Source organism: Acidovorax sp. DW039 (assembly GCF_037101375.1).
GTDB lineage: Bacteria > Pseudomonadota > Gammaproteobacteria > Burkholderiales > Burkholderiaceae_C > Acidovorax.
The window spans coordinates 3,795,031-3,852,113 of sequence record NZ_AP029019.1 but is presented as its reverse complement, the minus strand read 5'-3'; the positions used below and the strand labels follow the sequence as shown (position 1 = coordinate 3,852,113).

Sequence of the window (57,083 nt, the reverse complement as noted above, 5' to 3'; positions counted from 1 at the left end):
TCCCGGAACATGGGCAGAACCTGGATGAACTCACGCGCCATGCAGATGCAGCGATGTACGCGGCCAAGCAAGCGGGGCGTAATCAGGTGCGCCTTTACGAGGGGCCTGGCCAGCCACCGCGGCTGGTGGTGGAGAAATCGAGCCTTGAGCCCGTCACCGCTGGTGCAGGCGCCACCGAGACCGATTCCACCGCGACGTGATTTCCGGGCCGCCATGGCTTGGGGTGGGCCCGTTTGGAAATTTGTTGCAAGCACCCGCAAATTAATTTGATGGTCCGGCGCATCGTCTGGGCCTACCATGCAGCGCTGTATTTTTCTGAACGGAGCAAGACGTGCCAGACCTGTCCAAAATCACCTGTATCGAAGACCTGCGGGCGGTAGCCCAGCGCCGTGTGCCGCGCATGTTCTACGACTACGCAGACTCTGGCTCGTACACCGAGGGCACCTATCGCTCCAACGAATCCGACTTCCAGCGCATCAAGCTGCGCCAGCGGGTTGCCGTCAACATGGAAGGGCGTACCACCCGCACCACCATGGTGGGGCAGGACGTGGCCATGCCTGTGGCCATTGCGCCCACGGGCCTCACAGGCATGCAGCATGCAGACGGGGAAATCCTTGGGGCACGCGCCGCCAAAGCGTTTGGCATTCCCTTCACACTTTCCACCATGAGCATCTGCTCGATCGAGGACATTGCCGAACATACAGGTCGGCATCCGTTCTGGTTTCAGGTGTACGTGATGCGAGACCGCGACTTCATCAACCGCCTCATCGATCGCGCCAAGGCTGCCAACTGCTCGGCCCTGCAACTCACGCTGGATTTGCAGATCCTGGGCCAGCGCCACAAGGACATCAAAAACGGCCTGTCTGCCCCACCCAAGCCCACGCTGGCCAATCTGATCAACCTGGCCACCAAACCCCACTGGTGCCTGGGCATGCTCGGGACCAAGCGCCGCACCTTCGGCAACATCGTGGGCCATGCCAAAGGGGTGGGCGATCTGTCCTCTCTCTCGTCATGGACGGCCGAGCAGTTTGATCCCCAGCTCAACTGGGGCGATGTGGAATGGATCAAGAAGCGCTGGGGCGGCAAGCTCATCCTCAAAGGCATCATGGATGCGGAGGACGCACGCCTTGCCGTGGACAGCGGGGCGGATGCCCTCATCGTCAGCAACCACGGCGGACGCCAGCTGGACGGAGCACCGTCCTCCATCGCTGCGCTGCCCCACATTGCCGAGGCGGTGGGCAAGCACATTGAAGTGTGGATGGACGGCGGTATCCGCAGCGGGCAGGATGTGCTCAAGGCCCGCGCGCTGGGTGCCCAAGGCACGCTGATCGGCCGCAGCTTCCTCTACGGACTGGGCGCGTATGGCGAGGCGGGTGTGACCAAGGCGTTGCAGATCATCCAGAAGGAACTGGACATCACCATGGCATTCTGCGGGCATACCAACATTAACAACGTGGACCGTTCCATTCTGTTGCCGGGTACCATTCCTGCGCTGTAAACCCAGCGCTCTGCATCACTCGTCTGAAGCCAAAGCCCCGCAGAAGCGGGGCTTTGCGCTTTGTGTGGGCGTCAGCTGGTTTGCTGTCAGGAGGCCGCTTTCCAGAGGATGTAGTCCGCCTGGTACTTCACCACCTGCTTTTGCCCTGCGCTGGCTGCGTTGCACACGGCAGCTGGCGCCACGCCGCCCTGAGTGGCTACGCGCTGGATGTAGGTGATGCCCTGCATGGCACCCATGCCCATGGCGGGGTTGGCCTTGACGAGTTGCAGGGGAATATTGCCAGTGCCTGCGGGGGCGACAGCCACCTGTGTGGCAGTCACCTTGGAGCCGTCGTTGCTCTCCCACGTGGCGGGTGGGCCGTAGTAGCGGCCCACAGCCTTGCCCGCGCGGTCCATCAACTTGGCATCAGGCCCCACAAACACCCACTCAAAATCCGCTGGCATGTCTTTCTTGGCGCGGCATTCATATGTGATGTCGCCGATGCCCACGGTTTCCATCGCAATGCGCTGGCCCGTGGGGACCTGCACTGCTGCAGGCAGCATGCTTTGGTCGAACATGGGTTTGGCTGCAGTGGTCGTCATGGAGCCGCAGGCAGTCAGTGTGGCGGCGGCTGCCAGCAGGGAGAGCGCGGCAAAGGGAGTGCGTACGTTCATGGTCATGTCCTCTGTAAGTTGAGCAAATGCCGACTGCATGGGGCTCCGATGGATGGGGCTCCATGCATCTTTCGGTGCTTGCAACAGGCAATACGCCGCCGAGTGGCTGCTGGATTCAGCAACGTGTTATTTCCCTTGGATGGCTGTGGGATTGGTTTCACTGGGCTGAATCTGATGTCCCCTGCTCGCCGTATCCAGGAAGTGCAGTCCTTGCACAACAACTCAGGTGCCTTGCCCGCCGATATCCCACACAATCTGCGGCATGAGCACCCCTTCTACAGATCGCGAACTCATGGAACTCATCGACCGCGTGGCTGCGCAGGACGACAGGGCCCTCAAGGCTTTGTACGACCGCACATCGTCCAAGCTGTACGGGCTGGCGCTGCGCATCCTGCGCGAGCGTGATGCCGCAGAGGACGCGTTGCAGGAGGCGTTTCTCGCCATCTGGCGCGGGGCGGGCAGTTACCGTGCATCGCTCAGTCCTCCCTTGGCGTGGATGGGGCTCATCGTGCGCAGCCGGGCACTGGATGCGTTGCGCAAACGCACATCGGACCGCGCTGATGTGACGGATGAACTGGATGATCTGCTCTCGGAAACTCTGGCCGGTGATGCCGCCAATCCCATGGATACGGCCGACGCCAGCGAGCAGGCATTTGCCCTGCACCAGTGCCTCTCCCGCCTGGAAGGAAAGCAGCGCGAGGTAGTCAGCCTGGCGTATCTGCGTGACCAGAGCCATGGCGAATTGGCGGAGCAACTCAAGCTGCCGTTGGGCACCGTCAAGACCTGGATACGACGTGGGCTGGAGCAGTTGCGCCAGTGCATGGCGCGTTATGTCTGAGGAGACCCCGGCCCATGAACCTGACCCAAAACCCCGAACTGCTGCAGCGCCTGGCCGCCAGCTACGCACTGGGCACTTTGCGTGGCGGTGCCCGTCGCCGCTTTGAAACCCTGGCCCGTGAGCATGCAGCCGTGCGCGCTGCGGCATTGGTGTGGCACACCCATTGGGCAGGCCTGGCAGAGCTGCAGCCCGGCCATGTGCCTGACCCCGCTGTGTGGCAGCGAATTCATAACCTGGTGCAGGCTGAGAAGGCGCAATCAGCCATGCGTGCAGCAGCCACTGCGGCGGATGCTGCCCCCGCAAGCGGGTGGCGCAAGCTGTGGGTGTGGCGTGGTGCCACAGCCGTTGGCGCTCTGGCCACTCTGGTCGCCGTGGTGGTGGGCATGCAAGCCCACAACAACCTGCAGCACCGCGCCGCTGCGCAGATCGCATCCTTGCAGCAGCAGCTCCAGAGCACTCCGCAGATCCAGTATGTGGCGGTGCTTGCGGATGAAAAAGCCGATGCATCCATGCTCGTCACTTTTGACCCCCGCAGCCAAAAGCTGGTGCTCCAGCGCGTGGGTGGCTTTCAGGAGGGGGAAGACAAGTCCCTGCAACTGTGGGCGCTGCCGCCTGGTGGCGGGCCGCGCTCGCTGGGCGTTCTGGGGCATGACAAGCTGCTGACCCTGACGGCTGGAGAGCAAGACGTGAAGCAGGTGCCCGCGCTCGCCATCAGCCTGGAGCCCAAAGGCGGCGTACCCAGCGAGACGGGGCCCACAGGGCCTGTGCTGTTCAAGGGGGCCCTGATTCAGCGCGTGCTCTAGGGTGACCGGTACCTATGGTCTGTGTTCTGTCCAGTAGTTCCCTTTAACCGCTGTTACGCAACATCATGAGCTGAGTCGCAACCCCGGCGTTGGATGTGCTTGCTTTGAGATCTTGAACAGGTTCTTGGGCAGAGCCCGTGCTGAAAAAAGCCACAGTTTTCACCAGCTCCTTTGCCTGTGAATCCAGGTGGCTTGCTGCAGCGGACATTTCCTCCACCAGCGCTGCGTTTTGCTGGGTTACCTGGTCAACCTGAGCCATCGCAGTCGCAATTTGGTCTACCCCTTGGCTTTGCTCTTTGCTGGATAGCGTGATCGCCTGCATCAGGCTCGAAACGTTTTGGATTGCTTTCACCAAATCGTTCATCGTGGTGCCTGCCTGGTCCACCAACCGGCTGCCCTTGTCCACTTGCTCCACACTCGTGGTAATCAATGTTTTGATCTCTTTGGCCGCAGATGCACAGCGCTGCGCGAGCGTACGCACCTCTGAGGCCACCACGGCAAATCCCCGTCCCTGTTCACCCGCTCGGGCCGCCTCAACGGCCGCGTTCAGGGCCAGTATGTTGGTCTGGAAAGCGATTGAGTCAATCACTCCGATGATGTTGCTGATTTGATTGCTGCTGTGATGGATACCTTTCATCGTACTCACCACTTCATTCATCACCATGCCGCCCTGTTCTGCCACGCCAGATGCCGACTTGGCTTCCTCGGAGGCTTGCTGGGCGCTGTCGGCGTTTTGGCGCACTGTGCTTCCCATCTCATCCATGGCTGCTGCGGTCTGCTGCAGTGCCGCGGCCTGACGTTCTGTTCTCGCTGAAAGGTCGTGGTTGCCCGAGGCAATCTCGGTGCTCGCATCAGCGACATGGTGAGCAGTCTCCCGTACTTGAGCGACGATATGCGTCAGCTGCTGCCGCATGACGCTCAGCTCTGCCATGATGCTCCGGTCATCTCCATCCCGCAGGTGCGCATGCACAGCCAAGTTCCCCTGCGCGATACCGCTGGCGAAACGTTTGAGTTCTGGCGGGTCTGCTCCCAGATTGCGCACCACACTCCGCAGATATAGCCCAAGGCCCGCCAGGCATCCAAGAACGACGAGTACCGTGATCGTTGCGATATTTCGATCGGTGGTTGCCAGAGCCCGGATTTCCCCAATACGACCCGAAAGGCGCTCGCCTTGCCGGGCTTTTTCTTCCGCGAGAGGTTTTAGCAACCGGTTGCGTGCAGGAATGGTCTGCTCCACCAGAAAGGCAAATGCTTCATCCTTTTTCCCCGCCTGAATCAGTTGCAGGTTTTGTGCCCCTACGGTCCAAAAGTCCTGCATCAGTCCGGGTAAGGGGGTGAACGCCTTCCTTCCATCGTCGGAAATCATGTTGGCACCAAACTGTTCCAGAGTTTTCAAGAGCAGCAGGCGCTTTTCTTCAATATCGGCAAGCGTTGAGTTCAGCTCTTGCTCGTTCCGGGACAGGATGGCGTGCCGTAGCTGCAGTGACACGCGGGTGACATTGAGTTCCAGTTCTGCGATGCGCTGAAGCTGAGCCACGTTGAATTGCTCAACGGTTTGCGCGTCTTCCACTACTTTGCTCATCATCAGCCAGATCGTGGCAATCGCAGAGATAAGGAGCAGCGACATGGCGGTGTTCATGATGAACAACCGTTGACCAAGGGTTTTCCCAAATCCGGAGCTTGGGGGTGGCATGGCAAGTCCCTCTGAGTAGCAGGTTTGTGGACAAACGCTGTGCGATAAAGGAGCTGAATTGATAATTAAATCAATTTTGCAAATTTACACGCCCATTGTTATCATTGTTTCTTTTTGTAATTAACTCTTTGCGATTGAATCCTAGAGGGGTTTCTGGCATTGTGGTTAACATTTTTTAATACTTGAGTGGCCTGCATGACCTCGAGCATTCTGATCGTGGATGACAACACCAGCATGATTCAGCTCATGGCCCGCATGCTCAAGGGGACCGCAAATCTACGGTTTGCCACCAGGGGACAAGAGGCTCTTCGATTGATGCGAGACATGCCTCCGGATCTGGTGCTTCTGGATGCAGAAATGCCTGAGATGAGTGGCTATCAAGTCTGCGAAGCCATACGTGCGGACGCTGCTCTTTCAGAGATCCCCGTGATATTCGTTACGGGGCATGGAGAGGCGGCTGCCGAACTGAGGGGGCTGGACGCTGGAGCTGTGGATTTCATCACCAAGCCTGTGAATGAAGCTTTGCTGTTGGCCCGTGTGCGTACCCAGCTTCGTATCAAGTCCATGGCGGACGAGTTGCGCCGCATGGCTACCACAGACGGGCTGACCGGTTTGGTCAACCGACGCCATTTCGATGAGCTGATGCAGCGTGAATGGCAGCGATGCGCTCGCAGCGGTGCACCTATCGCGCTACTGATGGCGGATGTGGATCACTTCAAACGCTATAACGACCACTACGGGCATCCAGCGGGCGACGCGTGTCTGCAATCCGTGGCTAAAGCGCTGGAGTCTGCCGCAAGGCGGCCTGCAGACAGGGTAGGGCGCTTGGGTGGAGAGGAGTTTGCAGTTCTCCTGCCTGATACTGATTTGTCTGGTGCTCAAGGAGTCGCAGAGCATGCAGTGCAACTGGTTCGGGATCTGATGCTCCCCCACGTCGGCTCGCTCACTGCAGAACATGTTTCGATCAGCGTGGGAGTTGCGGTTTGCACACCGCGGAACCTGATGCAGTCTGATGCTCCATCCCTCTATCGTGCTGCAGACCATGCCCTGTATCGGGCCAAAGCGGGCGGACGCAACCGCTGGATTTCCGACCTCATTGAAGGATGAGCCATGCCACGAAAACGGCTTCGTGACATTCTCATCCCCATGAGTCCGATTGATCGGGCCATCCTGATGGCCACATTTGTCTTGTGTTTCACGTTGGGAAGCACTGCTCTTGCGTACATTCAGCAGCAACAGCAAAACATTGAGGAAGTCAGTGAGCGGTTCGAGCGCCTGAAGAGCCGACTGTTGAGTGAGGTGGCACTGCGCATGCAGCAGTATGAGTATGGCTTGCGTGGCACCCGCGGCGCGGTGGCTGCAGTAGGGGATGGGCTCAATAGTTCCTCCTTCGCCCGCTATAGCGCAAGCCGAAACTTTGACAGCGAGTTTCCTGGAGCTCGAGGTTTCGGCTTCATCCGCAAGGTGGCTCCAGAAAACCTGCCGGATTTCGAGCGCTTCGCCAAGCGTGAGATGGGGACTGATTTCAAGGTGAGGCAATTGCAAGCCCACGCTGGGGACAGCTTCATCATTCAGTACATTGAGCCCCTGGAGCGCAATCTGCCTGTTCTGGGGCTGGATATCGCTTCAGAACCGGTGCGCAAGGCTACCGCACTGGCAGCAATGCGCTCTGGCAAAGCAACGCTCAGTGCGCCTATCACATTGATCCAGGACGGTCAGGCCGATTCTTCCGGCTTGTTACTGATGCTCCCGATCTATCGCTATGGATTGCCCACCAACACGGAAGCCTCGCGCGAGATTGCTTTGGTGGGTTGGGTCTACGCTCCTTTGCAGATGAGCGAGGTGCTGAAAAACCTCGACGAAGACGCTCAGTTTTTCGTCATGGGTTTGCGTGACCGTGCAATGCCGCCTGGCAGCTGGTTGTATGGCGGTGAGGTATCCCCAGCGGCAGGGTACCCAAGGCAGCCGCTTGTTGCCCTGGATCTCTTTGGGCGGCAGTGGGAAGCAGATCTGCAGCCCACAAGAGCGTTTGTGGAGTCCTTGAAATTGCAGGAACCCGAGCGCAAGGCCATCGAGGCTGGGTTATTTGGATTGCTGGCTTCCGCCCTCGTTGTAACGGTGTTGCATCTGGCACATCGGGGCAGGGTCCAAAGACTGGAGCAGGCGCGCCGCGCAGCCATCGTTGAAGGGTCGGAAGACGCCATCATCGTGCAGACCTTGCAAGGTGTGATTACGGACTGGAATGATGGAGCCATGCGTCTCTTCGGCCATAGCGCAGCAGATGCGCTGGGGCATACCGCGCAAGAGTTGCTGGTGCCCGAGCACCTCAAGAGCGAAGACCAATCCATGCTGGCAAAAGTTGCCAGGGGAGAGCATGTCAAAGCCTACGAAACAGTCCGCAGCCATCGCGACGGAAGTCTGATCGAGGTGTCCATATCAGCGGGTCCTATCGTGGACGCTGATGGTAGCGTGGTGGGCCTGGCCAAGACCCTACGCGATGTGCGTGAAGCACGCGCGGCTGCGCGCCGGGTAGAAGAACTGAACGCGACCCTGGAAGACCAAGTGCGTGAACGCACTGCTGACCTGGAGACTGCTCGCCATGCACTGCAGACGGTGCTGGACGCCATGCCATCACAAATTGGCTATTGGGGACCTGACTTGCGAAACCTGGTCGCCAACAGAGCTTACGGAGACTGGTTCAAGATTGATCCGGGTAAGGTCAATGGGATGCACTTGCGCGACCTGATTGGTCCCGCCATGTTCGAGATCTCTCGGCCTTATGCCGAGGCAGCCCTGCGAGGCGAGCCTCGAACTTTTGAGCAGACCCGTCCCGCAACAGAAAACGAACCTGCGCGCCACATGCTGGTGCACTACCTGCCCGATATTCAGGATGGGCGCATCAAGGGTTTTTATGCCTTCGTGCATGACGTCACGGAACTGACGGAAAGCAGGCTGCAACTGGCCATAGCCCAGCGGGATAACGCAGCCCTGCTGCAAACACTCAATCAACACGCGATCGTGTCGGTGGCAGACCGTGCCGGGCGCATCATTGAGGTCAACGATGCGTTCTGCCATATCTCTGGCTACACACGAGATGAACTGTTGGGGCAGAACCATCGGATCGTCAACTCTGGTGTTCATGGCCCAGAATTTTGGGTCGGGATGTGGCGGACCATCAGCAGTGGTCAAAGCTGGCATGCCGAGGTCTGCAACCGATCAAAGGACGGCTCCCTGTATTGGGTGAACAGCGTTGTCGCGCCCTTCATGGACGCTCGAGGTCAGGTAGAAAAGTATGTTTCCATCCGCACAGACATCACGGACCGCAAACGCACTGAACTGGAATTGCAGCGTACCTTGGCTTTGCTGCAGGCAGTGTTGGAGGCATCCACGCAAGTGGCCATCGTGGCGACAGATCCGCATGGATTTGTATCCCTGCTGAACCGTGGTGCAGAGTTGCTGCTGGATATGCAGGCTGGGGGTGTCGTTGGCAAGGTGAATGCACTGTCGCTTTTTGCGTCGGGTGGTGACACGGTGCCTTCTGAAGAGTCCGAACACATTGGGCTCAGTCGGTGGGGGGAACTGCGACGGCTGGCCCGCTTTCACCACGCAACCCTCGACCCAGCAACCACCTGGTTCATGCGGCGTTCAGACGGTAGCAAGGTACCGGTATCTTTGGCTGTGACGCGAATACAGGACGCCCAGGGACGTTTTGCCGGATATTTGGGGATTGCATCTGACATTCGCCTGCGCCTTGAGCAGGAGCAGAGCCTGCGTGTTGCCATGCAACAGGCCAATGCTGCCAACGAGGCCAAGAGCCGCTTTCTGGCCAATATGAGCCACGAAATCCGAACTCCCATGAACGCGGTGCTGGGCCTCTCGTTCTTGCTGGCGCGCACAGAGCTCAATGACGAGCAGCAGAGCATGCTGCGACGTGTGCAGATCGCCAGCAAGGCTTTGCTGGCAGTGATCAACGACATTCTCGATCTGTCCAAGATTGAGGCCGGTGAGATGGCGCTGGAGCGCGTGCCTGTGGATATCAATCAGGTCGTGCGAGATGTGGCTGCCCTGATTGATCTTCAGGCCCGTGAAAAAGGCGTGACCTTCGTTGTAGACGTGCCCGTGCCAGTGCCCCAGCCGCTGGAGGGGGACAGCACCCGGTTGCAGCAGATATTGATCAACTTGCTGAGCAACGCCATCAAGTTCACCGAGCATGGCGAAGTGCGACTCGCAGTTCGACATGAGGCGCTAGGGAGTGGAACGTTCCGCGTGCAAATGAGTGTGACGGATACAGGCATTGGCATTGACGCAGAGGCTTGCAAGCGGCTGTTTGCGCCTTTCGTACAGGCTGATCTCTCGACCACCCGGCGCTATGGTGGGACGGGGCTGGGGCTGTCTATCGTGAAGCAACTGGTCGAGATGATGCATGGCACTGTGGAGGTTGATAGCACCTTGGGTCAGGGGAGCCGATTTGTCGTCACCCTTCCAATGCATCGCAGCATGGGCCTGCTGCTACACCGAGAGGCTGTGCCTGTGCTGCCCAGCGGACAAGGTTTGCCCGGCGTGCGGCTGCTGGTGGTAGATGACAACGAAACCAACCAGGAAATTGCAGCGCGCATCCTGGCGGCTGAAGGTGCCTTGGTGGAGGTTGCGGCCCATGGGCTGGCGGCACTGGATTGGCTGCAGAAACGGCCCCAAGGCTTTGATGCTGTTCTGATGGACGTGCATATGCCTGTGCTCAATGGGCTGGATGCCACGCGTCAGATCCGGAGTAGTGAGCAATTTGCCACCTTGCCGGTGATCGGCCTGACCGCCGGGGTGTCCCTCTCAGAGCAGACCGAAGCGATGGATGCGGGGATGAACGCGGTAGTCGGTAAACCGTTCGATCCCCCTGTGCTCATACGTACCTTGTGGCGCTGCCTGCCGGAGTTGGCCCAACGGGTAGGGGTGCCTGCTGAAACTTCTGAGCCTGTGACTCCTGCTTCCATGCCGGATGACTGGCCGCAGCTCCCAGATGTTCAATCGGAGCAGTCTTTTGTGAGGCTCAAGGGGCGCGCACCGCTCTTCTGGCAGTTGGCCCGTCGCATTCGAGGTGTTGCGGAAACGCTCCCCAACGGGAAAGATGCGGAGGCTTTGGACGTTGCCGCACTCAAAAAATCATTGCATGACCTCAAAGGCATGGCTGGCTCCTTGGGGGCGCAAGCTTTGTATGAACTGGCCGCTCAAGCTGAAGAGTTCGCTGCTCAACGGCGCGAGGGACTGCTTTCCCTGTTGGCCCAGATACGCGCTTGCGTGGAGCGCTGGGATGTAACTATACAGAGGGCAGATATGAGTTTGGAGGGCGTTGGTACATCGCTGGGCCAAACTGCCTCAGCGGTGCTGAGCGATCCCGCCATGCAGTCACGCATTCATACCTTGCGCGATGCTCTGCGCAATCACGATCTTGCAGCGCTGGATGAATGGGAAGCTGTCGCTGCGCAATGTGTGAGTGCATGGGGGGCAGAGCGGCAGTTGGTCATGCAGCAGCATGTGGACGCGCTGGAGTTTGATGCTGCCTTGCAGATATTGAATGAGATGATTCCTCCTTCGGCTGGGTGATGGATCAGAAGCCCGCTGCGCGACTCAAATGGAAGAAATCTGAATCCAGTTCACTGTCCTCCGCGTATGGTGGGGTTGGGGGTCTTTGAAGACACGAATCCATCGCCATGATCTGCATGCCAACCTTTACAGGAGTCTCTCCATGAAGCGAAAACTATGGCCGCTGTTCTGTTTGCTGAGCGGTGCAGGGGTTGCTGGAGTCGCGCACGCTGACACCGGCAAGCTCGTGCTCACGGGCGGCGTCAGCTCGATCACGGGTAGCGCTGGCGGCGGCATCACGCCTTGGGCCGTCATCGGCACGCAAGCCACAGAGGGCGAGGTGGGCTTGACCACCTATCTGACGCGGGCGGGAACGCAGGATTACGCCTTGTCCAGCTACGGGGTGGCTGTGGGTTTCAAGGACCGGGTGGAACTGTCCCTGGCGCGGCAGGATTTTGATGCCGCCCCTGCCGTGGCCTTGAATGGGATTGCACCCTTTGGGGTGACGCCGGGGCAGCACATCAAGATGGATGTGCTGGGGCTCAAGGTTAGGCTGGCGGGGGATGCGATTCTGGATGCGGATACCTGGATGCCCCAGATTGCCATCGGTCTGGAGCACAAGCAGGTGCGCCCCGGTTCTCTGCAATCGGTGCTGGATTTTCTGGGGACCAAGACCCACGGCACCGATGTGTACCTGAGCGCCACCAAACTGCTCCTGGGCCCGGGCCTGTTGCTGAACGGCACGCTCCGCTATACCAACGCCAACCAGAACGGCCTGCTCGGCTTCGGTTCTGCCTCGCCCGGCAAGAACCGTCGCAGCCTGCAACCTGAGCTGTCCGTGGCCTACCTGTTGCGCCCCAACCTGGCTGTGGGGGCTGAATACCGGTTCAAACCCAACAACCTGCAAGCGCTGGGCGCAGCGGCGGGGCTGGGCGCCGCGCTGAGGGAGGACGACTGGAAGGATGTGTTCCTGGCCTGGGCTCCCAGCAAGAACGTCTCTGTCACGCTGGCTTATGTGGACCTGGGGCGCATCGTGCCCGGGGTGACGCGGGAGCGGCGCCAGACGGGGTACTACCTGTCCGCGCAATTTGCGTTCTGACCCCGACCCTGCTGCGTTATGACATTGGCACGCCCGCTTCGTTTCTCTCCGGAGTCCACCATGAACTTATCAAAATTCGCATGGGCATTGGCTGCGATCTGCCTGATGCCACTGGCCACCTTGGCGCAGACTCTCTCCCCGCCCGCTGCCAGCCGCCCTGCGGTGGCCGCGCCTGCAGGGCTCTATCAGGCGCTGGGCGAAAAAGAGGGTATTGCCCGGTTGATGGACGACTTTGTGAACCGCGCCGTCAAGGACCCACGCATTGGTCATCATTTCAAGGACACCAAGCCCCAGGCCCTCAAGGAAAGCCTCACGGACCAGATATGCCAACTGAGCGGTGGGCCATGCCAATACGAGGGCGCAGACATGAAAGCAGCCCACGCCGACATGGACATCAGCAAAGCCCACTTCAACGCGCTGGTGGAGCTGCTGCAGGCCGCGATGGCGGCGCAAGGCATTCCCTTTGCACAGCAAAACCGCCTGCTGGCTTTGCTGGCACCCATGCACCGCGACATCATCACAGCGCACTGACCATGAAAACCTCATTTGCTGCATTATTCATAGCTGCTTACGCTTTCTCTATAAGCGCTAGCGCCGGAAATGTTCAGATTCAAGTGCTGGACCGCGATGGCAAACCCGTGCCCGATGCCGTGGTGGTGCTGTACCCCGCTGCGGGTGCCGCTCCCGCGGGCAGCCTGTTGCAGGCTGCGCCCACCATCGAACAAGAGCGCATGCGCTTTGTGCCCGCACTGACCGTGGTGGCCCCCGGCACCCGCATCCGCTTTACCAACCAGGACCGTTGGGACCACCATGTGCGTGGCACGCCAGTGGCTGCAGCGGGGCAAGCAACTGCAGTCACCAACGAAGGCTTCGAGATGCGACTGGCAGGCAAGCAGGATGGCCAGCCCGCCCAGACGGCTGACGTGACCCTGCAGCACCCGGGCGTGGTGTTGCTGGGCTGCCATCTGCACGGCTCCATGCGCGGCCACGTGTTCGTGACGGATTCGGGCTGGACGCTGAAGACCGATGAGAACGGCATTGCCCGGTTTGCCGCTGTGCCCGACGGTGCTGCGCAGCTGCGTGTATGGCATGCCGAGCAACTGGTGGACCTGCCCCGCAAATCCCTGCAAGTGCAACCCACTCCAGTGCTGGAGACCATGCAGCTGAGCGTGGTGCCACGCCCGCGCCGCCCTGCGCCAGCGGCACCCTCAGTCCCTGCCGGGAGCAGCGGGGGAGCGGCCCCGCACATGCATTACTAAGACGCCTGAGCCGCGTTTCGTCAGGCTGTGAACAGGCGGGGTGCCCTGCCCACCGCCTGCCTTCACTATCGACGCCTTGGAGCGGCTGACACAACCCAGCGAAGCGGCCCTGGCCAGGCGTTCCCTCGCAGGCAGTACAGCAGGCAGTACAGCAGGTAGGCCAAGACGAAACAACGACGCCAGAGGGTTGTGTTTGCGGCTCTTAACGCTCAATCGTCTTGTTCCAGCGTGTATTCCAGGCTGGGCGGTTGGCGTTGATGCTGTCCCAGTCCAGCGTGACCGCGTTCTTCATCCACTGATTGATCTTGGCAACCTGCTCAGCCCCTTCGCCCACCACGGGGGCCTTGGGGTTGGTGGGGATCTGCGCGCCAAACTGCAGCACATTGGCCTGGGCCAGCGGGCTCAGCAGGAACTCCGCCAGTTTCTGGGCCAGCTCGGGCTCGCTGTTCTTGGCAATCACGCACTGGGCCGTCAGCAGCACCACCGAGCCTTCCTTGGGCTGCGCGTATTCGACCGGAATGCCCTTGGACTTGAGTGCGGCCACCGCCGTGGGCGTGAGGGGGAACATGGCCGCCTCGCCTGTCTGCACCATCTCTGAAATCTTGGCCGAGCTGGGGATGTACTCCAGCACATTCGGGCCAATGGTCTTGGCCCAGTTGTTGAAGCCGGGTTCCACGTTCTTGTCGTTGCCGCCCTGAATGCGGTTGAACATCAAGAAGCCATGCAGCCCGAACGATGAGGAGGGCATGGACTGGAACACCACCTTGCCCTTGAACTTGGGGTCCGCAAAGTCCATCCACGAGGTGGGCGCTGGCCAGCCCTTTTCGGCAAACATCTTGGTGTTGTAGGCAATGCCGGTCATGCCCAGGCTCACGCCGCTGGCCAGGTCATCCTTGAAACGGGCCGCGGGAAAGATGTCGTTCAGATGCGGGTTGGGCTTTTGCTTTTCGCACAGGCCCATGCCCATGGCACGCACCATGATTCCGTCGTCCAGAAACATGACGTGCATCTGCGGCTTGTCCTTGTTGGCCTGGGCCTTGGCCAGGATGTCCGAAGACGTACCGGGCACCACCACCACCTTCACGCCGTGCAGCTTTTCAAACGCGGGGAACACGTACTGCGTGTACGCCTTCTCCATGGTGCCGCCGTTCATGCCGATGTACAGCGTTTTGGTCTGCGCGCTGGCGCTGCCTGCGGCGACCATGGTGGCCAGTGCGGCGGCGGCCACAAGGGCGCGGCGGGTGCGGCTGGTGATGCGAGAGGAGAAGGTCATGGTAGTTTCCTTTCTGGTGGGGGTGATGTGGGGCCGGTGGCTACGGGGTTCAGTGGGCAGCGGCAGTGCTGGCCACTTCAGCCACCGTCGTTGGTAGAAATCGCTCAATCGCAAATGCCTCAATCGGCGTGGTGCTGCGGCCATCGCGGGCCAGCTCGGCCAGCACTTCGCCCACGCCAGGGCCAATCTGAAAGCCAGCGCCCGCAAAGCCAAAGCCGTGGATCAGGCCAGGCGTGGTGCTGCTTTTGCCCAGCACGGGCTGGCGGTCGGGCAGGTAGCCCTCGGTGCCGCTCCAGGTGCGGATGAAGTGCGCGTTTTTTAGCGCGGGCAGCAGCTCCACCGCCTGCACGGCCAGGGTGGCGATGGCGCTGCGTTCTGATCGGGCGCGGTCGGCATCCAGCGCCACGCCGGACCCGCCGCCCATCACCAGGTTGCCGCGTGCCACCTGGCGGCAGTAGATCCCTCCGCCCTCCACGCCCAGGCTCCAGTGCATGAAAAAGGGCAGGGGCTCGGTCACCGCCATAGCCGGGTGACCGGAGTGGATGGGCACGGCCTCGCCAAACTGCGCGGCCAGCGCACCAGCCCACGCGCCTGCGCAGTTGATGAGCACGGGCGCACGCACAGCCACGGCGGTGCCCGAGCGCACGGTAAAGCGCTTGCCGTCGTGCTCTACCGAGGTCATCGGTGTGCGTTCCAGAATATGCGCCCCCGCACGCCGTGCAGCCAGTGCAAAGGCGGGCGACACCAGGCGCGGGTTGGCCTGGCCGTCATCGGGGCACAGCGATCCACCCACGGCGCGCCCGCCCAGCCACGGGCAGCGCTCGCGCAGCGTGGTGCCAGAGATGAGCTGTATGCCCAGATCAAAGTCGCGGCTCAGGTCGGCGTAGGCCTCCAGCGCGGCCATGTCGGCCTCGCTGCGGCCAATCTTGAAGTGCCCGCTGCGTTGGTATTCGCCATCGGTGCCAATCAGCGCGGGCAGGTCGGCCCACACTTGGTGGGCGCGCTGCGCCAGCGGCAGTTGGCTCACCGGGCGGCCCTGGCGGCGCACGCCGCCATAGTTCACGCCGCTGGAGCGGGAGCCGCACAGATCGCGCTCCAGCAGCACCACGCTCACGCCCTTGCGGCGCAGCGCCAGCGCGGCGGACGCGCCCATGATGCCGCCGCCCACAATGGCAACGTCGGTGTTGATGGTTCGGGTGGTCGTCATTCGGCAGCCTCCGCCTGGGCTTGCAGGTGGATGGGAATGGGCTTGATGGGGGCTTGCCCGCGCAGCCGACCCACTTGGTCGATGGGCTTGCCCGTGGCCTGGGCCAGGATTTCTGCCGCCGCCACACCGCACATGCGGCCCTGGCAGCGGCCCATGCCCACGCGGGTCAGGGCTTTGAGGCGGTTCATCTCGTCGGCACCTGCATCGCGGGCGCAGGCGCGCAGCTCGCCGGCTGTGATGTTCTCGCAGCGGCACACCACCAGCGCATCGGGTGCGTGGGCAGCCCAGTCGGTGGGGAAGGGGAAGGCGCGTTCCAGCCCTTGGCGGAACGGCATCAGATTCGTGAGCTTGCGTTCCAGCTCGGCGGCGCGTGCCGCTTCGACCTTCACGCCATGGTCGGCCAGCAGCGCCAGTGCGGCGCGCTCGCCCGCCCACTCTGCCGCATCCGCACCCATGATGCCCGCGCCATCGCCCGCCAAGTACACGCCTGCCACGCTGGTGCGGCCTGCGCTGTCGCGCTCGGGCAGGTGGGCGCGGTGCATGGGTGCCCAGGCAAAGCGGCAGCCCAGCAGGTCGGCCAGCTGGGTTTCGGACCGCAGGGCGTAGCCAAAGCCCACGGCATCGCAGGGCACGGTGTGCTCGGCCTGACCATCGCTCCACACCACGGCGTTCACTCGGGTGTCACCTTCCACGCGCACCGGCCGCACGCCGGTGTGCACGGCCACACCATGCGCGCGCAGCCAGGCCACGTAGTACAGGCCCTTGCCCAGCACGGCAGGCTGGGTGAGCATGCCGGGCAGTGCAGCCAACTGGTCGGCAAAGCGGGCGGTGTCCAGCACCGCAGCGACCGTTGTGCCCGCCTTGGCATATTGGTAGGCCACCAGGTAGAGCAGTGGCCCAGTGCCCATCAGCACCACATTGCGGCCAATGGTGCAGCCCTGAAACTTGAGTGCCACCTGCGCACCACCCAGCGTGTACACGCCGGGCAGCGTCCAGCCCGGTATGGGCAGCACACGGTCGGTTGCGCCGCTGGCGACGATGAGCTGCTGGTAGGGCACCGTGCGCGTGGTTTGCGTGGTACCGTGCAGCGCATCCAGCACGCCACCCTGGGCGTTCCACACCAGGCTGTCGGGTTGGTAGTCGATGTGCGCGCTCAAGCTGTCAAAGGTGCTGTGCAGCGCCGTGGCGCGTGCTGCCTCGGTGCCGTACAGCGTTTGTGCGCTGCGGGCAAAGTGGGCAGGCGGGCGGCGGTAGATTTGTCCGCCACCGCGCGCGGCCTCGTCAATCACCACGGGCCGCACGCCATGCGCCACCAGGGTTTGCGCAGCGCGAATGCCCGCAGGGCCTGCGCCCACGATCACGGGTTGCAAGGTGGGGCCGGTCATGCGGGCGCTCCGGTGGTCAGCTGCATGCCTGCCTGGATGAAGGTGGCGCAAGACCGCAGGCGTTCGCCCGTGGCGGTCATCACCCAGCAGTCCTGGCACGCGCCCATCAGGCAAAAGCCTGCACGCGGCTCATGGCTGAACTCGTTGCGGCGCAACTGGGCGCGATGGGTGAGGATGGCCGTCAGCACCGTGTCGCCTTCGAGTGCGGTGGCGGGTTCGCCATCGAGCATGAAGGGCACGGGTGCGCGGTCTTTTTCTGCCACGCGGTGGAGCAGGGCGGTATTCACAGTCATGGAGGTCGTGCCCATTTACTTCTTGCCCACCAAAACGCGGTCCAGCCCATACACGCGGTCCAGCAGCACCATGGCGAAGGCGGTCAGGCCCACCATCAACGCAGACACCGCTGCCATCAGCGGGTCAATGGATTCGGTGGCGTACATGTACATGCGCACCGGCAGCGTCACGGTGCTGGGCGAGGTGACAAAGATCGACATGGTCACTTCGTCAAAGCTGTTGATGAAGGCCAGCATCCACCCGCCTGTGACGCCGGGCAGGATCATTGGCAGAGTGATGCGTGTAAACACCGTGGCCTGGCTCGCACCCAGCGACAGGGCGGCGTGCTCGGCACTGCGGTCAAAGCCCACCAGGGCCGCCACCACCAGCCGCAGCGTGTAGGGTGTGACGATGAGCGCATGCGCAAACACCAGCCAGCCAAAGCTGCCCGTGCCGCCCAGCAGCGCAAACAGGCGCAGCAGGGCCACGCCCAGCACCAGGTGCGGAATGATCAGCGGTGACAGGAACAGTCCATTCAAAAAGCCGCGCCCCGCAAAGTCGTAGCGTGTGATGGCAATGCCCGCAGGCACGGCCAGCACCGTGGCCAGCGTGGCCGATGCCAGCGCCAGCCACAGGCTGTTCCAGAACGACTGCACAAAGTCCGGGTGCTCAAACACCGCTTTGAACCAGCGCAGTGAGAACTCGGTGGTGGGCAGCGTCAGCGTGTTGTGCGGCGTGAACGCCACGATGCACACCACCAGCAGCGGGGCGAGCATGAAGGTGATGACCAGCGCGTTGAACGCGAGGGCCAAAGGTCCGTTCTTCTGCATAACTTCAGCCCAACGCTTTCTTGTACCGGCCCTCAACCAGCCGGTTGTAGCTCAGCATGACCACGAGATTCGCTACCAGCAACGTCAGCGCAATCGCTGCGCCCAGGGGCCAGTTCAGCTCGTGCAGGTACTCGTCGTACACCACCGTGGCCACCATCTTCAGCCGCCGCCCGCCCAGCAGGCCGGGAATGGCGAACGAGCTGGCCGCCAGCCCAAACACGATCAGGCTGCCCGACAATATGCCCGGCAGCACCTGCGGCAACACAATGCGCCGCAGCGTGGTGAAGGGGCTGGCCTGTAGCGACAGGGCCGCGTTTTCCACGCCAGGGTCCAGCTTTTGCAGCGAGGTCCACACGGGAATCACCATGAAGGGCAGCATCACATGCACCAGGGCGATGACTACTGCGATCTCGGTGTAGAGCATCTTCACGGGCCCAAAACCCATCAGCCCGAACAGGCCGTTGACCAGCCCTTCCGGCCCCAGCAGCATGCTCCAGCCAAAGGCGCGCACCACTACGGACACCAGCAGCGGCGCCAGTACCACCAGCAGCAAGATGGAGCGCCACGGGTTGCCCATACGGCTCAGGATGTAGGCCTCGGGCGCGCCAATCAGCACGCAGATCAGTGTGACCAGGCCCGCAATCCAGAACGTGCGCCAGAAGATGGCGTGGTAGTACGAATCGGTGAACACATGGGCGTAATGCTCCAGCGTGAACTCGCCCGCCTTCACTCCGGTGGCCGGGTCAAAGGCATTGAACGACAGCACCGCCGTGAGTGCCAGCGGCACCAGCAGCAGCACCGTGAACAGCAGCAGCGCGGGGCCGGACAGCCACCAGGGCAGCGCTCGCCGCATCAGCGGGGTGGAAGACGCGTTCATGACGTGACCTCGGCGCTGGCTTCCTCGGCCTCCAGCTCGGCCAGTGCGGTCTCGTCAGCGGGCAGCAGGCGCATGCAGTGGTCGGGCCAGTCCACGCCTGTGCGTTCACCCTCGGCCAGTGCGGTGCGGCCATCGTTGGGGGTGAGTGCCATCAGGTCGCCTGCAGCGGTGCCAATGCGATAAAGCCATTGGCTGCCCAGAAAGAAGCGCTCGCACACCTCTCCATCCAGCCTGCCTTGTACCGAAGGCACCAGTTGCAGCTTTTCGGGCCGCACACTCAGCAGCACCGCGGCACCGGGCCGAAAACGGGGGCCGTTGACTTCCACCTCCAGCCCGCCCACAGCCACATGCGTGTGGGTGCCGCTGGCATGCGTCACCTTGCCTGGCAGCAGGTTGGCCTTGCCCACAAAGGTGGAGATGAAGCGCGTGCGCGGATGCTCGTACACGCGGTGCGGGTGGTCAATCTGTGTGGCGCGGCCTGCTTCCATCACCACCACGCGGTCGCTGATGGACATGGCCTCGCTCTGGTCGTGTGTGACCATGATGGTGGTGGTGCCCACCTTGCGCTGAATCTGCCGCAGCTCGAACTGCATCTCCTCGCGCAGCTTGGCGTCGAGGTTGGACAGGGGCTCGTCCAGCAGCAGCACGGGTGGCTCAATCACCAGCGCACGGGCCAGGGCCACCCGCTGGCGCTGGCCGCCGGACAGCTCGCGGGGGTAGCGCGTGGCGTGCTTTTCCAGGTGCACCAAGGCCAGGGCCTGGGCCACGCGCTCGGCGCGCTCGGCCTTGGGCACCTTGCGCATTTCCAGCCCAAAGCTCACGTTGGCCGCCACCGTCATGTGCGGGAAGAGCGCATAGCTCTGGAACACGATGCCCAGCCCGCGCGTGTTGGCCTTGGCGTGGGTGATGTCCTTGCCATCGAGCTCGATGCGCCCGCTGGTCACGGCCTCAAACCCCGCCACCATTTGCAGCGTGGTCGTCTTGCCGCAGCCCGAGGGGCCCAGCAACGACACAAATTCACCCTTTTGCACCGTGAGGTTCATGGACTGCACCGCGCAGGTGCTGCCATAGAACTTGGTCACGTCCGTGAGCTTGAGAAACGACATGGCGAACGCCCTTTCGTGCCTGCTCAAGTCTGGGTTGACGCCCAGTGCCTGCGCTGGCTGGTTGGTTTGCAAGGCCGTCCACCAGATTCAGAAGTCTCTTGTTGCACTGCTATGGTGCGAGCTGTCTGAAGGATTGGACGGAAACAGCGAGTTCAGTTCACTCTATTGCAATAAACAAACCAACTTTCTTCGGGTATTCCATTAATCAGAATTTTTCTTAAATTTATTCCGATCAATGGAATATGATGCCTTCAGAAAGAACACCACATTCCATGGGAGCGATGTATGGAAGCAGCATCCACAGCCACCGGGGGCGTACCCCGCGTCTTCGCCGTCATCCGGGCACTGTCTGCGGTGCAGGCAGAAGGGGGGCGAGTCACCCAATTGGCGCGCGCCGTGGGTCTGACGCAGGGCACCACGCACCGTTTGCTGCAGTCTCTGGTGGCTGAAGGCATGGTGGAGCAGGACGAGCGCAGCAAGCTCTACCGGCTGAGCATGGATTTCTTCGCCCTGGCGGCCAAAGCGGGCAACCCTGGCGACCTGCGCACCCTGTGCCGCCCGGTGCTGCTGCGCCTGTGCGCCAGCCTGGGGGACAGCATCTTTTTATTGGTGCGCAGCGGCTTTGACGCGGTGTGTCTGGACCGTGCCGAGGGGCCGTTTCCTATCCGCTCTTTCACGGGCGACATTGGTGGCCGGGTGGCGCTTGGCGTGGGGCAGGGGGCGCTGGCCATCCTGGCGTTTTTGCCCGAGTCTGAACGCGAAGAGGTGATCCGTTTCAACCTCTCCCGTGTGCGGGAGTACGGCGTGTTCGATGAGGTGTACCTGCGCACCGAAATCGAACGCGTGCGCCAGCTGGGCTACGCGGGCCGCAACACTGGCTTGCTCGAAGGCATGGCCGGTGTGGCCGTGCCTATCTGCGACCGCGAAGGCCGCGCCGTGGCGGCCCTGAGCGTGGGCACCATCTCTGCACGCCTCAACGAAGACCGGCTGCCCACCGTGGTCGAACTGCTCAAGCGCGAGGCAGCATCGGTGGGGCCGAAGATCAACCCGTTTGATGCAACGCTGCGTCGGCCTGCGCAGAGCTTGGCGGGTGGGGCGCAAGGGGTGGCCATTGGTGCGAACGTGGAGTGAGGTCACGGTGGCCTTGTGCCTGCAGTGATGGGCGGAGGCCTGCCATGTGAAGCGTCCACATGCGAGAACGCGGCGTGGATTTGCTTCTCTTTTGATAGCTGCTTGCGCTTGTTTAGTGAGCGATACAGGCACTTTTCTTGTTGGACTTCGCAGCACAGTCATCCATAGTGTCTTGTTGCTAGTGCCATCTGCTGCATCTGCACAGGTGTGAAAGCAGGCCCGCCATGAGGGGTTGCTATCGATGCACAATCAGTCACATTTCCTTGAAGCTGTTGGAGTGCCTGTCCGGCTTCGCGTTCGCGCTGCGCGACAGGTGCAGATTTTCAGGTGCCCTATGAACCCACCCGTGCTTGCCAACCCTTCATTCCCCATCGGTTTTGAGCCCTTGGCGGGCACCCGTGCCGATTGCGATGCCTGTGGCAATGCCGAGCGCGTGGGCTTTGCCTTTGAGTTTGCCTACCAGCCCATTGTGGATGTGCACACGCACCAGGTGTTTGCCCATGAAGCACTGGTGCGCGGACCGCAGGGGGAGAGCGCGGCCCATGTGCTGGCGCAGGTCAATGAACTCAACCGCTACCGGTTCGATCAGGCGTGCCGGGTCAAGGCCATCAAGGGGGCCAAGGAGTTGGGCATGGCCGAGCACCTGTCCATCAACTTTCTGCCCAACGCCATCTACAAACCCGAGCTGTGCATTCGCACCACGCTGGAGGCTGCCCGGGTGCACGGCTTTCCGCTGGACCGCATCATCTTTGAGGTGACCGAGGGCGAGCGCATTGAAGATGGCCCCTGGTTTGCCCAGATCCTGCGGGAGTACAAGCGCTGCGGCTTCAAGACAGCCATCGACGACTTCGGGGCGGGTTTTGCGGGGCTCAAGCTGCTGTCAGATTTTCAGCCCGACATCGTGAAGATCGACATGGATCTGGTGCGCCATGTGGACACCAGCCGCCCCCGGCAGGCCATCGTGCGAAACCTGGCGCGGCTGTGCGAAGAGATGGGAATCACCGTGATTGCCGAAGGCATTGAGACGCCTGCGGAGCGGGATTTTGTGGCGGACTGCGGCATCCGCTTGATGCAGGGGTATCTGTTTGCGCGGCCTGCCTTCCGGGCTATTGCACCGTTGAACCGAGGGGCGCTTATCGCTCTTGAGTGACGGTTGTGGTTCACGAGTAATTGAGTCTGAGACACATAAGCTGGTGGTAACGGTCACTATCCAGCGGTTGCCCTCCCATGGATCTACAGCGAACGCGTACTATCGGGCAGCACCAGACCTTCCCCCTGTAGGGCGGAAGGTCGTGCCAGAACCTGACATCGAGGGGGAAAATTGCGTTTATTAGATGAGCTTTTGGAAGTCGTCGAGCCAGCTTTGCCCTTGGTTAAGGACTGGGCTGCAAATGCTGAACTCTCGGTCGAGATACTGCCTCCTTCCCCGAACTGCGGTGATGTTCTCGTTGAGTTGCAAGTGACCACTCGGTCGGTCCTTGGGGCCATCGCCTATGGGACGGGCGGCATCCTAGTGGACGGAGGATGGCTCAGAATGCTCGGCTCTGGGCATCCAAAGCTAACCCGCAACATAGCGATGTGGAACACCGGGAGGTCTAACGGGTTTTGTCTTGTGGCTGACGATGTTGTTGGTGGTTTTTTCGCGCTAAACGGCGGAGCATTCGGTGACGACCTCGGTTTGGTGTACTACCTCGCGCCTGACACGCTGGAATGGGAAAACTTAGGGGTCGGCCATGCGGCATTCACGCAGTGGGCATTCACCAAGAAGCTCCACACCTTCTACGCTGGAATGCGATGGTCTGGCTGGGAAGACGATGTCGGGAATCTACCTGGAGACCAGTGCTTCAACTTCTACCCGTTCTTGTGGAGTCAGCAGGGGTCGGCACAGACCAGTTCTAGACGGCCGATTCCTGTGGACGAGCAGTATGCTTTCAACACCGCATCGAGGCAGTGAGGAAGTAGCTCGGTGTGGCAGGATGCGGCCATCAGTCAATGGAGGTGGCAACAATGGGGAGCCAAGATACGAGGTCTTCTTGGGCAATCACGTCTTGGCACCTGATTGCGAGTAAGGGTCACCTTCCGTCTCCACTCCCCAATGAGGGGTTAGACGCTCTTCGTCAGCTTGATGAGTTTCTAAGTCATAACGAACTCGAGTTAGCGCTGGAAGAAGCAGAGTTCCTCGGTAACCTTTGCCATTCCCCTCCAGCCTTTTGGGCGGAACTCCAGCTGGCGGCAGAAAACATGGGATTGAGCGAGGCATCCTCACGTTTCGCAGCTCGACTTTAATCAGGCCTCGCATCCCCAAATTGGGCAAGGACTGCTCAGGGGCCGAAGCATACATTCGCGGACGCGTCGCGCGTGAGCCTAAAGCGGACCTTCGCGCTGTCTCAGACTTTGTTGGCCAGGAACAGTGGCTTGCATATCTGCAACGACAATCCCCGCCCATGGACTTCCTCAAAACCTTCGGGCTGTTTGTGGCCACGGCACTGGCAGAAATCGTGGGCTGCTATCTGCCCTACCTCTGGCTGCGCCAGGGCAAATCTGCTTGGCTGCTGTTACCCGCCGCGGCCTGTCTTGCGGCGTTTGCCTGGCTGCTCACTTTGCATCCCACTGCTTCGGGTCGGGTGTATGCGGCCTATGGCGGCGTGTACATCTCTGTGGCCATGGTGTGGCTGATGCTGGTGGACAAAGTCAGGCCCAGCATGACGGACTGGGTGGGTGTGGCTGTGAGCCTGCTGGGCATGACCATCATCATGCTGGGCCGCCGGGTGGGCTGAGGCTGCGTGGGATCGGGATCACGCGGAGGCTAATGACTTGGGGTGGCTGAGAGCGGCTCACAAAACTCAGCGTAGCGGTTCTGGCTAGGCGCTGCGTCGCAGGCAGTACGCGTAGTACGACAAGACGCGGCAACGACGCCAGAAGAGTTTTGTGAGCTGCTCTTATTCCATGTGCTGGCACTCGGACACCAGCCAGTCTCTGAACGCCTTGACCAGGGGCGTCTGGGCGCGAGCTTCGGGGTAGACAAGGTAGTAGGCATCGGGGCTGGTCACGGTGTCGGGCAGCAGCTCCACCAGGGTTCCGGCGGCCAGTTCCTGCTCGATCAGAAAGCGCGGCAGCAGCGCAGCGCCAAGGTTTGACACGGCAGCCTGCGCAATCATGGCGAAATGTTCCGAACGCGGGCCGCGCAGTGCCATGGTGGTGGGTGCGCCCACATGCTCAAACCATTCGGCCCACTGGGTCGGGCGGGTGCTTTGCTGCAGCAGCACCACGCGCGCCAGGTCTTGCGCCGTGTGGATCTGGTGCTGATCGCGGTAGGCGGGGCTGGCGACTGGCACGACCTCTTCGCGCATCAAAAATTCGCACACCGCTCCGGGCCAGGTGGGTGCGCCAAAGTGAATGGCCGCGTCAAAAGGGGTGCCCGCAAACTCGAACGGCTCGGTGCGGGCTGAAAAGTTCACCGTGATCTGTGGGTGCTGGGCCATGAAGCGGCTCAGGCGCGGTATGAGCCAGCGCGTGCCCAGCGTGGGCAGAACGGCCAGGTTGAGCAGCCCTTCGGCATGCGAAAACGCCATGGCCTTTTGTGTGCTGGCCGAGAGCTGCTGCAACGCGGCGCGCACATCGGCCGCATACACCCGGCCTGCATCGGTGAGCACGATGCGCTGGCGCACGCGGTGAAACAGGGCCATGCCCAGTTGCTCCTCCAGTTGCCGGATCTGGCGCGACACCGCGCTTTGCGTCAGGTGCAGCTCCTGCGCGGCGCGCGAGATGCTGGTGTGGCGCGCTGCCGCTTCAAAGGCCAGCAGGTCAGCGATGGGGGGCAGGAAGGTCTTGCGGAACATGGCTGCACAAAAAGTGGGCGATTGATGCGTAGAGGGAATGAGCGGCTTTGCAGCCCTTGTGCCCTTAATGCAGAGTCAGCGCTTTTTGAACAAGCGCTGGCCACTCCTGCATTTGCTAGGCATTGTGCGTTACTTCATTCTGAAATGGTATGAAGTCGTTCCAAACTTTTGCTATGCAGGGGGCCGTGGCGCATGGATAGTGGCACCATCCTTGCTGCTGAAATGCCCATCTCGGCGCATCACCGGCCATGCCGGGGCGCCGCGTATTTTCTGAATCGAACCTCCTACACCGTCTATGTCTGACACCTCCATTGCTTCCAGCGTTGTTCCTGAAGTCCATGCCCTGCTGCAGCGCCTGGGCGTGCCCGCCTCTGCCTACCAGGGGGGCGACTTGGCTGTGCGCTCCCCCCTCACGGGCGAAGTGGTGGCCCATGTGCCTCAGCACACGCCTGCACAGGCCCGCGAAGCCATTGGCCGTGCCCACGCGGCGTTTGCGGCGTGGCGCAATGTACCCGCGCCACGCCGGGGCGAGTTGATTCGCCTGCTGGGCGAAGAGCTGCGCGCCGCCAAGGTCGACCTAGGCCGCCTGGTGACCTTGGAAGCGGGCAAGATCCCGTCCGAAGGCCTAGGCGAGGTGCAGGAGATGATCGACATCTGCGACTTTGCCGTGGGCCTGTCGCGCCAGCTGTACGGCCTGACGATTGCCACCGAGCGCGCTGGTCACCGCATGATGGAAACTTGGCACCCGCTGGGTGTGTGCGGCGTCATCTCGGCCTTCAACTTCCCGGTGGCCGTATGGTCGTGGAACGCCGCGCTGGCTGTGGTGTGTGGCGACCCGGTGGTGTGGAAGCCGTCTGAAAAGACCCCGCTCACGGCCTTGGCCACGCACGCCATTGCCCAGCGCGCACTGGCTCGCTTTGGATCGGATGCACCCGCGGGCCTGCTGGAGCTGATCATCGGCCAGCGCGACATTGGCGAGGTGCTGGTGGACGACGCCCGCGTGCCCGTTCTGTCGGCCACCGGCTCCACCGCCATGGGCCGCGCCGTGGGCCCGCGCCTGGCAGCCCGCTTTGCCCGTGCCATTCTGGAGCTGGGTGGCAACAACGCTGCCATCGTTGCACCTTCTGCAGACCTGGACCTGGCCCTGCGCGGCATTGCCTTTGCGGCCATGGGAACAGCAGGCCAGCGCTGCACCACGCTGCGCCGCCTGTTTGTGCATGAAAGCGTGTACGACCAGCTCGTGCCCCAGCTCATCAAGGTGTACGGCAACGTGCAGGTGGGCGACCCGCGCACCGATGGCACGCTGGTAGGCCCGCTGATTGACCGCATGGCGTTTGACGGCATGCAAAAGGCGCTGGAGCAAAGCCGCGCGCTGGGTGCCAAGGTGCACGGCGGTGCCCGCGTGGAAGGCCTGGGCGGCCCCGATGCGTACTACGTGCGCCCCGCGCTGGTGGAACTGGCAAAGCACGAAGGCCCCGCGCTGCATGAAACCTTTGCGCCCATCCTGTACGTCACCCGCTACAGCACACTGGACGAAGCCATTGCCATGAACAACGCCGTGGGCGCAGGCCTGTCGTCGTCCATCTTCACGCTGAACATGCGTGAGGCCGAGCAGTTCGTGTCGGCCTCAGGCTCGGACTGCGGCATTGCCAACGTCAACATTGGCCCCAGCGGTGCCGAGATTGGCGGTGCGTTTGGTGGCGAGAAGGAAACCGGCGGTGGCCGCGAGGCGGGTTCTGACAGCTGGAAGGCCTACATGCGCCGCGCGACCAACACGGTGAACTATTCGACCGCGTTGCCCCTGGCACAAGGCGTCAAATTCGACGTTTAAGCCGCATTCCAGAGCCACCTTTCGTCGCCAGCCAGCATGTCTGCAGTCCAGAGCGGGCCCATCGTCATCATTGGCGGTGGCGTCATAGGCAGCGCCATTGCGTACTTTCTCACCCTGCAGCAGCCGGGCTGCGAGGTGATAGTGGTTGAACGCGACCCGACGTACGCCCGTGCCTCCTCGGCCCTGTCGGCCAGCTCCATTCGTCAGCAGTTTTCTACTGACATCAACATCCAGATATCGGCGTTTGGCATCGGCTTTCTGCGCAACGTGGGCACGCTGTTGGCTTGCCATGGCGATGTGCCCGACATTGGCCTGCATGAAGGCGGCTACCTGTACTTGGCCACCCAGGCGGGCGAAGCCACGCTGCGCGAGAACCACGCGCTGCAAAAGCAGCATGGCGCCGATGTGGCGCTGCTGGGCCCGCAGCCACTGGCCGAGCGCTTTCCGTGGCTGGCGCTGCAGGATGTGGTGCTGGGCTCGCTGGGCCTGTCGGGCGAGGGCTGGTTTGATGGCTACCTGCTGCTGACGGCGCTGCGCAAAAAGGCGCAGAGCCAGGGTGTGCGCTACGTGGCCGATCAGGCCGTGGGGCTGGTTACGGCGGCCAGCGATGGCGTGCTGCACGTGAACGCGGTGCGCCTGCAAAGCGGTGCCGTGCTGCCATGCCGTTATGCGGTCAATGCCGGTGGCCCCTGGGCTGCTGCGATTGCGGGCTGGGCGGGCATTGATCTGCCTGTGGTGGGCAAGCGCCGCACGGTGTTCAACCTGGCCAGCCCCGCCGCGCTGCCGGGCTGCCCCCTGCTCATCGACACCAGTGGCATCTGGCTGCGGCCCGAGGGCAAAGGCTTCATCTGTGGCTTTGCGCCTGACGCCGACGACGACGCCGACTTTGCCCCGCTGGAGCCCGAGTACGCCGCGTTCGAGGACCGCATCTGGCCCACGCTGGCAGAGCGCATCCCCGGCTTTGAGGCACTGCGCATGCAGGGGGCCTGGGCTGGTTACTACGAGATGAACACCTTTGACCACAACGCCATCGTGGGCCTGCACCCGGCGTGCGACAACCTGGTGTTTGCCAACGGCTTTTCGGGCCACGGCCTGCAGCAGTGCCCAGCCGTGGGCCGGGGCGTCGCCGAGTTTTTGCTCACCGGCAGCTACCAGAGCCTGGACCTGTCACCGCTGTCCATCGAACGCATTGCGCGCAATGCGCCGCTGCTCGAAAAGAACGTGATTTGAGCCTCGCCTTTTTCCAACCTGCCAACGACATAACACCAGGAGACAACGACATGGCAATTTCCCGCAAGACCTTCACCGCGCTCGCTGCAGGCCTGGCTCTGGCCTGCATGGCCTCGGCCCCCGCGCTGGCGCAGACGGTCACCCAGCCCACGCTGGAGAAGATCAAGTCCAGCGGCAAGGCCGTGCTGGGCGTGCGCGAAACCTCGCCGCCCATGGCCTATGCGCTGGGTGCGAACGAAAAATACGTGGGCTACCACGTGGAGCTGTGCGAGCGCGTGCTCAAGGAAATCGCGCCTGACGCCAAGCTCGAATACATGGCCGTGACCGCGCAGAACACGCTGCCCCTGGTGCAAAACGGCACGCTGGACATTGGCTGCGGCCCCACCACCAACAACACCGCACGCCAGCAGCAAGTGGCCTTTGCGGTGACCACCTATGTGAGCGAAGTAAGGATGGCGGTGCGCAAGGATTCGGACTTGAAGTCCATCAGCCAGCTTGCAGGCCGCACCATTGCCGCATCCACAGGCACCACCGCCGTACAGCTGCTGCGCAAGCAAGAGCGCGTGTTGGGCGGTGCACCCATCAAGACCGTGCTGGGCAAGGACCACCACGAGAGCTTCCTGCTGCTGGAGTCTGGCCGTGCCGATGCCTTTGTGCTCGACGACAACCTGCTGGCCGGGATGATTGCCAACTCCAAAGACCCCTCGGCCTACCGTATCGTAGGCGAGCCGCTGGGCGCTGAGCCGATTGCACTGCTGTTCCGCAAGGATGACCCCACGTTCAAAGCGGCGGTGGATGGCGTGCTCATCAAGCTGATGCAGTCCGGCGAGATGGAAAAGATCTACACCAAGTGGTTTGTGAACCCCATCCCGCCCAAGAACATGAGCCTGAACCTGCCGCTGGGCACCACGCTGCGTCAGCTGTTTGCCACCCCCAACGACAAGCCCCTGGAAACCTATCAGCAATGAACGCTCCCATCCCCGCCACGGCCTTCCGCGCAGCCGACCGCCTCGCTGCCATCGGCGTCTCCGAAATCGTGCGACTGACGCAAGAGGCCAACCAGCTCAAGCGCCAGGGCCAGCCCGTGATCGTGCTGGGCCTGGGCGAGCCCGACTTCGACACGCCCGCGCACATCCTGGAGGCCGCGCAGCAGGCCATGGCGCGGGGGGAGACGCACTACACGGTGCTGGATGGCACGGCCGAACTCAAGGCCGCCATCCAGCACAAGTTCAAGCACGACAACGGGCTGGACTTTGCGCTGAACGAAATCACTGCGGGCGCAGGCGCCAAGCAGATCCTCTACAACGCGCTGATGGCGTCGGTGAACCCGGGTGACGAGGTGATCCTCCCCGCGCCGTACTGGACTTCGTACGCCGACATGGTGCTGATTGCAGGCGGTGTGCCAGTGGTGGTGCCCTGCACCGAGGCCAACGGCTTTCGCATCACGCCCGAGCAGCTGGAGGCCGCCATCACACCGCGCACGCGCTGGGTGTTCATCAACTCGCCCTCCAACCCCAGCGGCGCGGCTTACAGCGCCGAGCAGTTGCGACCCGTGCTTGAGGTGGTGGAGCGTCACCCGCAGGTGTGGCTGCTGGCGGACGACATCTACGAGCACATCCTGTACGACGGCCGCGCGTTTGCCACGCCCGCTGCTGTGTTGCCGTCACTGCGCGATCGCACGCTGACGGTGAACGGTGTCTCCAAGGCCTATGCCATGACGGGCTGGCGCATCGGTTACGGCGCAGGGCCCAAGGCGCTGATTGCCGCCATGGCCGTGGTGCAGAGCCAGGCCACGTCCTGCCCTTCGTCCATCAGTCAGGCGGCTGCCGTTGCGGCGCTGACCGGGCCGCAAGACGTGGTGCGCGAGCGCTGCCAAGCGTTCCAGGATCGGCGCGATCTGGTGGTGGCCGCGCTCAACGCCTCGCCCGGCCTGCGCTGTCGCGTGCCCGAGGGCGCGTTCTACACCTTTGCCAGTTGCGAAGGCGTGCTGGGCCGCACCACGCCCGGCGGCATGCTGCTGCGCACCGATGCGGACTTCTGCGCGTATCTGCTTCGCGAACACCATGTCGCCGTGGTGCCCGGCGGGGTGCTGGGGCTGGCACCGTACTTCCGCATTTCGTACGCCGCCTCTACCGCCGATTTGCAGGAAGCCTGCGCACGCATCCAGCGCGCCTGCCAGGCTCTGTTCTAAGTTGAATTTCTGATCCGATACCGTTGATATGAACACGACTTCCCTCACCCCCCGCACCGGCGGCCAGATTCTGGTGCAGCAGCTCATCACCCATGGCGTGAAGCAGCTCTTTTGCGTGCCCGGCGAAAGCTATTTGGCTGTGCTTGATGCGCTGCACGATGCCAACATCGCCGTGACCGTGTGCCGTCAGGAGGGCGGTGCGGCCATGATGGCCGAAGCGCAGGGCAAGCTCACCGGCCAGCCCGGCATCTGCTTTGTGACGCGCGGCCCCGGTGCCACCAATGCGTCTGCGGGCGTGCACATTGCCCACCAGGACTCGACCCCCATGATCCTGTTCGTGGGCCAGGTGGCGCGCAACGCCATGGGGCGCGAGGCGTTTCAGGAGCTGGACTACAGCGCCGTGTTTGGCACCATGGCCAAGTGGGTGGTGCAGATTGACGACCCGGCCCGTGTGCCCGAACTGATCTCGCGTGCCTTCCACGTTGCCACCTCGGGCCGCCCCGGCCCCGTGGTGGTGGCGCTGCCCGAAGACATGCTGACCGAGGCCGCCACGGTGGCCGATGCGCTGCCCTACCAGGTGACGGAAACGCACCCCGGCGCTGCGCAGATGGCCGAGCTGGCCCAGCGCCTGCAAGCCGCAAAGAACCCTGTGGCCATCCTGGGCGGAAGCCGCTGGTCCGAGCAGGCGGTGCGCGAATTCACCGCGTTTGCCGAAGCGTGGTCCATTCCTGTGTACTGCTCGTTCCGCCGCCAGATGCTGTTCCCGGCCACGCACGCCTGCTACGGCGGCGACCTGGGCCTGGGCGTCAACCCCAAGCTGTTGGCGCGCATCAAAGCGTCGGATCTGGTGTTGGTGGTGGGCGGCCGCTTGTCGGAGGTGCCATCGCAGGGCTATGAGCTGTTCAATATCCCCACGCCTGCACAGCCTCTGGTGCATGTGCATGCCGATGCGGATGAACTGGGCAAGCTGTATCGCCCCACACAGGCCATCCACGCCACGCCCCAGGCGTTTGCTGCGGCGCTCAATACGGTGCGGCCCACAGCGGCTGTGCCCTGGAAGGCTCATGCCGAGGCTGCCCATGCCGAATATCTGGCTTGGAGCGACACCGCGCCCATCCGCATCCCCGGCAACCTGCAAATGGGCCAGGTGATGCAGCATCTCAAGGAAGTGCTGCCCGCCGACACCATCTTCTGCAACGGCGCTGGCAACTTTGCCACCTGGATTCACCGCTTCTGGCCCTTCACCACCTACGCGAGCCAGCTTGCGCCCACCAGTGGCTCCATGGGCTACGGCCTGCCCGCAGGCGTGGGCGGCAAGCGCCTGTGGCCGCAGCGCGAGGTGGTGATCTTCGCGGGCGATGGCGACTTTCTGATGCACGGCCAGGAGTTCGCGACGGCTGTGCAATACGGCCTGAACATCATCGTGGTGGTGCTGGACAACGGCATGTACGGCACCATCCGCATGCACCAAGAGCGCGAGTACCCCGGCCGCATCAGCGCCACGCAGCTCAAGAACCCAGACTTCAAGGCCTACGCCCAGGCCTTTGGCGGCCATGGCGAGCGGGTGGAGCGCACCGAAGACTTCGCCCCCGCACTGGCCCGTGCCCGCGCCAGCGGCCTGCCCAGCGTGCTGCACTGCCTGATCGACCCCGAGGCCATCACGCCTACGGGCACGCTGCAGGGCATTCGCAGCGCAGCGCTGGCTAAGAAGTGAATTGATTCATAGAAGTTTGATGATCAGTGATTTTTCGACTTCTATGAATGTCGGGCTTGTTTTCACCGCTGTATATCCTGTGCCCGCACCGCGCTGCGGGCTCCGCGGCTGACGGCCTTTCTCTCATTCGCTGTGGGGATGGAGGTGGCAGCAGCCTGTCATTGCGCCGCGCACAATAGCGGATGTGACTGCTTCAGAACCTGACCCTGCACCTGATAGTTCGGCTCTTGCCCGCAGCGCGGCAAGTGAGGCTGGACGCAAGCTGCGCCGCATCGCGCACCTCGACATGGACGCGTTCTATGCCTCGGTGGAGTTGCTGCGCTACCCGCAGCTCAAGGGTCTGCCGGTGGTGATTGGGGGCGGGCGGCGCAAGGTGGACGATGCCTTGCTGCAGCACCCGGATGGTTCTGGGCCGAGAGAGCCGCGCTTTATTCCCGTATCGGAGTTCCCACTGCTCAAGGACTACGTGGGCAGAGGCGTGATCACCACGGCCACCTATGCGGCGCGGCAGTTTGGCGTGGGCTCGGCCATGGGCATGATGAAGGCGGCCAAGCTGTGCCCGCAGGCCATTGTGCTGCCGGTGGATTTTGAAGAGGTGCGCAAGTATTCACGCATCTTCAAAAACGCCATCACCGACATAGCTCCGGTGATGCAGGACCGGGGGGTGGACGAGGTGTATATTGATTTCACCGATGTGCCCGGCGGCCAGCGCGAAGGCGGGCGCGTGCTGGCGCGGCTGATTCAAAAAAGCATTTTTGAAAAGACGGGTTTGACCTGCTCGATCGGTGTGGCACCCAACCGGCTGCTCGCCAAGATGGCCAGCGAGTTCAACAAGCCCAATGGCATTTCCATCGTTTACGAAGAAGACCTGCGGGGCAAGATCTGGCCGCTGCATGTGCGCAAGATCAATGGCATTGGCCCCAAGGCCGGCGAGAAGCTGGCAAGCCTGGGCATTGAGACCATTGGGCAACTGGCAGCCATGGATGAGCTGGCACTCATCCGGCACTTTGGCAAATCTACGGGTGCGTGGATGCACCGTGCCGCCTGGGGGCAGGACGACAGCCCGGTGGTGACGGAGAGCGAGCCGGTGAGCATGAGCCGGGAGACAACGTTTGACCGTGACCTGCACGCAGTGCGGGACAAGGCCGAGCTGGGGCGAATTTTCACGGACCTGTGCCAGCGCGTTGCGCAGGACCTGCAGCGCAAAGGCTACGTAGGCAAAACCATCGGCATCAAGCTGCGGTACGAAGACTTCAAGACCGCCACACGGGACCACACACTGCCTGCTCCTACAGCGGATGCAGGGGCGATTCGCCATGCCGCGGGCCTGTGCCTGAAGCGGGTGCCGCTGGATAAGAAGCTGCGTCTGCTAGGGGTGCGTGTGGGCAATTTGCAGGCTGCGGCAGAAACCGAAATGGCCAAGGCAGATCCTGTTGCACAAAGCCGCAAGAAGCGTCAAGCTGACACGCTGACAGCATCCCTTTTTTGAACTGTGAACTAGTGTCAAAAGCGCCTTGGTGGGTGGTTAAACTTGACTGGTATCAAACCGTGACATCTCGCTGCTGAGGGCTCCTGCAGCCGCGCAGGCGTATACGGTCATAACCAGAAAAAGGAGACAGTCGCATGCGCATCAACATGCCCGTTACGCAGCGCAACTACGATTTTCCGGGTGATGAGCTTCTGGTCTCCAGCACCAACACGAAGGGCGAGATCACCCACTGCAACCAGGCTTTTGTGCGAGTGAGCGGCTACAGCTATGAAGAGCTGATCGGCCAGCCGCACAACATCATTCGCCACCCGGATATGCCTCCCGAGGCCTACAAGGACATGTGGCGAACCATAGGCCGGGGTGAGCCGTGGACCGGACTGGTCAAGAACCGACGCAAGAACGGTGACCATTACTGGGTGCGTGCCAACGTCACTCCCATCATGGAAAACGGCAGGCCTCGGGGCTACATGTCGGTGCGCACCAAGCCTGCCCCGCAGGAGGCCGCTGCGGCAGAAGCACTCTATGCCCAGATGCGCGCAGAAGCCGCCTCAGGTCGCGCTACGGTGGTTTTGCACGCAGGGGCCGTGTTGCGCACGGGTTGGCGGGGTTGGGGCCAGCGACTGGCTGGACTGACGTTGACCCAGCGCATGGCCTTGATGCTGCTATGGATGGTGTTGTTGGCCTTGGCGCCTGACATGCTGGGCATGCAAGGCGCGGGTGGCGTGGGCGTGCGCGTCGCCTTGCTGTTGATGGCCGCTGGCGCAGTGCTGTGGCGGTTTCAGGTGGCGGTGGTGCAGGGCATCAACAAGGCCAGTCACTTTGCCGCCGATCTTTCTGGCTGCAATCTCACCTCTACCGTTCAGGACGACTATCCGCAGCCGCTGCAGGGATTGATTCATCGGTTGCAGCAGACTCAGGTCAATCTGCGTGCGGTGGTGGGGGACGTGCGTACGGAGGTGCGCCATTTCACCGAGGCAGCCGCTGAAATCGCGCAGGGGAGCCACGATCTGTCGGGCCGTACGGAGTCGCAGGCCAGCAGTTTGGAGCAGACAGCCTCTTCCATGGAAGAGCTGGCCAGCACAGTCCGGCAGACGGCCGACACGGCCCTGCGCGTGTCCCACGAAAGTGAGCAGAGCAGCAGGATTGCCAGCGAGGGCGGGCAGGCTGTGCAAGAGCTGGCCGTTGCCATGCGGCAAATGGAGCAGTCCTCCGCCAAGATCAATGAGATCGTCGGAATGATCGAGGGCATTGCCTTCCAGACCAACCTTCTGGCGCTCAATGCAGCGGTGGAGGCCGCCCGTGCAGGCGAGCAAGGCCGTGGCTTTGCCGTGGTGGCTGGCGAGGTGCGGGCCCTGGCGCAGCGCAGCGCAGGGGCAGCCAAGGAAATCAGCAGCCTGATTCAGGTCACGGTGCAGCAGATTGCCAGCGGCGCGCACCGGATGGACCATGCCGGGCAAACCATTGGAGGCGTGGTGGATGCAGTGCAGCGGGTCAGTGCCCTTGTGCAGCAAATCAGTGCGGCAACCAAGGAGCAGTCCATCGGTATTGCCCAGGTGAACGAGGCAGTCACCCAGCTCGACACGGTGACGCAGCAGAACGCCGCGCTGGTGGAGGAATCCACGGCATCCGCACAGAACCTCAAAAGCAGCGCACAGTCGCTGGGGCTGTCTGTGGACGTGTTCAAGATGCCTTGAGACTCTGGGATAGTTTCCTGACTGTTTCCGCTGCATCCAAGGCCCTGATGGGGGCAGGGCCTTGGTCTGCCGCAATGTTCGATTGGCACAACGATTGTTTCCGACCCCATTGAGATGGATCAATCGGGCCGAGTGTGCGCGCACTACGCAAGTGCGTTTCGGGGTGTTCTCTGGCACCTTACAGGTTGTTGCATATGACGTACTTCTGTCGATATGCGACGCCAAAAAGAGTGCAGAGCACCCCCGACTTCGCCCACCATGCGTCACAACTTACCTGTCTCCCACAAAGAGTATCTTTTTCCCGCGTCGCAACTTCTGGTCTCTACCACCGACGCGCGTGGCTACATCACCCACTGCAACACGGCCTTCGCCGAGGTCAGCGGGTTCAGCTATGACGAGCTGATGGGGCAGCCCCACAGCATCATTCGCCACCCGGACATGCCCCCCGAGGCCTTCAAGGACATGTGGTCCACCATTGGCCGTGGACGTCCCTGGTCAGGCATCGTGAAGAACCGCCGGGCCAATGGAGACCACTACTGGGTGGAGGCCAACGTCACGCCTATCCTGGACAACGGAAAACCCGTGGGCTACATGTCGGTGCGCTTTCGGCCCACACGCGAGCAGGTGGCTGCAGCAGAGGCGCTTTATGCCCGCATCGCGGCAGAGCGGGCCAGCGGCCACCACACCTTCAAGCTGCATGCGGGGCGGGTGCGCTCCCTGGGGTGGCGAGACTGGTTGGGCCGTCTGCACCGCGTCTCGATCACCCAGCGTCTGGCCTTGGGCCTGGGGGCCACGCTCGCAGCAGGCGCGGTTCCTTCGCTGTGGGGCATGACCGAGACTGCGGCCGTGCTTGCGCAGTGGGGCTTGTCGGGCAGTGTGGGGCTTTTGGTGCTGTGGTGGTTTCACCGCAGCGTGGCCCGGGTGCTGGCAGAGCTGGACGACTTTGCCGGTGCGCTGGCGGCTTGCAACCTCAAGTCCACCATGATCAAGCCGCACCCGCATGTGCTGGGCTCTTTGATACGCAATGTGTGGCAGGTGCAGGTGAACCTGCGGGCCGTGATTGGCGATGTGCGGGCGGAGGTGGGCGTGTTCAGCCAGGCCACTGCGCGGATCTCGTCGAGTGCGCAGGACCTTGCCGCACGCACGGAAGACCAGGCCAGCAGCCTGCAGGAAACAGCGGCATCCATGGAGCAACTGGCCAGCACGGTGCGCCAGACGGCAGACGCGGCACGCCAGATTGCGGCGCAAAGCCAGCAAAGCAGCGACATCGCCCGGCAAGGCAGCACGGCGGTGGGCAGCGCCAATGCCTCCATGCAGGCCATTGAGGCATCGTCGCGCCGCATGGAGGACATCATTGGCATCATCGAAGGCATTGCCTTCCAGACCAATATCCTGGCCCTGAATGCCGCTGTAGAAGCTGCGCGAGCAGGCGAGCAGGGCAGGGGCTTTGCGGTGGTGGCGTCTGAGGTGCGCGATCTGGCGCAGCGCAGCGCCCAGGCCGCCCGCGAGATCCATCAGCTCATCAGCGAATCGACCGAGCAGGTGAGCAGTGGTGCTGACTACGCGGCGCAGGCGCAGGCCACGATTGCCAGTGTGGAGCGATCTGTGCGGCAGGTGACGAACCTGATGACGCAGATCACCAGCGCCACGGGCGAACAATCGATTGGCATTGCACAGGTGAACGACGCGGTGAACCGCCTTGATGGCGTGACGCAGCAGAACGCGAACATGGTGGACCAGACGGCTGCTGCGGTCGGTGTGCTGAGTGACCGCACCAAGACGCTATCGCGCGCCGTGCAGGTCTTTCACATGCAGGAGTAAGAGCGGCTCACACAACGCCCTTGGCGTCGTTGTTCCGTCTCGCCGTACTACTTGTACTGCTTGCGACGGAACACCTGGCCAGGGCCGCTCAAAAGATTCAGAGCCAGACTTGTAGCCTGGGGGCGGTCAACAGGCTCTCAAGCGTTCACTGCCGGGCCGTGCGCACATTGGCTGGCAGCGCCTGGGGGTGGCTGGTGCGCAGCGGGTTGATGTCCAGCCCGCCACGGCGTGTGTAGCGGGCGTAGACCATCAGCTTGATGGGCTTGCAGCGTGTCCACACGTCCATGAAGATGCGTTCCACGCACTGCTCGTGGAATTCGTTGTGGTTGCGAAAGCTCACGATGTACTGCAGCAAACCTTCCTGGTCGATCTGGGGGCCGGTGTAGCGGATCTGTACGCTGCCCCAGTCGGGTTGCCCGGTCACCAGGCAGTTGCTCTTGAGCAGGTTGCTGGTGAGCACTTCGGTCACGGGGGCCTCGTCAAACTGGGCTTTGAGCAGGTCTGGCGCAGGCTGGTAGCGGGTGCATTCCACGTCCAGCCGGTCCAGGTTCAGTCCGTCCAGCTCGTGCACAGGCTCCTGGTCAAACTGCTCGGGGTGAATGAGCTTGACGCCCACCGTGGCGGGGTGGGGGGCTCCGCGCCACACGGCCTCGCTGATGTCGGCGCGCAGGCGGGCCTGCACTTCGGCTGCATCTGCAAAGCGGGTGTTGTTGAAGCTGTTGAGGTACAGCTTGAACGACTTGCTTTCGACGATGTTCGGCGACTCGCAGGGAATGGTGAAGTGCACCAGCGCCACCTGGGGCTTGCCGCGCAGGTTGAGCCACGACACTTCAAAGGCCGTCCACAGGTCGGCTCCAAAGAAAGGCGGCGCATCGGCAATCCCGATCTCGGCCCGCTTGCCCGCTCTGGGGATGGGAAACAGCAGTGAAGCGTCGTACTGGTCTGCGTAGGCAGACGCCTTGCCCAATTGGGACTGTTCGGGAGTGTTGTTCATTTGCTATTGAATTGATAGCTGTTTGCGCTTGATTATCAAGCGCTAGAGCCCGATTTGGTTAAGAGCCGGTTATCTGGACTCGCTATTTGAACTCGCGCTCGCGCAGCCACTTGGTGGCGATCCATTTCTCGCCCGCAATCACGGGGGCCCCGCCGTGCAGGGTTTGCGTGGACGGGTGCGGGCGCTCATAGCTGAAAAACACGGCGTTGCCGCGCTGCGGTGCCACTTCCAGAAACACGTCCGGGAAGGTGGTGCCGCCGCCTTTTTCCGGCGTGTTCAGGTACATCACCAGCGTGCCCACCCGCTGCCCGCCGCGCTGGATGATGGTGGGCGTGCCGGGTTCGCCGGGGTCAAAGTAATCGTAATGGGGCTTGTATTCGGCGCCCGGGCGGTAGTGCAGCACCTGCACCCCTTCGCCGTTTTCTACCGGCCATTGCAGCAGCTTGGCGATACGGTCTTCAATGGTGCGCACCAGTGCGGATTCGCCCCGCTGAAAAAACATGCCGTCGCTGGTGCGGTCGTCGTTGACTTCCTCGCCCCCGGTTTTGGTGGCGACGGTGAGGGAGCGCGCCATGCGTGGCCGCGCTGCTGCAATCAGGGCGTCGCATTCCTCGGGCGAGAGGAAATTGCCAAACACCACCACGCGAGGCTTGGCCAGTTGCATCAGCACCTGCACCTGCCGGTCCCCCGCATCCACCAGCGCGGGCGAGTCGCCCAGCAGCGGCTCGGGCACGGGCACCGCAGGAGGTTGCCCCTTTTGCACGGCGAGTTCATTGAGGTGCTCTTGCAGCGTGGTCTCCATGGCATCGGCTGCCACATCTTCATCCCAGCCCGCATCGCGCATGGACTGCAGAACCACGGGGGCCGAAAAGCCTGCCTGGGCTTGCTCAATGATCCAGCGGCGCAATTCCGGGGTGATGGACTGTGTCGATGTCTTGCGGGTGGAGGTGGTCATGCGGTACCTCAAGGGAGTGGAAGGAAGAGTGCTGGTCAGGCGGTCAACCCGATCAGACTCCATCTGTCTTACGCCGGAACACCAGGCGCTCGGGCTCGGATGCTAGCGCGTCGAAGGCATAGCCTTCCAGATCAAACCCTTCCAGCTGCCGGGGCGTGCTCAGGCGGTGGGTGATGGCGTAGCGCGCCATGAGCCCGCGGGCCCGCTTGGCGTGGAAGCTGATGATCTTGTAGGTGCCGCCTTTCCAGTCTTCAAACACGCATTCGATCACCCGCGCCTTCAGCGCCTTGCGGTCTACGGCTTTGAAGTATTCCTGCGATGCCAGGTTGACGATGATCGGTGTGGTGTCGGAACGAAGCTGGCCATTGAGGTGCTCGGCAATCTGGCTTCCCCAGTATTGGTACAGCGTGTCGCCCGCCGGTGTGCGCAGGCGTGTGCCCATTTCCAGTCGATACGGCTGCATGCGGTCGAGCGGGCGCAGCACGCCATACAGGCCGCTCAGGATGGCTACATGGCGCTGCGCCCAGTCCAGGTCTTCCGTGCTGAGTGTGCGGGCCTGCAAACCCTCGTACACGTCGCCGTTGAAGGCCAGCACAGCCTGCCGTGAATTGGCTGCCGTGAACTGGGGCTTCCAGGCCTGGTAGCGCCCCACGTTCAGGGCAGCAAGCGCATCGCTCAGGCTCATCAGCGAGGCTATCTCTTGTGGGGATTTCTCCTTCAGCACCTCCACCAGCGCCGTGGACTGGGGGATGAACTGCGGGCGCGTGTGGGGCAAGCCTTCCGGGATGGGTGTGTCGTAATCCAGCGATTTGGCGGGGGACAGCAGGAACAGCATGGCGATGTGCAGGGGTTGACGGAGAAAGAGTGTGCGGTGGCCACGGCTGGAGCCATCCGCTGGACTTGGAGCGGCTCACAAAACTCTTCTGGCGTCGTTGCCGCGTCTGGTCGTACTTAGAGCGGCTAACACGATCCAGCGAAGCAGCGCCTGGCCAGAACCACTACGCTGAGCTTTGTGAGCCACTCTTATTTTGAAGGAAGTGAGCGCAGCATAAGACGCTTGGGGGCTCTACGCGATCGCTGGCTATCCGCAACGAGTCCATAGCGCCGTCTCATGCGGAGATACCAAAAACAAAGGCGGCCGGAGCCGCCTTTATGGTGGGGAATGATCAGCGGGCGACCCCGCTGCACATTACGCCGAGGGTTGCTCGAACGGCAGAGTCATCGCCGCCAGATCGCGACGGGTTTCCACCAGCACCAGCGGGCCTTCGTCCAGCACCACGACGGGAGGACGCTCGCGTGGCACATGCACGGGCTTGGGTTCGGCGGCGATGGCAGCTTGCGCAGCCGCGACCTTTTCGCTGTCCGAGTTGACCCACTGCAGTCCGGAGGACGCTGCAATCTGTTGCAGCTCTTCCATGGGCAGCGTGTAGGGCTGCACGCGGGGCATGCCTGCTGGAGCGGCAGGGGCCACAGGTGCCGCAGCGGGGGCTGTCACAGCGCTGGCTGATGCCACTGGTGCTGCTGGTGCGGAAGGCTCTTGCGCAGCCGCCACAGGGGCTTGTGCAGGTGCTGCAGCCTCTGCCGGAGCCTGGGGCGCAAAGTAGCTGCGGCGTGGGGTGTCTTCCTGCGCTGCAGGGGGGTTGTCCACGTCCTGTGCTGCAGGAGCCTGTGGTGCCTCCGCGCCCATGTCGGCGCTCTCACGCGGTGCGCGGTCACCACGATCACCCCGTTCGCGGCGGTCACGGCCGTAACGATCGCGGGAGCGGCGCTCGCGGCGCTCTTCACCTGCTGGCGCAGCCGGTTGTACCGTTACTTCGTTGCCTGTCAGGTCAAGATCGGGCAACGATGCCAGAGGCGAGGTGTCTGCAAAGTCCAGGCTGGGCGCAGCACTGAATCGCTCCTGGCCCTCGGCACTGCGTGGCGCGCGGTCACCGCGTTCACGGCGGCCACCTTCGCCACGTTCACGGCGTGGGCCGCGTTCGTTGCGTGGCTGGCCGTTGCCTGCATCGCCATGACCGGAGGTCGCTGGGGCGGCAGATTCCGCCTGCAGCGCGTTGTCGGCGTTCAGTGCGGTGTTGCCGTTGTTGCCATTGCGGCCTTCTGCGTCATTGCGATTACGCCCGTTGCGGCCATTGCGTCCGTCGCGGCTTTCTACATTGCGACCTTCCGTGCTGCGGCCTTCTCCGTTGCGCTGCTGTTCGCCCTCAGCCCGCTGGCCGTCGCGTGGTGCGCGGTTCTGGCCTTCTGCAGAGCGTTCATTGCGGCGGCCGCGGCTTTCGGTAGGCGCGGCGTTGGGGTCGCGCTGTGCATCCCGTGAACCGTCGCGTCCGCCACGGCGGTTGCGGCCGTCTCCCCGGCCATCACGGCGGCCATCACCACGGCTGCCGTTTTCGGATGCCGGTGTGGCAGGTGCTGGCGCGGCCACAGGAGCTGGTGCTGGGGGTGCGCCAAAGCCGAACAGGCTCTTGAGCCAGGCAAAGAAGCCGCGCTCTTGCGGAGCTGCAGGTGCCGGTGCGGGTGCTGCAGGGGCTGTGCTGGCACCACGCTGGCCCTGTGTACCGCCTGCGCCATTGCGGGCGGGGCGTGCAGTTCCCTCGGGGCGGGGCTCAGCCACCGGTGCGGGTGCATCGGGGAGCACGCCCTTGATCACGGGCGTCTGCTTGTTGGTGGGCTCTTGCGAGCGGCGGGTGACTGCCGTGGGGTCTTCCACCTCTTCGGCCAGCTTGTAACTGGCGTCCATGTGGTCCAGGCGAGGATCGTCGTGCTTGAGGCGTTCCAAGCGGTAGTTCGGGGTCTCCAGTGCCTTGTTGGGCACCATCAGCACCGACACGCGCTGCTTGAGTTCGATCTTGGCGATCTCGGTGCGCTTTTCGTTCAGCAGGAACGAGGCCACTTCCACCGGCACCTGGCAGTGCACGGCAGCCGTGTTGTCCTTCATCGACTCTTCCTGGATGATCCGCAGGATCTGCAGGGCAGACGATTCCGTATCACGGATATGGCCTGCGCCGCCGCAGCGGGGGCAGGGGATGGAGGAGCCTTCAGACAGCGCGGGTTTGAGGCGCTGGCGGCTCATTTCCATCAGGCCGAACTTGCTGATGGTGCCAAACTGCACGCGGGCACGGTCCTGGCGCAGGGCATCGCGCAGGCGGTTTTCCACTTCCTTGCGGTTGCGGGACTCCTCCATGTCGATGAAGTCGATCACGATCAGGCCGCCCAGGTCGCGCAGGCGCATCTGGCGTGCCACTTCGTCGGCGGCTTCCAGATTGGTGCGTAGCGCGGTTTCTTCAATGTCGCCACCCTTGATGGCGCGGGCTGAGTTCACGTCCACGCTGACCAGTGCTTCGGTGTGGTCGATCACGATGGCACCGCCCGAGGGCAGTTGCACGGTGCGGGCGTAGGCCGATTCGATCTGGTGCTCGATCTGGAAGCGGCTGAACAGGGCGGCGTCGTCGCGGTAGCGCTTCACGCGGGCGGCATGCTCGGGCATGACGTGCGCCATGAACTGCTGCGCTTGTTCGTAGATGTCGTCGGTATCGATGAGGATGTCACCGATGTCGTTGTTGAAATAGTCGCGGATGGCGCGGATCACCAGGCTCGATTCCTGATAAATCAGGAATGCCCCCTTGCCGCCCTTGGCAGCGCCGTCAATGGCGTTCCACAATTTCAGCAGGTAGTTCAGGTCCCACTGCAGCTCAGGCGCGGTGCGGCCAATCCCTGCAGTGCGCGCGATGATGGACATGCCGTTGGGGTATTCCAGCTGGTCCATCGCCTCCTTGAGTTCGGCGCGGTCCTCGCCCTCGATGCGGCGCGACACGCCACCGCCACGGGGGTTGTTGGGCATCAGCACCACGTAGCGACCGGCGAGGCTGATGAAGGTGGTCAGAGCTGCGCCCTTGTTACCGCGCTCTTCCTTTTCGACCTGGACCAGCAGTTCCTGGCCTTCCTTTATGACTTCGTTGATACGTGCTTGGCTGGGCGAGACGCCGGGGGCAAAGTACTGGCGGGAGATTTCCTTGAACGGCAGGAAGCCGTGGCGGTCTTCGCCGTAGTCCACAAAGCAGGCTTCCAGCGAGGGCTCGACGCGTGTGACGACGGCCTTGTAGATGTTGCCCTTGCGCTGCTCGCGTCCCTCAATCTCGATTTCGTAGTCGAGGAGCTTTTGTCCGTCGACGATGGCCAGGCGGCGTTCTTCGGGCTGCGTGGCGTTGATGAGCATCCGCTTCATGATGCAATTCCTTCTTGTGTTTCGCAGACGGCAACGGCGCAGCAATGCTGCAGCGGGCTGCCCTCTACCGTTCCAAACCAATAACAAGCTCTACAGGAGCTGTGAATGCCTGGACTGACGCGTCGAAACGAAGGGAATTGCCGGGGATGGCTCAAGCTGCCGAGGGTGACCTCAGCACAGGAGACAAGGGCGCGTGGATGGGGGCGAGTGAGAGTGGCGCAGCTTTGCTATTAATTTTATAGCTGCTTGCGCTGGCCGACGGGGCGCGACAGGCGATTGGATGCATGCAGCTGGGGCCAGTTGCCGCCGCCACAAAGTCATCATCCAAGCCATCAACAACCACATGCTCGCTTTGATCCGCCAGCAGACCTGTCCCGGTAGGGTGCATCTGCCAGCTTGGGGATTCCGTATCAGTGTTTCAATTTGTCAGTCCGCCGACTGGCGCACAGACCACCACGGGCATCTGGCCCGCAATCTGCATGTGCGACACCCGCTGGCATCGACCTTCCTGCGCAAGTACCATGGCTGAGTGGACTAAACTCCAGACAAATCAACCACTTACAAAACAACGCGCAGGTGAAACACATTATAGGGGGCAAACCACTGCCGGACAGGGCCCCAACCACCAACCCTCCTGCCGTCCGCATGCTGGAAGTTGACGAGGATTCTGCAGGCCAGCGTCTGGACAACTTTTTGATACGCCACCTCAAAGGCGTGCCCAAGACCTACGTGTATCGCATCATCCGCAGCGGTGAAGTGCGCATCAACAAAGGGCGAGCAAGCGCCGACACCCGCGTGGAAGCGGGGGATGCGGTTCGGGTGCCGCCCGTGCGTATCTCCGAAAAAGTGGCAGAAAAGGCCGAGCGGCCTGCACCTGCCCGGGAATTTCCGGTGCTGCTGGAGGATGAGCATGTACTTGCTATCGACAAGCCTGCAGGCGTGGCGGTGCATGGAGGCAGTGGTGTCAGCTTTGGAGTGATTGAGCAGCTCCGCCAAGCCCGGCCGCAGGCCAAGCTGCTGGAGTTGGTACACCGCCTTGACCGTGAAACCTCTGGCATCCTGCTGGTGGCGAAGAAAAGGTCTGCGCTCACTCACTTGCAGGATCAGTTTCGTGAGCGTGAAACAGGCAAGACCTATCTGGCTCTTGTCACGGGCGAGTGGCCGGTGCGCAACAAGGTCATTGATCTTCCCTTGCACAAATACCTGCAGGCGGATGGCGAGCGTCGGGTGCGGGTGACCACGCCAGACGATCCGGATGGCATGCGTTCCATCACGCTCGTTAAGGTACGCCAGACGTTTGCCCCGCGGCCATTGGAGAGGCTGCCCGCGATGAGTTTGCTGGAGGTGACCATCAAGACCGGGAGAACGCACCAGATCCGGGTGCACCTTGCCAGCCAGGGGCATCCCATCGTGGGAGACGACAAGTATGGTGACTTCGACTTGAACAAGCGGTTGCACAAGCATGGGCTCAAGCGCATGTTTTTGCATGCATGGCGGTTACAGTTCAGCCACCCTGCCACGGCGGAAAAGCTGACCCTGAATGCGCCTTTGCCCCCTGAGCTGGCAGACTTTTTACCCTCCGACTAGTGTTTTCGCATGCCGACACCTGCCCGTTCCCGCCGCTTTGACCTGATCGCTTTCGACTGGGATGGCACCTTGTTCGACTCGACAGCGATCATCGTGCGTTCCATTCAGGAGGCTGTGCGCGATGTTGGTGGCACAGTGCCGTCTGACACAGAGGCGGCTTATGTGATCGGCATGGCGCTGATGCCTGCTTTGGCCCATGCCGCGCCGGATGTGCCGCCTGAAAAGTACCAGGAGCTGGGCAATCGGTACCGCTTCCATTACCTGCAGCATCAAGATGATCTGAGTCTCTTTGAGGGAGTGCTGCCCATGCTGTCCAGCCTCAAGGAGCGTGGTCATTTATTAACCGTTGCCACGGGCAAGAGTCGCCGTGGCCTCGATGAGGTTCTGCACTCGGTAGACCTCAAGGGGGTGTTTGATGGCTCCCGCACCGCGGACCAGACGGCAGGAAAACCTCATCCGCTCATGCTGCAGGAGCTGATGGCTGAGTTTGATGTTCCGCCCGAGCGGTTGCTGATGATTGGTGACACTACCCACGACTTGCAGATGGCGTGCAACGCCGGTTGCGCCAGTGTCGGGGTGAGTTATGGCGCACATGAGCCCGATGCGTTCCACGCACTGGGGCCTTTGTTCGTTGCTCACTCGGTCCGTGATCTGCATGACTGGCTCCTTCGCGAAGCCTGATGCGCCAGATGAGTGGTGGTGCACTTCATTTCATTCTGATATGACTGCCGAGCAGACTTTCCCTTTGTGTGCCAGCACCGATCTGGAAAACGGCGGTATTGCCGTGCCCTTCGACGTGGTCTATTACGGTCAAAGCTGTCGGGCTTTTGCAGTCAGATACCAAGGCGTAGCCCATGCTTACCTGAACCGTTGCACGCATGTGCCGATGGAAATGGACTACCAGCCCGGCCGCATTTTCGATGACACGGGTCAATGGCTGTTGTGTGCCACCCACGGTGCCGCCTACCAACCCGACACGGGACGCTGTGCAGGAGGCCCCTGCCGGGGCGGGCTGGTGAAAATTGCCCTCTCAGAGCGGGACGGTGTGGTGCACTGGCATGCTGCACAACATCTCCAGCCTGTAGCGTTTTAGGGGATAGGCCCCTGGAACGTTTTCTGCACCGATTGTTGACTGGATTTTCAATCCGCAATCCACGAAAGCGCATTGGTCGCTTTCCGGTTCTGCGGGAGGCCTTGAATGACTGAACCACAAAACCCCCATTCCTCTGCATCCCAAAGTGGGCCTGAGTCCTTGCCCGCTTCTGACCTGTGGGCTCAGCAGGCCAAGGCGTCAACTGCTGCCAAGCCTGCCTCCGGCTCTGCGCCTGCGGGTGAGCCGGGCTGGGAGCGTACTGTGCTTGAAAAGCTGGCACTGGCCGCGTTGACAGAGCAGAGAGCTGCGCGCCGCTGGAAGATCTTCTTCAGATTTGCATGGTTGCTTCTTGTCGTTGCCATTTTCTGGGGCGCCATGCTTCAGGCAGCGCCCAGTGCCAACAAGAGTGCGCCTCATACGGCGGTGGTCGACATCAAGGGCGAGATTGCCTCAGGTGCTGAAGCCAGTGCCGAGTTCGTCGTGGCTGCCATGCGCAGCGCCTTTGAGGATGAGGGCTCCAAGGCAGTTGTGCTGCTGATCAACTCCCCCGGTGGCAGCCCGGTTCAGGCGGGCATCATCAATGATGAAATCACCCGTCTGAAGGCCAAGTACAACAAGCCCGTGTATGCGGTGGTGGAAGAAACCTGTGCCTCCGCGGCTTACTACATCGCAGCGGCAGCCGACGAAATTTTTGTGGACAAGGCCAGCATCGTTGGCAGCATTGGCGTGTTGATGGATGGGTTTGGCTTTACCGGAACCATGGAGAAACTGGGGGTCGAGCGCCGCTTGCTGACGGCGGGTGAAAACAAGGGTTTTCTGGACCCTTTCAGCCCTCAGACCGAGCAGCAAAGGGCCTACGCGCAAGCCATGCTCAATCAGATCCACCAGCAGTTCATTGCGGTGGTAAAGGCTGGGCGCGGTGAGCGTCTCAAGCCCACGCCAGAAACCTTCAGTGGCTTGTTCTGGACTGGGCAGCAGGCAGTGGAGATGGGCCTGGCGGACAAGCTGGGCAACCTGGACTACGTCGCCCGCGAAGTGGTCAAGGCGGAGGACATCATCGATTACACCCGCCGAGAAAATGTCGCTGAACGGTTGGTCAAACGCTTTGGCGCTGCCATGGGGGCTGGGGCTGCCAAGGCTGCCGCTACCCTGACAGTTCCTCAGCTGCGTTGATCTTCTAGGGGCTCTGGCAAGCAATTGCAGAGCCCTTTTGTTTAGCTCTCGTTTAGCGGCCCAGCATGAATACCGTGGGTGTGCGGTTGTCCACAGGCGCGGCTATTGAGCGCCATTGTTTGTTGGGTTGGCTGAGAACCTTGCCTGATGAGAGCGTCAGTCCTGCAGCCAGACCCAGCCGGGTATGCGGCTGCAGCGTCTGTGTCAGTGCCTGCCACAAGGCTTCATTGCGATAGGGCGTTTCTATGAACAGCTGGGTCTGCCCCGTTCGCAGGGCGATGGATTCCAGCTCTTTGATGCGCTGCACCCGCTCCATCCCGCTTTGCGGCAAGTAGCCAGTAAACGCAAAGCTTTGTCCATTCATTCCGCTGGCCGCCAGTGCGAGCAGCAGCGAAACGGGTCCTACCAGCGGAATCACCGGGATACCCAGGTCATGCGCCGCCCTGACCACGGAGGAGCCCGGGTCTGCCACGGCGGGCATGCCTGCTTCGCTGACCAGTCCTATGCCATGGCCGTCCAAAGCTGCTGCCAGCATGGGGCGGGCGTCAAAAACTGGTGCTCCCTTGTCGCCGTGGTCTCCTTTTTTATGCACCTCACGGGGTAGCTCGGTGATCTGTTGCTGCTGAAGAGGGGCTGCCAATGGATACAGGGCATCCACTCGCTTCAGATAGGCCCGGGTGCTCTTGGCGTTCTCGCAGATCCAGTGCGTCAGGTGGGATGCCTGGCGCAGGGTGGCTGCGGGCAATGCGTCGTCCAGCGGTGCATGAATGTCACATCCAAAATCCAGGGGGGCAGGGACGAGATACAGCTTGCCTCGGGTTGGGGGGCTGGCATTCGGGCTGGATGTCATGGCAATACCAGTCCAGCGGCCCGCAGCATTTGGCAAGTGCGAATCAACGGCAGACCGACCAGTGCGGTGGGATCGTCGCTCTGAATGGCTTCGAGCAAGCTGATGCCCAGGCCTTCGCTTTTGGCGCTGCCGGCGCAGTCGTAGGGTTGCTCTGCCAACAGATAACGTTCAATCTCGGCCGCCTGGAGTGGGCGAAATTTCACTTCGACGGCAGCCAGGTCCACAGCTTCAAACCCGGTCTCCTGGCAGACGACAGCCACGGCCGTCTGAAAGATGACGGTTTTCCCGCTCATGGCCTTGAGTTGTTGTGTAGCTCGCTCGTGCGAGCCGGGTTTGCCCAAGGGCTGCCCGTCAAGGTCGGCCACCTGATCTGAACCGATCACCACGGCTCCAGGGTACTGCTCTGCGACAGCTCTGGCCTTGGCCAGTGCCAGCCTCAACGCGAGGTCACGGGGAGACTCCTCGGGTTGAGGGGTTTCGTCGACATGGGGGGCGGCAACTTCAAACGGGAACTGGAGTCGCGCGAGCAGTTCGCGTCGGTACTTGGAGGTGGAGCCCAATACCAGAGGGCGTGGCAGGGTGGGGGATTGATGCATCAGCCGATTCTCTTACACTGCCGCCATGACCAAGGAATTCTCCCCCGACCGGCTGGACATCAAGGCTTTCGCGCAAGCGGGAGGGCAGCTGTCAGGCCATGATTCATTGCTGAAATACGAACGCCTGGCGCAAGAGGCCAAGGGGTTGCATCCGGACCTTTTGGTGGACTGGAAGGCGCGCGGGGAGGTGCTGTTGCAGCCGGGAGGAGCGGGGCAGATCTGGCTGCATCTCGCAGTCCATGCGAGCTTTCCGATGGAGTGCCAGCGTTGCCTTACACCGGTCGATGTTCCGCTTGATGTGGAGCGCTCGTTTCGCTTTGTGGCTGACGAGGCAACGGCTGAAGCGCTGGATGAGGATTGCGAAGAAGATCTGCTCGCGCTGAGCCGCGAATTTGATTTGCGCGAACTTATTGAAGATGAGCTGTTGATGGCATTGCCTGTAGTGCCGCGCCATGACGAGTGCCCAACGGCCATTCCACTGGCGTCCACCGATGAGGATTTTGAGGCTGCCAATGCCGAAAAGCCCAATCCTTTTGCCGCCCTGGCTTCCCTGCGCAAGGATGGAAAAGGGACATAATTTTCTGTTTGGGATATAATCGAGGGCTTCTCGCGAATCCCCCTCGTGTCTTATTGGGCTGATCGCGTTTTTACCAACCCTATTCAAGACCAGGAGCCATCATGGCAGTTCAGCAAAACAAAAAGTCTCCTTCCAAGCGCGGCATGCACCGTTCGCACAATGCTCTGACAAACCCAGGCATTGCAGTGGAACCCACCACTGGTGAAACACATCTGCGTCACCACATCAGCCCCAACGGTTTCTACCGTGGCCGCCAAGTGCTGAAGAACAAGTCTGAAGCCTGATTTCAGCACCCCTCAAGGCCCGCAACTACCTGGCGTAGTGCGGGCCTTTGTTTTGATCGTTGCATTTTTCTTCCGGCCATGGCCGTTGGTTGGACAAGTCGCCCATGATCACACTGGCTGTTGACTGCATGGGGGGCGACCATGGCCCCCGCGTCACGCTCGCGGCGTGCCGCCAGTTTCTAGACTCTCATCCTCAAGCTCGTCTGCTCCTTGTTGGGTTGGCGGACAGCCTTCAATCCTTTTCTCACGAGCGTGCTCAGATCGTTCCGGCCACCGAAGTGGTTGCCATGGATGATCCTGTGGAAGTAGCTTTGCGCAAGAAGAAGGATTCTTCGATGCGCGTGGCGATTCAGCAGGTCAAAGACGGTGCTGCTGCTGCCGCCGTCTCTGCGGGTAATACGGGCGCGCTCATGGCAATTGCGCGCTACCTGCTCAAAACCCTGGACGGGATTGATCGTCCCGCCATTGCCACACAGATGCCTAACGCCCAAGGTGGTGCTACCACTGTGCTGGACCTGGGTGCCAATGTGGATTGCTCTGCGGAACACCTGTTGCAGTTTGCCGTGATGGGATCTGCCCTGGTTTCTGCGTTGCAGGATGGGGGGGAGCCCACGGTGGGTTTGCTCAACATTGGTGAAGAAATCATCAAGGGCAGCGAAGTCATTAAAAAGGCGGGTGAACTTCTGCGAACTGCCGCCAGTTCTGGCGATTTGAACTTCTATGGCAACGTAGAGGGTAATGACATCTTCAAGGGAACCGTTGACATCGTGGTGTGTGACGGTTTCGTGGGGAACGTTGCTCTCAAGGCCAGCGAAGGTGTCGCATCCATGGTGGTGGGGGGGCTCAAAAATGAGTTTTCTCGCAACATCTTCACCAAAGCTGCGGCTATCGTTGCCTATCCTGTTTTGAAGGCGCTGATGAAGCGCATGGATTACCGTCGTTACAACGGTGCTGCTTTGCTGGGGCTGCGCGGGCTGGTGTTCAAGAGCCACGGCTCTGCCGACGTGCTGGCTTTCGAGCAGGCTTTGAACCGGGCGTATGATGCAGCCCGCAACAACCTGCTCGACCGTGTCCGGACCCGGATTGCGCACGCGGCGCCTCTCCTGGCCCCTGCTGATGTGCAAGCCAGGGCCGGTGCTCCGGCGACGACACATTGATGAGACGTTACTCCCGCATTACCGGTACTGGCAGTTACCTGCCTCCTCGGCGCCTGACCAACGCAGATCTGGTTGCAGACCTTGCTAAGCGCGGCATTGAAACCTCGGACGAATGGATCGTAGAGCGCACCGGCATACGTGCGCGCCACTTTGCTGCACCTGATGTGTGTAGCAGTGACCTGGGCTTGGAGGCCGCACGCAATGCCTTGCAGGCGGCTGGGGTTCAGCCTCAGGATATTGATCTGATTATCGTGGCCACGTCCACCCCGGACATGGTTTTTCCTTCGACGGCATGTATCCTGCAGAACAAGCTGGGGGCCAATGGGTGCCCGGCATTTGATGTGCAGGCTGTCTGCAGCGGCTTTGTTTACGCCCTCTCGGTAGCGGACGCCATGATCCAGTCTGGCGCTGCAAGTCGCGCCCTGGTGGTGGGGGCCGAGGTGTTCAGTCGCATTCTCGACTTCAATGACCGCACGACCTGTGTGCTGTTCGGCGATGGTGCAGGGGCTGTGGTCCTGGAGGCATCTGACACACCCGGCATCCTTTCGAGCGATCTGCATGCAGACGGTAAGCATGTCGGCATTCTGTGTGTGCCTGGCAATGTGTCGGGCGGCCAAGTGCTGGGCGACCCGCTGCTCAAGATGGATGGACAGGCTGTATTCAAGCTTGCCGTGGGTGTGCTGGAGAAAGCGGCACATGCCGTGCTCTCCAAAGCGGGCGTGGATGAGTCCGCCATCGATTGGTTGATTCCCCACCAAGCCAACATCCGCATCATGCAGGGCACTGCCCGCAAGCTGAAGCTGCCTATGGACAAGGTGGTGGTCACAGTCGATCAGCACGGTAATACCTCTGCAGCTTCCATCCCCCTTGCGCTGGACCACGGAGTGCGTACCGGGCAGGTCTTGCCTGGCCAGACCGTTTTGCTGGAAGGCGTGGGCGGTGGCTTCACCTGGGGTGCTGTGCTATTGAAAATGTAGCTGCTTGTGCTTATCGGATAAGCACTAGAGCTGATTTTGATGTGGTTTTATGATGAAATCTTTTGCTTTTGTTTTTCCTGGCCAAGGCTCTCAGTCCGTGGGCATGTTGGATGCCTGGGGTGATCACCCGGCGGTGATGGAAACCTTGCGGGAGGCCTCGGATGCCTTGGGCGAGGATGTTGCCCGCCTTATTCATGAAGGCCCCAAGGAGACGTTGGCATTGACCACCAATACCCAGCCTGTGATGCTGGTGGCCGGTGTTGCTGCATGGCGTGTGTGGTGTGCTGCTGGCGGTGCCCAGCCCGTGGCGGTTGCAGGACATTCCCTGGGGGAGTATTCCGCGCTCGTTGCAGCAGGTGCGTTGACGCTGGCTCAGGCAGCCCCGCTGGTGCGGTTGCGTGCAGCGGCCATGCAAGAGGCGGTGCCTGTGGGGGTGGGAGCCATGGCGGCTATCCTAGGGCTTGAAGCCTCCAAAGTGATCTCCGGTTGCGCTGAGGCTGTGGTCGCACTGGGCGGTGTTGAAGTGGTTGAGGCCGTGAATTTCAACGACCCTTCCCAGACGGTCATTGCCGGAACCAAGGCCGGGGTAGACAAGGCTTGCGAAATTTTGAAGGCCTCCGGTGCCAAGCGGGCATTGCCTTTGCCCGTGTCTGCGCCTTTTCATTCGAGTCTGATGAAGCCTGCGGCCGAGAAATTGCGTCTGGCTTTGGAGGATGTGAAGATTGCAGAGCCTCAAATTCCTGTGATCAACAACATTGATGTCGCCGTTCGTTCGGACGCATCCCAGATTCGAGACGCCCTGTACCGCCAGGCCTTCGGGCCGGTGCGCTGGGTGGAGTGTGTGCAGGCCCTCAAAGCCCGTGGTGTGACACACGTGGTGGAGGCTGGGCCTGGCAAGGTATTGGCTGGCTTGACCAAGCGGATTGATGCCGAGATGACTGGTATCCCTTTGTATGACCCCGCAACGCTGGCTGAAGTTTTGGAGATGGTGAAATGACTGATTCGGTAAAGAGCGCCCAGGTTGCGCTGGTCACAGGTGCGTCCCGCGGTATTGGTGCTGCGATTGCGCTGGAGCTGGCCCAGAGAGGCTACCAGGTGATAGGTACAGCCACTACGGACGACGGAGCGGCGCGCATTGGTCAGGCACTCGCTGCCTACCCAAGCTGCCGTGGTGCCAACCTGAATGTGAACGACATGGCCGCTGTTGAGGCCTTGCTGGACGGCATCGTGAAGCAGCAGGGTGGACTGCATGTGCTGGTGAACAATGCAGGCATCACCCGCGACACGCTGGCAATGCGCATGAAGGACGAGGACTGGGATGCCGTTCTCGATACCAATCTCAAAGCTGTTTTCCGCGTCAGTCGCGCTGCCATTCGACCCATGATGAAGCAGCGCTTTGGCCGCATCATCAGCATCACCAGCGTGGTGGGGGCTTCGGGCAACCCCGGTCAGGCCAACTATGCTGCTGCGAAGGCGGGTGTGGCTGGCATGACGCGTGCCCTGGCCCGTGAGCTGGGAAGCCGCGGCATCACCGTGAACTGCGTGGCGCCCGGCTTTATTGCCACAGACATGACTTCCGTTCTGCCTGAAGACCAGCAAAAGGCGCTCAATGCGCAGATTCCGCTGGGCCATATGGGCAAGCCTGAAGACATCGCTCACGCTGTGGCTTATCTGGCTTCTGAAGGTGCTGGCTATGTCACGGGTCAGGAGTTGCATGTCAATGGCGGCATGTACATGTAATTGAAAGAAGTTAACGCCGGTTCATCCGGACGGCGGGTCGCTGAAGGGGTCTCCCCTTAAGCGGCTAGAATCGCGGATTCATTCACAACCCCCAGAGGGAAACCATGAGCGATATCGAAGCACGCGTCAAAAAAATCATTGCCGAACAACTCGGTGTGGAAGAGTCCCAAGTGACCAACGAAAAGTCTTTCGTGGCTGACCTCGGTGCTGACTCCCTGGACACCGTGGAATTGGTGATGGCCTTGGAAGACGAGTTTGGCATCGAGATCCCCGACGAAGACGCGGAAAAGATCACCACGGTGCAAAACGCCATCGACTACGCCAACAATCACCAGAAGGCCTGAGCGGCGTCCTGCGCCTGACTCAAGCGATCAGCAGAAGGTTTTCACGCATGAGCCGTCGTCGCGTTGTCGTGACCGGCCTGGGTTGCGTCAGCCCCGTGGGTAACACGGTGGCCGATGCCTGGGCCAACATCCTGGCCGGCAAGTCCGGCATTGATCTCATTACGAAGTTCGATGCATCGAACTTTGCCTGCAAGATTGCAGGCGAGGTCAAGGGATTTGACCTGGAGTCTTACATCAGCGCCAAAGATGCGCGTGCGATGGACTCCTTCATTCATTTCGGCATCGCAGCGGCAGCGCAGGCGGTGCAGGATGCGGGCTTGCCCACAGGCGAGGCGCTCGATGACGAGCTTGCCACCCGCATTGCCTGCGTCATCGGTTCCGGTATTGGTGGCTTGCCGCTGATCGAGGACACCCACGTGGAATACGCGAATCGCGGTCCACGTCGGATTACCCCATTTTTTGTGCCTGCCTCCATTATTAATATGGTGGCAGGGCATGTATCCATGCGCTTCGGCTTCAAGGGGCCTAATCTTGCCGTCGTCACGGCATGCACCACCGGTCTGCATTGCATCGGTGAAGCGGGGCGCATGATTGAGTATGGCGACGCTGATGTCGTCGTGGCAGGGGGGACAGAATCCACCGTTTCTCCCTTGGGTATTGGCGGTTTTGCCGCCATGCGTGCCCTTTCAACGCGCAATGATGATCCCAAGACCGCGTCACGCCCTTGGGACAAGGACCGTGATGGCTTTGTGCTGGGTGAAGGTGCTGGCGTGATGGTGCTGGAAGAGTACGAACACGCCAAGGCTCGCGGTGCGAAGATTTATGCAGAGTTGAGCGGTTTTGGCATGAGCGCAGATGCTGGTCACATGACTGCTCCCAACATGGATGGTCCTCGTCGTGCCATGCTGAGCGCGATGCGCAACGCGGGTATCAATGCTGATCAGGTGGACTACCTGAATGCGCATGGAACATCCACTCCACTGGGTGACTTGAACGAAACCAATGCGATCAAGGCAGCTCTGGGTGAGCATGCTCACAAGACCGTGGTGAGCTCGACCAAGTCGATGACAGGCCATCTTTTAGGTGGTGCTGGCGGGATCGAGAGTGTCTTCACAGTGCTGGCGTTGCATCACCAAAAGGTGCCTCCCACCATCAACATCTTCAACCAGGATCCCGAGTGTGACCTGGACTACTGCGCCAACGAGGCACGTGACAAGAAGATGGAATACGCTCTCAAAAATAACTTTGGCTTTGGTGGCACCAACGGCACGTTGGTTTTCAAACGCGTTTGAACTTGGGGGCGGCTGCATCATCTTGGTATCGGGGCTTGATGGCGTGGCGGCTCTGTCAGGTCCCGAACCACAGGCTGTAGCCTCCTTTGCCATTCCGCATCCAGAGCGATACCGCCCAGTCTTAAGTCATGGCTTGCTGGGCTGCCTGCTGGCTCATTGAGCTCTCATGAGTGATCGTTATTCGGCACCTTTCGTTCGCTATCCGTTCGGAAATACCAAGCTTCTGTACGGTGGGTTGATTGCTCTGGGTGTTTTGTCGGGTTGCGGGTGCTTCCTGCTCCTTTGGCATTCGACCTCTTCCCTTGGATATGCGGCTAGCGGCGTGTCATTGCTTGGCTGGCTGACTGCATTGGGATGCTCAGTTCGTTATTGCCTGACGGCTCCCAGCGGTGTCCTTGCCTGGAATGGCGCTGAATGGTGTCTACACCTTGGAGATCAGTCTTTGGTAGAGCTGCCCCTGCCCATCGGTGTCCGTGTGCTCTGGGATTTTCAGGGACAGATGTGCTTGGTGGCCGAGGAAGCCGGTGGGCGTCGTCATTGGTTGTGGATGGAGCGTTCTCGTTTGTCCGAGCGGTGGGGTGATCTAAGGCGTGCGGTATATTCGCCCGCCAGACTGCATCGACCTTCCGCTGCAGAATCCATTTCCAGCTCCACAGCGTGATTCCTGAGGCGCGACTTTCGAGTGTCAATGACTGCCATACCGCCTTCTCCTGCCCCTGACAGTGATCTCCAGCTGGTGGAGCGCACGGTTGCGGGTGACCAGCGTGCCTATGAGCTGCTGGTGATCAAATACCAGCGGCGTATCGAGCGCCTGATTGGCCGCATGGTGCGCGATACGGATCTGGTTCAGGACATTGCCCAGGAAACATTCATTCGAGCCTACCGGGCTTTGCATCAGTTTCGCGGGGATGCGCAGTTTTACACCTGGCTTTATCGGATCGCTGTAAACACCGCCAAGAAGGCGCTGATGGACATGAAGCGCAATCCGGTGATATCCGAGACTTCCATGCGAGCGGGCGAGGACGATGATGAAACTTCCCGCGTCGAACATGAACTAACCAGCGAAGAAACCCCCGAAACAGTTCTTGCTGCCCAGGAAATTGCCCGGGTGGTGAACGCAGCCATGGAAGCCTTGCCTGAGGATCTCCGGCAGGCCGTGACCTTGCGAGAGATCGAGGGGCTCAGTTATGAAGAGATTTCCCTGGCGATGAACTGTCCTATCGGTACTGTTCGATCGCGGATTTTCAGGGCGCGAGAAGCCATCTCTGCAAAAGTTCGCCCCCTGTTGGACAAACAGTCGGGCAAGCGGTGGTGAGTGGTGGCGCAACCCTTGCAAATATATGTAGTTGTGCGGTGAATGTGCGGATGAGACAGGTGGCATCATGAACAGGAATGTGAATCAAGGCGAACAGTTGTCTGCTCTGATGGATGGCGAGCTGGAAGGCGATGCATTCGCTCAGGCTCTGCTGTTTGCGCAGGATGACGAGGTCCTGGCAACATGGGAGCTTTATCATGTAGTGGGCGATGTGTTGCGGTCGCCAGAGCTGGCGCAGCATGCTGCTGCCCCCAATCCGTTGATTGCAAAGCTGCGAGAGCAGATGGCTCAAGAGCCTGTGTTCCCCCACCAGCAAGCGCCAGCGATGTCCCTTGATGCTGTTGCAGTTCCTGACTTGCCTGCTGCCAATGCGTCTGTTTTCCGCTGGAAGATGGTTGCCGGGGTTGCGTCATTGGCGGCTGTCGCCGCCATTGCGTGGAACTCCTTCTCTGCACTCAAGACCGAAGGACCTCAACTCGCCGCGGCACCCGCTTCGAATTCCTCGGTGGTCGCTGTGTCCGAAGGTTCTGGCCAGCCTGTCATGCTGCGTGATCCACGTTTGGATGAACTGCTGCAAGCACACAAGCAGTTCGGTAGCACCTCTGCACTTCAAATG

The 57,083-nt window shown here is 61.6% G+C and carries 51 protein-coding genes (2 of these 51 only partly in view); 35 read left to right on the top strand and 16 right to left on the bottom strand.

Going from position 1 to position 57,083, the window contains the following annotated elements; genetic code table 11:
* Both AACH87_RS17250 and AACH87_RS17245 read left to right on the top strand, forming a co-directional pair.
* Positions 1 to 200, top strand: partial view of a diguanylate cyclase gene (locus tag AACH87_RS17250; RefSeq protein ID WP_338795737.1) — the 3' portion only. It extends 2,083 nt beyond the left edge of the window; only the last 200 of its 2,283 coding nucleotides appear in the window; its start codon lies beyond the left edge, outside the window; it ends in the stop codon at positions 198 to 200.
* A gap of 131 nt (positions 201 to 331) precedes the next feature.
* Positions 332 to 1,498 carry an alpha-hydroxy acid oxidase gene (locus AACH87_RS17245; protein WP_338795736.1) on the top strand — a complete coding sequence of 389 codons (1,167 nt, stop codon included), beginning with the start codon at positions 332 to 334 and terminating at the stop codon, positions 1,496 to 1,498.
* Positions 1,499 to 1,584: 86 nt separating this feature from the next.
* On the opposite strand, the gene AACH87_RS17240 is transcribed toward AACH87_RS17245, so the two are convergent.
* Positions 1,585 to 2,157 (bottom strand): DUF3455 domain-containing protein, encoded by a 573-nt coding sequence (locus tag AACH87_RS17240; RefSeq protein WP_338795735.1) that lies wholly within the window; start codon positions 2,155 to 2,157, stop codon positions 1,585 to 1,587.
* 256 nt (positions 2,158 to 2,413) lie between these two features.
* On the opposite strand from AACH87_RS17240, the gene AACH87_RS17235 reads away from it, so the two are divergent.
* Positions 2,414 to 2,989 carry a sigma-70 family RNA polymerase sigma factor gene (locus AACH87_RS17235; protein ID WP_338795734.1) on the top strand — a complete coding sequence of 192 codons (576 nt, stop codon included), beginning with the start codon at positions 2,414 to 2,416 and terminating at the stop codon, positions 2,987 to 2,989.
* Between the two features lie 14 nt (positions 2,990 to 3,003).
* A complete protein-coding gene (locus AACH87_RS17230; RefSeq protein ID WP_338795733.1) occupies positions 3,004 to 3,792 on the top strand; it encodes an anti-sigma factor in 789 nt (262 codons plus the stop codon).
* Positions 3,793 to 3,835: 43 nt separating this feature from the next.
* Here the strand turns inward: AACH87_RS17230 and AACH87_RS17225 are convergent, their stop codons facing one another.
* Positions 3,836 to 5,485 carry a methyl-accepting chemotaxis protein gene (locus AACH87_RS17225; RefSeq protein ID WP_338795732.1) on the bottom strand — a complete coding sequence of 550 codons (1,650 nt, stop codon included), beginning with the start codon at positions 5,483 to 5,485 and terminating at the stop codon, positions 3,836 to 3,838.
* 195 nt (positions 5,486 to 5,680) lie between these two features.
* On the opposite strand from AACH87_RS17225, the gene AACH87_RS17220 reads away from it, so the two are divergent.
* The 5 genes from AACH87_RS17220 (at position 5,681) to AACH87_RS17200 (ending at position 13,417) form a co-directional block, all read left to right on the top strand.
* Positions 5,681 to 6,592: a diguanylate cyclase gene (locus AACH87_RS17220; protein ID WP_338795731.1), complete on the top strand. Its 912-nt coding sequence runs from the start codon at positions 5,681 to 5,683 to the stop codon at positions 6,590 to 6,592.
* A gap of 39 nt (positions 6,593 to 6,631) precedes the next feature.
* On the top strand, positions 6,632 to 11,080 hold the full coding sequence (locus AACH87_RS17215; protein ID WP_338795730.1) for a PAS domain S-box protein: 4,449 nt from the start codon (positions 6,632 to 6,634) through the stop codon (positions 11,078 to 11,080).
* Positions 11,081 to 11,222: 142 nt separating this feature from the next.
* Positions 11,223 to 12,158, top strand: a complete 936-nt coding sequence (locus tag AACH87_RS17210; RefSeq protein ID WP_338795729.1) for a DUF3034 family protein — start codon at positions 11,223 to 11,225, stop codon at positions 12,156 to 12,158.
* A gap of 60 nt (positions 12,159 to 12,218) precedes the next feature.
* The gene (locus AACH87_RS17205) at positions 12,219 to 12,689 is read left to right on the top strand and encodes a group 1 truncated hemoglobin (RefSeq protein WP_338795728.1); all 471 of its coding nucleotides are present in this window, start codon (positions 12,219 to 12,221) and stop codon (positions 12,687 to 12,689) included.
* Between the two features lie 2 nt (positions 12,690 to 12,691).
* Entirely contained in the window at positions 12,692 to 13,417 is a 726-nt protein-coding gene (locus AACH87_RS17200) for a plastocyanin (protein ID WP_338795727.1), read from the top strand.
* A 202-nt stretch (positions 13,418 to 13,619) separates the two neighbouring features.
* Here the strand turns inward: AACH87_RS17200 and AACH87_RS17195 are convergent, their stop codons facing one another.
* The 7 genes from AACH87_RS17195 to AACH87_RS17165 are packed head-to-tail and all read right to left on the bottom strand — an operon-like array spanning position 13,620 to position 20,368.
* Positions 13,620 to 14,690 carry an ABC transporter substrate-binding protein gene (locus AACH87_RS17195; protein WP_338795726.1) on the bottom strand — a complete coding sequence of 357 codons (1,071 nt, stop codon included), beginning with the start codon at positions 14,688 to 14,690 and terminating at the stop codon, positions 13,620 to 13,622.
* A 49-nt stretch (positions 14,691 to 14,739) separates the two neighbouring features.
* On the bottom strand, positions 14,740 to 15,897 hold the full coding sequence (locus AACH87_RS17190; protein ID WP_338795725.1) for an FAD-dependent oxidoreductase: 1,158 nt from the start codon (positions 15,895 to 15,897) through the stop codon (positions 14,740 to 14,742).
* The gene (locus AACH87_RS17185) at positions 15,894 to 17,282 is read right to left on the bottom strand and encodes an NAD(P)/FAD-dependent oxidoreductase (RefSeq protein WP_338795724.1); all 1,389 of its coding nucleotides are present in this window, start codon (positions 17,280 to 17,282) and stop codon (positions 15,894 to 15,896) included. The genes AACH87_RS17190 and AACH87_RS17185 overlap by 4 nt, the downstream gene beginning before the upstream one ends.
* Positions 17,279 to 17,575 (bottom strand): (2Fe-2S)-binding protein, encoded by a 297-nt coding sequence (locus AACH87_RS17180; protein WP_338795723.1) that lies wholly within the window; start codon positions 17,573 to 17,575, stop codon positions 17,279 to 17,281. The genes AACH87_RS17185 and AACH87_RS17180 overlap by 4 nt, the downstream gene beginning before the upstream one ends.
* A 15-nt stretch (positions 17,576 to 17,590) precedes the next feature.
* On the bottom strand, positions 17,591 to 18,385 hold the full coding sequence (locus AACH87_RS17175) for an ABC transporter permease (RefSeq protein ID WP_338795722.1): 795 nt from the start codon (positions 18,383 to 18,385) through the stop codon (positions 17,591 to 17,593).
* Positions 18,386 to 18,389: 4 nt separating this feature from the next.
* Positions 18,390 to 19,262, bottom strand: coding sequence for an ABC transporter permease (locus AACH87_RS17170; protein WP_338795720.1), 873 nt, complete (start codon positions 19,260 to 19,262; stop codon positions 18,390 to 18,392).
* A complete protein-coding gene (locus AACH87_RS17165; protein ID WP_338795719.1) occupies positions 19,259 to 20,368 on the bottom strand; it encodes an ABC transporter ATP-binding protein in 1,110 nt (369 codons plus the stop codon). The genes AACH87_RS17170 and AACH87_RS17165 overlap by 4 nt, the downstream gene beginning before the upstream one ends.
* A 285-nt stretch (positions 20,369 to 20,653) precedes the next feature.
* Here AACH87_RS17165 and AACH87_RS17160 point away from each other — a divergent pair, with 285 nt between their 5' ends.
* From AACH87_RS17160 to AACH87_RS17145, 4 genes are all read left to right on the top strand, one after another.
* Positions 20,654 to 21,499, top strand: coding sequence for an IclR family transcriptional regulator (locus AACH87_RS17160; RefSeq protein ID WP_338795718.1), 846 nt, complete (start codon positions 20,654 to 20,656; stop codon positions 21,497 to 21,499).
* Positions 21,500 to 21,833: 334 nt separating this feature from the next.
* Positions 21,834 to 22,649 (top strand): EAL domain-containing protein, encoded by an 816-nt coding sequence (locus AACH87_RS17155; protein ID WP_338795716.1) that lies wholly within the window; start codon positions 21,834 to 21,836, stop codon positions 22,647 to 22,649.
* A 171-nt stretch (positions 22,650 to 22,820) separates the two neighbouring features.
* Positions 22,821 to 23,453 (top strand): DUF2625 domain-containing protein, encoded by a 633-nt coding sequence (locus tag AACH87_RS17150; RefSeq protein WP_338795715.1) that lies wholly within the window; start codon positions 22,821 to 22,823, stop codon positions 23,451 to 23,453.
* A gap of 490 nt (positions 23,454 to 23,943) precedes the next feature.
* Positions 23,944 to 24,276 carry a YnfA family protein gene (locus AACH87_RS17145; protein ID WP_338795714.1) on the top strand — a complete coding sequence of 111 codons (333 nt, stop codon included), beginning with the start codon at positions 23,944 to 23,946 and terminating at the stop codon, positions 24,274 to 24,276.
* A gap of 162 nt (positions 24,277 to 24,438) precedes the next feature.
* On the opposite strand, the gene AACH87_RS17140 is transcribed toward AACH87_RS17145, so the two are convergent.
* On the bottom strand, positions 24,439 to 25,338 hold the full coding sequence (locus AACH87_RS17140) for a LysR family transcriptional regulator (RefSeq protein ID WP_338795713.1): 900 nt from the start codon (positions 25,336 to 25,338) through the stop codon (positions 24,439 to 24,441).
* Between the two features lie 295 nt (positions 25,339 to 25,633).
* On the opposite strand from AACH87_RS17140, the gene AACH87_RS17135 reads away from it, so the two are divergent.
* The 8 genes from AACH87_RS17135 (at position 25,634) to AACH87_RS17100 (ending at position 37,308) form a co-directional block, all read left to right on the top strand.
* Positions 25,634 to 27,169, top strand: coding sequence for an aldehyde dehydrogenase family protein (locus tag AACH87_RS17135; RefSeq protein ID WP_338795712.1), 1,536 nt, complete (start codon positions 25,634 to 25,636; stop codon positions 27,167 to 27,169).
* 36 nt (positions 27,170 to 27,205) lie between these two features.
* The gene (locus tag AACH87_RS17130) at positions 27,206 to 28,399 is read left to right on the top strand and encodes an FAD-binding oxidoreductase (RefSeq protein ID WP_338795711.1); all 1,194 of its coding nucleotides are present in this window, start codon (positions 27,206 to 27,208) and stop codon (positions 28,397 to 28,399) included.
* A gap of 107 nt (positions 28,400 to 28,506) precedes the next feature.
* On the top strand, positions 28,507 to 29,367 hold the full coding sequence (locus AACH87_RS17125; RefSeq protein ID WP_338799004.1) for an amino acid ABC transporter substrate-binding protein: 861 nt from the start codon (positions 28,507 to 28,509) through the stop codon (positions 29,365 to 29,367).
* Complete coding sequence (locus AACH87_RS17120) at positions 29,364 to 30,590, top strand: pyridoxal phosphate-dependent aminotransferase (RefSeq protein WP_338795710.1); 1,227 nt, start codon at positions 29,364 to 29,366, stop codon at positions 30,588 to 30,590. The genes AACH87_RS17125 and AACH87_RS17120 overlap by 4 nt, the downstream gene beginning before the upstream one ends.
* Positions 30,591 to 30,618: 28 nt before the next feature.
* Entirely contained in the window at positions 30,619 to 32,304 is a 1,686-nt protein-coding gene (locus AACH87_RS17115) for a thiamine pyrophosphate-binding protein (protein WP_338795709.1), read from the top strand.
* A gap of 286 nt (positions 32,305 to 32,590) precedes the next feature.
* On the top strand, positions 32,591 to 33,793 hold the full coding sequence (locus AACH87_RS17110; protein WP_338799003.1) for a DNA polymerase IV: 1,203 nt from the start codon (positions 32,591 to 32,593) through the stop codon (positions 33,791 to 33,793).
* A 134-nt stretch (positions 33,794 to 33,927) separates the two neighbouring features.
* A complete protein-coding gene (locus AACH87_RS17105) occupies positions 33,928 to 35,487 on the top strand; it encodes a methyl-accepting chemotaxis protein (protein WP_338795708.1) in 1,560 nt (519 codons plus the stop codon).
* A 258-nt stretch (positions 35,488 to 35,745) separates the two neighbouring features.
* Positions 35,746 to 37,308, top strand: a complete 1,563-nt coding sequence (locus AACH87_RS17100) for a methyl-accepting chemotaxis protein (RefSeq protein WP_338795707.1) — start codon at positions 35,746 to 35,748, stop codon at positions 37,306 to 37,308.
* Between the two features lie 145 nt (positions 37,309 to 37,453).
* On the opposite strand, the gene queF is transcribed toward AACH87_RS17100, so the two are convergent.
* From queF to AACH87_RS17080, 4 genes are all read right to left on the bottom strand, one after another.
* Positions 37,454 to 38,302, bottom strand: a complete 849-nt coding sequence (gene queF / locus AACH87_RS17095) for an NADPH-dependent 7-cyano-7-deazaguanine reductase QueF (RefSeq protein ID WP_338795706.1) — start codon at positions 38,300 to 38,302, stop codon at positions 37,454 to 37,456.
* Positions 38,303 to 38,384: 82 nt separating this feature from the next.
* Entirely contained in the window at positions 38,385 to 39,257 is an 873-nt protein-coding gene (locus tag AACH87_RS17090) for a 2OG-Fe(II) oxygenase (RefSeq protein WP_338795705.1), read from the bottom strand.
* A 52-nt stretch (positions 39,258 to 39,309) separates the two neighbouring features.
* Positions 39,310 to 40,092, bottom strand: coding sequence for a peroxide stress protein YaaA (yaaA, locus tag AACH87_RS17085; RefSeq protein WP_338795704.1), 783 nt, complete (start codon positions 40,090 to 40,092; stop codon positions 39,310 to 39,312).
* Between the two features lie 354 nt (positions 40,093 to 40,446).
* Positions 40,447 to 43,482, bottom strand: coding sequence for an Rne/Rng family ribonuclease (locus tag AACH87_RS17080; protein ID WP_338795703.1), 3,036 nt, complete (start codon positions 43,480 to 43,482; stop codon positions 40,447 to 40,449).
* 576 nt (positions 43,483 to 44,058) lie between these two features.
* Here AACH87_RS17080 and AACH87_RS17075 point away from each other — a divergent pair.
* The 4 genes from AACH87_RS17075 (at position 44,059) to AACH87_RS17060 (ending at position 47,335) form a co-directional block, all read left to right on the top strand.
* Complete coding sequence (locus tag AACH87_RS17075) at positions 44,059 to 45,069, top strand: RluA family pseudouridine synthase (protein ID WP_338795702.1); 1,011 nt, start codon at positions 44,059 to 44,061, stop codon at positions 45,067 to 45,069.
* Between the two features lie 9 nt (positions 45,070 to 45,078).
* Entirely contained in the window at positions 45,079 to 45,750 is a 672-nt protein-coding gene (locus tag AACH87_RS17070) for an HAD-IA family hydrolase (RefSeq protein ID WP_338795701.1), read from the top strand.
* Between the two features lie 40 nt (positions 45,751 to 45,790).
* Positions 45,791 to 46,162 (top strand): Rieske 2Fe-2S domain-containing protein, encoded by a 372-nt coding sequence (locus AACH87_RS17065; protein WP_338795700.1) that lies wholly within the window; start codon positions 45,791 to 45,793, stop codon positions 46,160 to 46,162.
* Between the two features lie 105 nt (positions 46,163 to 46,267).
* Positions 46,268 to 47,335: a S49 family peptidase gene (locus AACH87_RS17060; RefSeq protein WP_338795698.1), complete on the top strand. Its 1,068-nt coding sequence runs from the start codon at positions 46,268 to 46,270 to the stop codon at positions 47,333 to 47,335.
* Between the two features lie 52 nt (positions 47,336 to 47,387).
* Here AACH87_RS17060 and AACH87_RS17055 read toward each other — a convergent pair whose 3' ends face one another.
* Positions 47,388 to 48,185: an SAM-dependent methyltransferase gene (locus tag AACH87_RS17055; protein ID WP_338795697.1), complete on the bottom strand. Its 798-nt coding sequence runs from the start codon at positions 48,183 to 48,185 to the stop codon at positions 47,388 to 47,390.
* Positions 48,182 to 48,781: a Maf family nucleotide pyrophosphatase gene (locus AACH87_RS17050; protein ID WP_338795696.1), complete on the bottom strand. Its 600-nt coding sequence runs from the start codon at positions 48,779 to 48,781 to the stop codon at positions 48,182 to 48,184. The genes AACH87_RS17055 and AACH87_RS17050 overlap by 4 nt, the downstream gene beginning before the upstream one ends.
* A gap of 25 nt (positions 48,782 to 48,806) precedes the next feature.
* Between AACH87_RS17050 and AACH87_RS17045 the strand changes: the two genes are divergently transcribed.
* The 10 genes from AACH87_RS17045 to AACH87_RS17000 all read left to right on the top strand — a co-directional run.
* Positions 48,807 to 49,358: a YceD family protein gene (locus AACH87_RS17045; protein WP_338795694.1), complete on the top strand. Its 552-nt coding sequence runs from the start codon at positions 48,807 to 48,809 to the stop codon at positions 49,356 to 49,358.
* A gap of 101 nt (positions 49,359 to 49,459) precedes the next feature.
* Positions 49,460 to 49,642: a 50S ribosomal protein L32 gene (rpmF, locus tag AACH87_RS17040; RefSeq protein WP_338795693.1), complete on the top strand. Its 183-nt coding sequence runs from the start codon at positions 49,460 to 49,462 to the stop codon at positions 49,640 to 49,642.
* A gap of 104 nt (positions 49,643 to 49,746) precedes the next feature.
* Entirely contained in the window at positions 49,747 to 50,799 is a 1,053-nt protein-coding gene (gene plsX / locus AACH87_RS17035; RefSeq protein WP_338795692.1) for a phosphate acyltransferase PlsX, read from the top strand.
* A complete protein-coding gene (locus AACH87_RS17030; RefSeq protein WP_338795691.1) occupies positions 50,799 to 51,776 on the top strand; it encodes a beta-ketoacyl-ACP synthase III in 978 nt (325 codons plus the stop codon). The genes plsX and AACH87_RS17030 overlap by 1 nt, the downstream gene beginning before the upstream one ends.
* 52 nt (positions 51,777 to 51,828) lie before the next feature.
* Positions 51,829 to 52,773, top strand: a complete 945-nt coding sequence (gene fabD, locus AACH87_RS17025) for an ACP S-malonyltransferase (RefSeq protein ID WP_338795690.1) — start codon at positions 51,829 to 51,831, stop codon at positions 52,771 to 52,773.
* Positions 52,770 to 53,516, top strand: a complete 747-nt coding sequence (gene fabG, locus AACH87_RS17020; RefSeq protein ID WP_338795689.1) for a 3-oxoacyl-ACP reductase FabG — start codon at positions 52,770 to 52,772, stop codon at positions 53,514 to 53,516. The genes fabD and fabG overlap by 4 nt, the downstream gene beginning before the upstream one ends.
* A 104-nt stretch (positions 53,517 to 53,620) precedes the next feature.
* The gene (gene acpP, locus AACH87_RS17015; protein WP_044397886.1) at positions 53,621 to 53,860 is read left to right on the top strand and encodes an acyl carrier protein; all 240 of its coding nucleotides are present in this window, start codon (positions 53,621 to 53,623) and stop codon (positions 53,858 to 53,860) included.
* 47 nt (positions 53,861 to 53,907) lie between these two features.
* Positions 53,908 to 55,152, top strand: a complete 1,245-nt coding sequence (gene fabF, locus AACH87_RS17010) for a beta-ketoacyl-ACP synthase II (protein ID WP_338795688.1) — start codon at positions 53,908 to 53,910, stop codon at positions 55,150 to 55,152.
* Positions 55,153 to 55,840: 688 nt separating this feature from the next.
* The gene (gene rpoE / locus AACH87_RS17005) at positions 55,841 to 56,467 is read left to right on the top strand and encodes an RNA polymerase sigma factor RpoE (protein WP_338795687.1); all 627 of its coding nucleotides are present in this window, start codon (positions 55,841 to 55,843) and stop codon (positions 56,465 to 56,467) included.
* 67 nt (positions 56,468 to 56,534) lie between these two features.
* Positions 56,535 to 57,083 carry the 5' portion of an RseA family anti-sigma factor gene (locus tag AACH87_RS17000; protein ID WP_338795686.1) on the top strand. It continues 48 nt past the right edge of the window, so the window shows 549 of its 597 coding nt (coding positions 1-549); the start codon lies at positions 56,535 to 56,537; its stop codon lies off the right edge, out of view.

Coding starts and splice junctions, on each gene's coding strand:
- AACH87_RS17240 (WP_338795735.1), bottom strand. CDS start 2,157: ATGACCATGAACGTACGCACTCCCTTTGCCGCGCTCTCCCTGCTGGCA.
- AACH87_RS17235 (WP_338795734.1), top strand. CDS start 2,414: ATGAGCACCCCTTCTACAGATCGCGAACTCATGGAACTCATCGACCGC.
- AACH87_RS17230 (WP_338795733.1), top strand. CDS start 3,004: ATGAACCTGACCCAAAACCCCGAACTGCTGCAGCGCCTGGCCGCCAGC.
- AACH87_RS17225 (WP_338795732.1), bottom strand. CDS start 5,485: ATGCCACCCCCAAGCTCCGGATTTGGGAAAACCCTTGGTCAACGGTTG.
- AACH87_RS17220 (WP_338795731.1), top strand. CDS start 5,681: ATGACCTCGAGCATTCTGATCGTGGATGACAACACCAGCATGATTCAG.
- AACH87_RS17215 (WP_338795730.1), top strand. CDS start 6,632: ATGAGTCCGATTGATCGGGCCATCCTGATGGCCACATTTGTCTTGTGT.
- AACH87_RS17210 (WP_338795729.1), top strand. CDS start 11,223: ATGAAGCGAAAACTATGGCCGCTGTTCTGTTTGCTGAGCGGTGCAGGG.
- AACH87_RS17205 (WP_338795728.1), top strand. CDS start 12,219: ATGAACTTATCAAAATTCGCATGGGCATTGGCTGCGATCTGCCTGATG.
- AACH87_RS17200 (WP_338795727.1), top strand. CDS start 12,692: ATGAAAACCTCATTTGCTGCATTATTCATAGCTGCTTACGCTTTCTCT.
- AACH87_RS17195 (WP_338795726.1), bottom strand. CDS start 14,690: ATGACCTTCTCCTCTCGCATCACCAGCCGCACCCGCCGCGCCCTTGTG.
- AACH87_RS17190 (WP_338795725.1), bottom strand. CDS start 15,897: ATGACGACCACCCGAACCATCAACACCGACGTTGCCATTGTGGGCGGC.
- AACH87_RS17185 (WP_338795724.1), bottom strand. CDS start 17,282: ATGACCGGCCCCACCTTGCAACCCGTGATCGTGGGCGCAGGCCCTGCG.
- AACH87_RS17180 (WP_338795723.1), bottom strand. CDS start 17,575: ATGACTGTGAATACCGCCCTGCTCCACCGCGTGGCAGAAAAAGACCGC.
- AACH87_RS17175 (WP_338795722.1), bottom strand. CDS start 18,385: ATGCAGAAGAACGGACCTTTGGCCCTCGCGTTCAACGCGCTGGTCATC.
- AACH87_RS17170 (WP_338795720.1), bottom strand. CDS start 19,262: ATGAACGCGTCTTCCACCCCGCTGATGCGGCGAGCGCTGCCCTGGTGG.
- AACH87_RS17165 (WP_338795719.1), bottom strand. CDS start 20,368: ATGTCGTTTCTCAAGCTCACGGACGTGACCAAGTTCTATGGCAGCACC.
- AACH87_RS17160 (WP_338795718.1), top strand. CDS start 20,654: ATGGAAGCAGCATCCACAGCCACCGGGGGCGTACCCCGCGTCTTCGCC.
- AACH87_RS17155 (WP_338795716.1), top strand. CDS start 21,834: ATGAACCCACCCGTGCTTGCCAACCCTTCATTCCCCATCGGTTTTGAG.
- AACH87_RS17145 (WP_338795714.1), top strand. CDS start 23,944: ATGGACTTCCTCAAAACCTTCGGGCTGTTTGTGGCCACGGCACTGGCA.
- AACH87_RS17140 (WP_338795713.1), bottom strand. CDS start 25,338: ATGTTCCGCAAGACCTTCCTGCCCCCCATCGCTGACCTGCTGGCCTTT.
- AACH87_RS17135 (WP_338795712.1), top strand. CDS start 25,634: ATGTCTGACACCTCCATTGCTTCCAGCGTTGTTCCTGAAGTCCATGCC.
- AACH87_RS17130 (WP_338795711.1), top strand. CDS start 27,206: ATGTCTGCAGTCCAGAGCGGGCCCATCGTCATCATTGGCGGTGGCGTC.
- AACH87_RS17125 (WP_338799004.1), top strand. CDS start 28,507: ATGGCCTCGGCCCCCGCGCTGGCGCAGACGGTCACCCAGCCCACGCTG.
- AACH87_RS17120 (WP_338795710.1), top strand. CDS start 29,364: ATGAACGCTCCCATCCCCGCCACGGCCTTCCGCGCAGCCGACCGCCTC.
- AACH87_RS17115 (WP_338795709.1), top strand. CDS start 30,619: ATGAACACGACTTCCCTCACCCCCCGCACCGGCGGCCAGATTCTGGTG.
- AACH87_RS17110 (WP_338799003.1), top strand. CDS start 32,591: ATGGACGCGTTCTATGCCTCGGTGGAGTTGCTGCGCTACCCGCAGCTC.
- AACH87_RS17105 (WP_338795708.1), top strand. CDS start 33,928: ATGCGCATCAACATGCCCGTTACGCAGCGCAACTACGATTTTCCGGGT.
- AACH87_RS17100 (WP_338795707.1), top strand. CDS start 35,746: ATGCGTCACAACTTACCTGTCTCCCACAAAGAGTATCTTTTTCCCGCG.
- queF (WP_338795706.1), bottom strand. CDS start 38,302: ATGAACAACACTCCCGAACAGTCCCAATTGGGCAAGGCGTCTGCCTAC.
- AACH87_RS17090 (WP_338795705.1), bottom strand. CDS start 39,257: ATGACCACCTCCACCCGCAAGACATCGACACAGTCCATCACCCCGGAA.
- yaaA (WP_338795704.1), bottom strand. CDS start 40,092: ATGCTGTTCCTGCTGTCCCCCGCCAAATCGCTGGATTACGACACACCC.
- AACH87_RS17080 (WP_338795703.1), bottom strand. CDS start 43,482: ATGAAGCGGATGCTCATCAACGCCACGCAGCCCGAAGAACGCCGCCTG.
- AACH87_RS17070 (WP_338795701.1), top strand. CDS start 45,079: ATGCCGACACCTGCCCGTTCCCGCCGCTTTGACCTGATCGCTTTCGAC.
- AACH87_RS17065 (WP_338795700.1), top strand. CDS start 45,791: ATGACTGCCGAGCAGACTTTCCCTTTGTGTGCCAGCACCGATCTGGAA.
- AACH87_RS17060 (WP_338795698.1), top strand. CDS start 46,268: ATGACTGAACCACAAAACCCCCATTCCTCTGCATCCCAAAGTGGGCCT.
- AACH87_RS17055 (WP_338795697.1), bottom strand. CDS start 48,185: ATGACATCCAGCCCGAATGCCAGCCCCCCAACCCGAGGCAAGCTGTAT.
- AACH87_RS17050 (WP_338795696.1), bottom strand. CDS start 48,781: ATGCATCAATCCCCCACCCTGCCACGCCCTCTGGTATTGGGCTCCACC.
- AACH87_RS17045 (WP_338795694.1), top strand. CDS start 48,807: ATGACCAAGGAATTCTCCCCCGACCGGCTGGACATCAAGGCTTTCGCG.
- rpmF (WP_338795693.1), top strand. CDS start 49,460: ATGGCAGTTCAGCAAAACAAAAAGTCTCCTTCCAAGCGCGGCATGCAC.
- plsX (WP_338795692.1), top strand. CDS start 49,747: ATGATCACACTGGCTGTTGACTGCATGGGGGGCGACCATGGCCCCCGC.
- AACH87_RS17030 (WP_338795691.1), top strand. CDS start 50,799: ATGAGACGTTACTCCCGCATTACCGGTACTGGCAGTTACCTGCCTCCT.
- fabD (WP_338795690.1), top strand. CDS start 51,829: ATGAAATCTTTTGCTTTTGTTTTTCCTGGCCAAGGCTCTCAGTCCGTG.
- fabG (WP_338795689.1), top strand. CDS start 52,770: ATGACTGATTCGGTAAAGAGCGCCCAGGTTGCGCTGGTCACAGGTGCG.
- acpP (WP_044397886.1), top strand. CDS start 53,621: ATGAGCGATATCGAAGCACGCGTCAAAAAAATCATTGCCGAACAACTC.
- fabF (WP_338795688.1), top strand. CDS start 53,908: ATGAGCCGTCGTCGCGTTGTCGTGACCGGCCTGGGTTGCGTCAGCCCC.
- rpoE (WP_338795687.1), top strand. CDS start 55,841: ATGACTGCCATACCGCCTTCTCCTGCCCCTGACAGTGATCTCCAGCTG.